We start from the raw sequence: 48,837 nt of genomic DNA, 5'->3' as shown, positions 1-48,837 counted from the left end.
GGGTAGGTTGCCCACGTGTTACTCACCCGTCCGCCGCTAACTGTTGGAAGCAAGCTTCCAACAGTTCGCTCGACTTGCATGTATTAGGCATGCCGCCAGCGTTCGTCCTGAGCCAGGATCAAACTCTCCATAAGACTGACAGACAATCTGCAGCAAATTGCGTCGTCGATTTCAGTCGATCAGTCGGTCACGTACCTGAGTACGCTCCCTCCTTCTCTCTTTCATCTCCTAGCACTTCACTACATCTTGTCAGTCAGTAAAACGAAAATTCGATTAGCTCGAGTTTCATTTGCTAGCATCAATTATGATACTCATTTTGCTTGCGTCATCGTTAGATGCACAAACTGTATTTCGTTAACGTTTTGCTGTTCAGTTTTCAAGGTTCATTTCGTTGATCTCTCGTAAGAGGCAACTTTCTAATAATAACATCTCATCATTTTGTTGTCAACACTTTTTCTTAAAAAGTTTTTCTAGTTAAGTTTGATGTTTTGGCAACCGCTTGATGCGACGCTTATAAATATACCACCGTGTTTATTAGAATGCAAGCTTTTTTATAGATTATTTTAAATAAGTATTACAATCCCCATACCTACAATGAAATACGGATATGATTCCACTACATAATTTACATATAGAGATGCACATCCGCTTAAACTAGCTTGCCTTTCTCATTGTTTATAGAGTTCATTTATTAAAAGATCTTAACGATAGAGATTTTTCTATTAGATGATAGATCAATATGCGCGCCGGTATCTAGAACTTTAACAATTGGTCGCAACGGGAAGTCACGGTGCAAGTAAATCACTTCCGCTATTTCGTCAGTCGTCAGTTTCACCTTTGTTCCAATCGATAACTTATTGATCAGTTCATGAAGTATTTCAATTACCTTCATATCAAACTTCCCGAATTCCTCTTCTCTCATTAACTCAATTACTTTAAAAGAACTTTCCTTCTGTCTGTATGGTCTTTCGGATGCCATAGCATGGTACACGTCCGCCACTGAGAGTATTTGAGAGATTTCCGTAATCTCCTGCCCTTTCAGCCCTCTCGGATAACCGCTACCATCAAAGCGCTCATGGTGTTGCAAAATTGCTACTTTCATTTCCTGACGTACTAATGAAGAGTCGTTGACCATTTGGAAGCTATGAATGACATGTTTTTTCACTTCACTTAACTCTTCACCCGTTAAAAACGCTACTTTGTCGATAATCTTTTCATCAACTTTTGCCATACCGCTGTCTGCCAGTACACCTGCTATTCCAATTTGAAGTACTTGTCCTCTCGCATACCCCATTGCATCGCTTATTAAGGCCGCTAGGATACCGACGCTAATAGAATGGTGTGCGCGATAGTTTTGTAATGAAGAAAACTCATTTAGTCTTCTGACGTATTCCTTATTCTCCAAAAATGCTTGTATTACAGGCAAAACAATTGTACGCACGGCTGCAACATCCAATTTCTTACCTGATCTATAATTGATAAATTCTTTCCTGTATGAATCTACTGCCTCATCGTATAACGTTTCCAAAGACCTTGACTTGGGAGGAGTACCTTGAGACATCTGCTTCTCTACTTCTGGAGTTAATTTTACTTCCGTTATTTTTTCCGTCTGTCCTTGTTCTACTTTACTAAGTGCCTTTGACTCGACCAGCACGCGGGTAATACCAAATAAACGGAGTACCTCAAAATGTTCTAACATTAACTTAGTGTCTTTAACCATAATGGGATTTCTTGTATTAACGTACAAATCTTCTTTGAGATAACTTCCTGGTATTAATTCATTTACCTCTTTGTAAATATCCAATACTCTCACCTAATTTCTTCTTTTCTCTATCTATTATCATACAATATTCTCAATTATATGGATAGACACCTAAGTATTTTCTACCATAAAAACAAAAAAGTTATTGAAGTGACATATTATGCCCCTTCAATAACTTTTCTTTATTCTTCTGAATCTGTTTCAGCCTCTATGTCTATATCTGGCTGTACTTGTTTAGACACTTCCAATTCGCCTTCTACATCTTCATCTAACTCTTCTTCAAGTTCATCATTTTTTTCTACCTTTGCGACCGTTGCTACACGTTCGTCATCGGCTAATCGGATGAGTCGTACACCTTGTGTTGATCGACCAAATATAGAAATATCGCCAATAGACATACGGATTAAAATCCCATGAATCGTAATTAACATCAAGTCCTCTTCTCCGTTAACCGACTTCATCGCGACAATACTGCCGTTTCGATCCGTCATATGCATTGTTTTCAATCCATAGCCGCCACGTGATTGAGATCGGTATTCACTCTCATGTGTGCGTTTACCGTATCCTTTTTCAGTGACTACTAGAATATCATCTCCTGCCTCTACAATATCCATACCAACTACTTCATCCTCTAGACGCAGTCTAATACCACGTACACCCGCAGCAGTCCTGCCAAGTGGACGGATACTCTCCTCGTCAAAGCGGATCATCATACCTTGTTTAGTACAGATCGCAATATCTGATTTTCCATCAGTTGATCTAACGGCGATCAATTCATCGTCTTCACGCAAGCCTAATGCTATTAAGCCGTTCGCACGAATATTGGCATAGTCCATGATCGATGTTCGTTTTATAACGCCTTGTTTTGTTGAGAAGAATAAATAGTGATCTTCAGTAAACTCATCAATTGGGATCATTGCCGTAACCTTTTCACCTTTTTGGAAGTCAAGAAGATTAATGATCGGCAATCCTTTAGCAGTTCGGCTGTATTCTGGAACCTCATAGCCTTTTTTACGGAATACACGGCCTCTACTTGTAAACAGTAAAATCGTGTCATGTGTTGAAGTATTTAGTAAGTGCTCTACAAAGTCGTCTTCATTCGTGCCCATCCCTTGGATTCCACGACCACCACGTTTCTGACTGCGATACGTATTAGCTGGTAAACGTTTAATATACCCTTGGTGAGTTAATGTCACAATGGAATTCTCCACTGGAATCAAATCTTCGTCTTCAAGCATATCAGAACCACCAAGCATAATTTCTGTTCGGCGTTCATCAGAAAAACGTTCTTTAATTTCGCTCAATTCTTCACGAATGATTTCAATTAGTTTTAGTTCATCCGCTAAAATTGCACGTAATTCAGCAATAAGTGTCAACAACTCTTGGTATTCAGACTCAATTTTGTCTCGTTCTAGTCCAGTTAAACGTTGTAGACGCATGTCGAGAATAGCTTGAGACTGACGATCAGATAACTCGAATGTCTCCATCAAGTTCGCTTTTGCTTCAGCTGTTGTCTTGGATGCACGGATTAATGCAATGATTCGATCAATATGATCTAGCGCTACACGCAATCCTTCCAAGATATGTGCACGGTCTTCCGCTTTATTTAAATCAAATTGTGTACGGCGGCGAATGACTACCTTTTGATGTTCTAAGTAATGATATAAAATTTCCTTCAATGACAATACTTTTGGTTGCTTGTCTACCAGTGCTAGCATATTGATCCCAAAACTAGTCTGCAAGGCAGTTTGTTTATACAAATTGTTCAATAATACATTAGCATTGGCATCTCTTCGTACTTCAATGACAATACGCATACCTGTACGATCTGATTCATCTGCTAAATGTGTGATGCCGTCAATTTTCTTATCGCGCACAAGCTCTGCGATTTTCTCAATTAACTTCGCCTTATTCACTTGGAAAGGAATTTCATTGACGATAATTGTTTCACGACCATTTGCAGCTGTCTCAATTTCTGCTTTTCCGCGAATGATCAATGAACCCCGACCCGTTTCATAAGCACGACGAATTCCACTACGTCCGAGAATCATACCACCGGTTGGGAAATCGGGTCCTGGGATGATTTCCATTAGTTCTTCAGTTGTAATTGCGCTATTCTCTGCCAAAGCGAGTACAGCATCGATCGTTTCACCGAGGTGGTGAGGTGGGATGTTTGTCGCCATTCCCACGGCAATTCCCGATGTACCGTTTACCAACAAGTTCGGATAACGACCTGGCAAGACGACAGGCTCTTTTTCCTGCTCATCATAGTTTGCTTGGAAGTCAATCGTGTTTTTATTGATATCACGTAATAATTCCATTGCAATACGCGACATACGAGACTCTGTATAACGCATTGCAGCTGCTCCGTCACCATCAACGGAGCCAAAGTTACCGTGTCCATCTACTAACATGTAGCGATAACTGAAATCTTGAGCCATCCGTACCATCGTGTCGTATACCGCACTATCACCATGCGGGTGGTACTTACCAATAACGTCCCCTACGATACGTGCTGACTTTTTATGCGGTTTTTCCGCAGTGATGCCCAAATCATGCATAGCATATAAAATACGGCGATGTACAGGCTTCAAACCATCTCGAACATCCGGAAGCGCACGAGAAACGATAACGCTCATCGCATAGTTCAGAAATGAAGTCTTCATTTCTGTATTAATATTTATTTCCTGCACTCCGCCTTTTGGCAAGTCTGCCATGTTGTCAAGCTCCTTTCACCACTAACATCTATGAGTTCGTTCATTGCTAAATAACCTGTCAGAGTTTATCAAGTATCAATATTTTGTACGTAAACTGCATTATCTTCAATGAACTTTCTGCGTGGTTCTACTTCATCACCCATTAGTTCTTCAAACGTTTCATTCGCTTCTATTGCGTCATCCATACGGACTTGTAGGAATGTACGTTTATCAGGGTCCATTGTAGTTTCCCATAGTTGCTCAGGATTCATCTCACCCAAACCTTTGTATCGTGTGATATCCGGCTTTGGTGAAGCAGGCATACTGCTCAGAATCTCTTGCAACGTTTCTTCGTCATAACAATACTCTTCTCTTTTTCCTGAACGCACACGATAAAGTGGTGGCTGTGCAATATATACATAGCCCGCTTCAATTAGTGGACGCATAAAACGGAAGAAGAAGGTTAATAGTAATGTACGAATGTGGGCACCATCCACATCGGCATCTGTCATGATAACGAGCTTATGATAACGAGCTTTATCTAAGTTAAATTCAGGTCCGATCCCTGTACCGAGTGCTGTAATAATCATACGAATCTCTGCGTTCCCTAGAATACGGTCCAAACGTGCTTTTTCTACATTGAGAATTTTCCCTCGTAGCGGTAGGATCGCCTGGAAGTGACGGTCGCGACCATTTTTCGCAGATCCTCCAGCAGAGTCACCCTCAACGATATACAATTCACTAATAGCTGGATCTCTTGAAGAACAATCCGATAGTTTTCCTGGTAAACTCGAGATTTCCAACGCTGATTTGCGACGTGTCAACTCCCGAGCATTTTTCGCAGCCATACGTGCTCGTGCAGCCATCGTACTCTTACCTACCACCTGACGTGCTACTACTGGGTTTTCAATTAAGAAGCGCTGTAGTGCCTCGGAAAATAAAGAATTCGTAATCGTACTAACTTCTGAGTTACCCAATTTTGTCTTGGTTTGACCTTCAAATTGAGGATCAGGGTGCTTGATGGAGACAATTGCCGTCAGACCTTCACGCACATCGTCCCCGGTCAAATTATCCTCTGACTCTTTCAATAAACCATTTTTACGTGCATAGTCGTTAATCACGCGAGTTAATGCAGTTTTGAAACCTTGCTCGTGTGTTCCACCTTCATACGTATGAATATTATTAGCAAAGGACAATAAGTTTTCACCGTAGCCGCTATTGTATTGCATAGCGACCTCAACGGTAATACCATCTCGTTCGCCTTCAATGTAGATGGGATCTTCAAAGATCGGCTCTTTATTTTCATTCAAATGTTGAACGTATGATTTAATCCCACCTTCATAGTGGAACAATTCGGATACGGGTTCCTCACCACGCTCATCGGTAATAGTAATACGTAAACCACGGTTTAAGTACGCAAGCTCACGTAAGCGTGTCGACAGTATACTGTACTCGTACCTAGTTGTTTCCGTAAAAATTTCAGAATCTGCTTTGAAACGGATTGTAGTACCTGTTTCATCCGACTCTCCTATGACCTCAAGTTCCTTCGAGACAGGCCCCCGAGAAAATTCAATTGCATATAATTTATTATCACGTTTAACATAGACTTCCGTCTTCTCTGATAAAGCATTAACAACTGAAGACCCTACGCCGTGTAAACCGCCGGATACTTTATATCCACCCCCGCCAAACTTACCGCCTGCGTGAAGTACCGTCATGATCACTTCAACGGCTGGTCTACCTGTTGACTCCTGAATGCCTACTGGAATTCCACGACCATTGTCCGCTACTCGAATCCAGTTATCTTTCTCTATCGTTACTTCAATATGATCACAGTAACCTGCAAGTGCTTCATCAATACTATTGTCTACAATTTCCCACACAAGATGATGAAGCCCTTTTGCACTTGTCGTCCCTATATACATACCAGGACGTTTGCGGACAGCTTCAAGACCTTCTAAAACTTGTATCTGATTTGCATCATAAGCTGTCTGCATATCCTTTTCTTCCATTGCCAAGGTGTTCACCTTTCCTTTCCCAAACTATCTAACCGCAATAATCTAATCTCTAGGTGAAACAGATCCATCATGCACTTCAAAAATAGCTGCTTCCTGGATCGTATTATGGTCAATCCCTGCAATATTGGTTGTCGTCACAAATGTTTGTACTTGTCCTTGCATCGTACTCAGCAAATGTGATTGTCGGTAATCATCCAATTCGGATAACACGTCATCCAGCAATAAAATTGGAGTTTCACCCACTTCTTGCTTTACTAGCTCAATTTCCGCCAGTTTCAAAGAAAGCGCAGTCGTCCGTTGCTGTCCTTGTGAACCGTAGGTCTGAATATCGTACCCATTGACAAAAAACTGCAAATCATCACGATGTGGTCCTACCAGTGTAAGCCCTCGTTCTAATTCGCGTCTTCGCACACTCTTTAACTGATCAGCAAAAATCGTCTCCATCTCTTCCGCAGTCTGCCCAGAATGTAGGTCTTTTAAAGTCCCATATGAAACTTCTAGTGTTTCAAGACCACGTGAAATTCCTTGATGGATTGGATTTGCCCATTTTTGTAGTAATTCCATAAAGTAAAAACGCTTTTGAATAATTTGAACTGCCACCTGAATATACTGTTCTGTATATACATCGAACATCACATCTTGAAGATCCAATTTACCTCGGTTTGCTTTTAGTAAAGCATTGCGTTGCTTTAATATTTTTTGAAAATTGACCAAGTCATGTAAATAGACTCTTGAGATTTGTCCAATTTCCATATCTAAAAAACGCCTGCGCAGCTGTGGGCTGCCTTTTACGATATTCAAATCTTCAGGCGCAAACATGACTACATTCATTTGGCCAACATACATACTCAAACGGTTTTGTTCCAAATGATTGACTCTAGCTTTTTTTCCCTTTTTAGAAATTGTCAGCTCTATTGGCATATATCCAAATTTACGTTGGACATCCCCTTCTATTTTACCACACTCTTGTTCCCAACGTATAAGTTCTCGATCATTTGATGTACGGTGAGATTTTGCCATGGCTAATACGTAAATAGCCTCCATGATATTGGTTTTTCCTTGTGCATTTTCACCGATCAATACGTTCATCGTGGGAGAGAAATTTAATTGCAGAGACTCATAATTTCGATAGTTCGTTAATTTAAGTCGATCAATATGCATCCGGCTGTCCAGATTCATCCGCTGATAGTTTGTATTTTCCTGCACCCGGGATATTTACTACATCTCCGTCATATAATTTCTTACCACGTCGTTGTTCGGGCTCGCCATTCACGTAGACAACGTTTTCACCTAAAAACCATTTAGCCATTCCGCCTGAGCTAATAACGTTCGTCATTTTTAATAATTGACCTAGCGTAATATATTCTGAATTAAACTGTACGGTTTCCATTTGTATTCAATCCCTCACAAAGTATTCTGTCCCTCTAGTTTACCTAACTTTTCTCAATAAGTAAAAAGGTAGCCAACATGTTGACTACCTGATTACAAGATATTTTCATTCGTTTCAAATTAAAATGTTCGTACCGGCAAAATTAGTTGTAGAATGGCTTCGCTGTCAATGGACTTCAAAATGAACGGGCGCATGCTGCCAGTGAAGTGAATCTTTAAATCTTGGCCATCAATTGCTTTCAAGGCATCCATCATATACTTCGCACTAAAAGAAATTTTTAATGGCTCTCCTTCAATATCCACAGCTTCTACCAATTCTTCTACATTTCCGACATCCGGTGAGTTAGAAGAGATTTGCACATGTGGACTACCATCTGTCGAGAAATGCACGATATTGTTCCGATCTTCACGGGCTAATAAAGACGCACGATCAATTGCCTGTAACAAATTACGTCCATTAATTGTGATGGACGTTTTGTATTCAGTCGGGATCAGACGAGATGTATCAGGGTAATTACCTTCGAGTAGTCTTGAATAGAACAAGACGTTGTGAAGCTTGAATAATACTTGCTGATTCGCAATAAAAATTTCTACGGCTGTAGTGTCATCCGGCAATATCTTACTTAGTTCCTGAAGACTTTTACCTGGAATTACCGCATTGAATGGTGAGTTTGCTTGAATCTCGGGTGTCACAATTCGTCTAGCCAATCGGTGACTATCCGTTGCGATACAATACAGCTCATGTTCTTTCATAATCCATTGAACGCCTGTCAAAACTGGGCGTGTCTCTTGTTGGGATACTGCAAATACAGTTTCTCTAATCAGCGATTTCATCAAGTCTGCAGGCATTTCAAAGCGCTCTGCATCTTTTACATCCGGCAAAATGGGATATTCATCAGCACTTTGGGCAATAATATGAAATTCAGACTGTCCAGAACGAATATGCGTTTTCATTCCGTCACGTAACTCAATCATGACTTCATTTGTTGGGAGCTTGCGAATGATTTCGTTGAAGACTTTTGCTTGTAACACCAATGTACCTGGTTGGATCGTTTGAATAATTTGAGTACCATCTTCTTCTACTGGAATGAAAGTGGATATCGTTATATCTGAATCACTTCCAGTCATTGTTAACCCCTTTTCAGTAATCTCTAATTTGATACCAGTCAAAATAGGTGTCGTTACTTTTGAACTGATCGCTTTCACCACATCGCTCAATCCATCCAATAATCTGTCTCTCATAATTTCAAACTGCATATAGATACCTCGCTTATATAATAATAATTAAGTAATTAAATATAGTAGTAATAGTAGTAGGGCCTGTGGATATGTGGAAAAGCCTTTTGAATGTATGAGAATCATAGTTTCCCACATGTGTATAATAAGTGGACGACCCTGCATTACTTGTCCACAGTTATCCACAGACCATCATGCTCTACCTAAAACCTTTTTTATATCTTGGACATCTTGTAGCAATGCTTTGTCTTCATCGAGCTGTTTAGAAATCTTCTCATGTGCGTGTATAACAGTTGAATGATCTCGACCACCGAACTCCGAACCAATTTTCGGCAGTGAGGAGTCTGTTAGCTCTCTCGATAGATACATCGCAACTTGACGTGGAAATGCAATAGCCCGTGTCCGTTTTTTTGCTACAAAGTCTTCTAATCGGATATTGAAGTGCTCACCGACTGCCTTTTGGATGTCTAGAATGGATATAATCCGTGGACGGGAATTTGGAATAATATCCTTTAATGCTTCAGCTGCCAAGTCAGTTGTGACATCAGCATTTACCAATGAAGAGTAGGCAACGACGCGGATTAATGCGCCTTCGAGCTCTCTAATATTGGTATCAATCTGATTTGCAATATACAACATGACATCATTTGAAATGTCGACTAGACCGTCTGCCTTCGCCTTTTTACGTAAAATCGCAATTCTTGTTTCTAAGTCAGGTGGAGCTATGTCCGTGATCAATCCCCATTCAAAGCGAGAACGTAAACGGTCTTCCAGTGTGGGGATTTCTTTTGGAGGACGGTCACTGGAAATAATAATTTGCTTTGATTCTTCATGCAACGTATTAAACGTATGGAAGAATTCTTCTTGTGTTTGTTCTTTTCCAGCTAGGAATTGAATATCATCAATTAACAGAATATCTACGTTTCGGTAGCGATCCCTAAAATCACCGGCTTTATTGTCTCGTATAGAGTTAATGAACTCATTCGTGAATTTTTCAGACGATAAATAGACTACCTTTAACGCAGGGTTTTGCTCCAGCACATAATGACCGATTGCATGCATTAAGTGTGTCTTTCCTAATCCGACACCACCATATATAAAGAGCGGATTATAGGCTTTCGCGGGCGCTTCAGCCACTGCTAGTGAAGCAGCATGGGCAAAGCGATTTCCTGATCCAATGACGAATGTATCAAAGGTATACTTTGGATTTAGCATACCCGCTGAGTTGATCATGGGTGCTTTCTCTACTGGTTTCGGCTGTGATTTTGGTAATTTAATATCGTTCTCTGCTAGATCTTGCGGAACTATAAATTCAACGATTCGATCTTCACCAGTCAATTCGGATAAGATTCCCGTGATTAAATGGACGTAATGTGTCTCAAGCCAGTCTTTAGCGAATGAATTCGGAACGGAAATAGTTGCATGTTCAGCTTCATACGTTAATAGCTTTGTTGACTTTAACCACGTTTCAAAACTGGGTTTGGAAACCCTAGCTTCGATATTCATTAATACTTGCTCCCATAAACTCGATAGATTTTCCAATCGTGTGCCTCCTTTACAATGAAATATTAAAAAGCCCCGAATACACTTATGCACAGTATCCAAGGCTGTGGATAGAAATTATCGAAACATGTTGAAAAAACTATCCACACTGTATTCACATATGTGGATAAGATTTCAGCTATAAATTATATACACAACAAAAGCTTTTTAATTGTAACAGGGAAACTGAATATTGACAAGGAGTCTGATGATTTATGCACAATCCCATTAACTGTGCATAAACTGGTTATCCACAGGATTGAATATGTGAAAAACTTGTCGACAAATGCCGGATAAAAAAATCCACAAATTTAGACGTCAACATTTCATCCAGAGCACAACCTTCTTCCGTTGTGGATAAGTAACCTGTGGAAATGAAAGTCATTGTGAGTAGATCCCAAGAGAAGGAATAGAAAAGCATTGACATTTCTTTACTGAATCGCTATACTGTTCAAGACTGTCATAGTAGGAAAAAGAGACAATCAAAGCAGGAGGTGTCTTACGAAATGAAACGTACATTCCAACCAAATAAACGTAAACGCGCTAAAGTCCACGGCTTCCGCCAAAGAATGAGTTCGAAAAACGGCCGTAGAATTTTAGCAGCTCGTCGTCGTAAAGGAAGAAAAGTTCTTTCAGCATAAGGCCACTGACATCAGTGGTCTTTTTTTTAGCTGTTAGAGCGATTTTAAATAGCTAGTAGATTTCCTCTATATAGTGGATCAGCAGTTTAAGACGGTAGAAAATAAAAGCAGGTGCTATTATGAAGAAAAGCCAGCGAATTAAAAAGAACAAAGAGTTTCAAACGGTGTTTAAAAAAGGAAAGTCTTTTGCCAACCGACAGTTTATTGTCTATACCTATAAGAAGGAAGATCAGCAAGAGTTTAGAATTGGCTTATCCGTCAGCAAAAAGGTCGGTAATGCCGTTACGCGTAACAGGATTAAACGTTATATCCGCCAGTCGTTCTTAGAAATGAAAGATGAAGTTAAATCTGATCTAGATTATGTTATTATCGCAAGGAATCAAGCAGCCACGCTCGATTTCCATACGGCCAAAAAAAATCTGCGACATGTTCTAAAAGTTGCAAAAGTCTTTAAGTGAAATTAAAGTTCTACTTGGATATAGAACGGTCAAAGCCATCATGTTACACTGAAAAAAATTACAAATGAGATCTTGCAACTGTTTGGGGGAAAAAACGTTGAAAAAGAAAATAGTGTTCCTTTCATTACTTGTTGTTGTAGCCGTCTTTATGGCAGGTTGTTCGGAATTCCGAGAACCAATCACGGCTGAAAGTACAGGAATTTGGAACGAGTATATTGTTTGGCCACTTGTTACATTGATTATGAAGTTCAAATCATGGTTAGGTACGTATGGATTAGCAATTATTGTCGTTACAGCAATCATTCGTACTGCATTGCTTCCATTAATTATTCAACAAACGAAAAGTTCAAAGCGTATGCAAGAAATTCAGCCGACACTTAAAGCGTTGAAAGAGAAATATAAATCTAAAGACGCTGTCACACAGAAAAAGTATCAAGAGGAAATGCAACAGATTATGATCAACGAAAAGATTAATCCAGTTGCAGGATGTCTACCGGTAATCATTCAAATGCCCATATTTATTGGTTTCTACCATGCAATTAGCCGGATGAATGCTACACCAACGATTGAGTTAGGCAACTTCCTAGGTGTTGCACTTGGTTCACCAAGTATTATATTTGCAGTCATTGCTGGATTGTTCCAATTAACCGTTCTTCGCACAGGACCCGCAATGGATAACCCACAAATGAAAATGATGATGTATATTATGCCATTTATGATTATGGTATTCGGATCATTCTTACCAGCAGCACTTGCTTTATACTGGATCGTCGGAAATATCATTTCACTGCTCCAAAACATTTTCATCTACAAGCCGTTCGATAAGCCGAAAAACGTCGAAGTAATGAAAACAGGAGGGAAAAAGAAATGAAACAACTTACACAAAGGGCAGCAACCGTTGAGCTAGCAATTGAATCGGCTTTAGTGGACCTAGGTGTAACAAAAGATCAAGTAAAGATACAAGTGCTGGATAGTGGGAGGAAAGGTTTTCTCGGTTTTGGCGTAAAGCAAGCAGAAGTGCTTGTAACTGTCTTAGAGAAAACGGAGCCAGACCCTAAACTTGTCAGCGCTGGAGTAATTGAACCGGCACAGACGATTACAGATGACAGTGAAGTATTATCTCCAGTCACTAAGGCACCGGATGTTGTACAACAGCCTCAAATTAAAGAAGAGCAGTCGGAAAATGTTGTGGATATAAAGGAAAGTGAAAGAGTACCTGAAACTAAAATCTACAATGAAAAAGATGCTATTGAAGAAACGAAACAGTACATTGAAAACATGGCAAAAGAAATGGGTATCGAAGATTTAGATATTACGTATGAAACAAAAGGGAAGTACATCAATTTCCAGCTTGAAAGTGAAAAGGCAGCGTTCTTAATAGGTAAAAGAGGGCAAACGCTCAATGCGATCCAGCAATTAGCACAACTCGTAGCCAATAAGGTGACAAAACAGTTCAAAATTGTTCGAATAGATGTTGCGGATTACCGTGAGCGTCGAGAGCAATCACTCGAACAACTGGCAGATCGCATGGCGGATCGTGCAGTACGGACAAAACGTCAAGTTGCACTAGAGCCGATGCCTTCCTACGAGAGAAAAGTCATCCATAATGCATTATCCCTAAGACTCGATATCGAGACATTCTCGGAAGGAAAAGACCCATACCGACACATTGTCATCAAAGGAATCGAATAAAACTAAACCCCGTAGAGTTTTCTATGGGGTTTTTAATGCGTAAAAATGCAAGGAATGACGATTTTAGTATCCATCTTCAATTAGGATCGCTTTGCATTAGACGTGAATTGAGATGTTACCTTCGCTAATAGGACATCTTTTATGCTGATGCTCAGCGCACCTCAACTCACCACCTCAAAACCACTCTCACTTTCCCACCCCACATATTTGTTTAAGAAACTTTCTACACTAGAAAACTTGAAACGACAGTGTTCTTTGTCGACTGCTAGCACATGATAAATTACCGTGACGCTTGGTCCAAAATTCCTGAAATTACCCACACGTTTTAAATTTGCGCGTTAGGAGATTCCGACGATTTATGATAATATAGGTTGTTAGAAAGTAGTATTCGCTATAAAAGATATGCACATGTGCACAACAAAGCCAGGAAGGTGAAAAACTTGCATTTTGATACAATAGCCGCCATTTCCACTCCCATGGGAGAAGGAGCGATTGCCATTGTTCGTCTGAGCGGCGATGACGCATGGAAGATTGCAGACCGTATATTCCAGTCACCAGCAGCCAAGCCACTCTGCGAACAGCCGTCGCACACAATTCATTATGGACATTTACATGATCCCGTCACTGAAGAGTTAGTGGAGGAAGTTATGGTGTCGATCATGAAAGCGCCAAAGACTTTTACGCGCGAAGACATAGTGGAGATCAACTGTCACGGAGGTATCACTTCGGTCAATCGAGTACTTCAATTGGTATTGACAGAAGGGGCTAGATTAGCAGAACCCGGCGAGTTTACCAAACGAGCATTTCTAAATGGCCGTATTGATTTATCTCAGGCCGAAGCCGTTATGGATTTGATTAGGGCCAAAACAGATAAAGCGATGGACGTTGCACTCAATCAGATGGAGGGGAAACTATCCCACTTGATCGGTGAATTGCGACAGGCACTACTCGAAACACTTGCACAAGTAGAGGTTAATATAGATTATCCAGAGTACGATGACGTAGAAGAAGTGACAATTCCTTTGATGATAGAAAAAGGAACATGGGTAATGGACGAGATTGATGAGTTATTGCGTACATCATCGCAAGGAAAGATCTTGCGTGAAGGACTGTCTACCGTAATTGTAGGACGCCCGAACGTAGGAAAGTCATCGTTGCTGAATAGCCTAGTGCAGGAAAATAAAGCGATTGTCACTGATGTCGCGGGTACGACCCGTGATATTATAGAAGAGTATGTGAACGTTCGCGGTGTTCCTTTGCGTCTTGTCGATACTGCAGGAATCCGGGAGACGGAAGATATTGTCGAGCGGATTGGTGTAGAACGTTCAAGGAAAGTACTAAAGGAAGCGGATCTCATTCTATTGATGGTGAATAGTTCTGAAGAGCTGACGGATGAAGATGAGCGGTTATTCGAAGTTGTTGCCGATATGGATATGTTGGTCATCGTCAACAAAACAGATTTACCAGCAAAGATTGATCTGGAAAGAGTCTATGAGGTGGCGGGAAGAGATCGTGTAATTACTACTTCCATCCTTCAAGAGAAAGGTATAACTGAGTTGGAAGAGGCGATCGCCGCACTGTTTTTCAAAGGTTCATTGGAATCAAATGACCTGACGTATGTATCCAATGCTCGTCATATTGCGTTACTGAAACAAGCACGCAATACGATTGATGACGCGGTACAAGCTGCGCAAGCAGGAGTTCCTGTCGACATGATTCAAATAGATGTTACACGTACATGGGAGATTCTCGGCGAAATTGTCGGAGATACTGTTCAAGATAGTTTAATTAAAGAGTTGTTCTCAAAGTTCTGCCTCGGAAAATAATGATTTTATAAATAGGAAGGATGAACGAACATGCCACAATTTGAAGCAGGCACGTTCGATTGTATCGTCATTGGAGCTGGACATGCAGGCGCAGAAGCAGCCTACGCAACAGCCAAGATGGGCGCATCGACATTAGTTTTAACAATGAATTTAGACATGATTGCATTCATGCCGTGTAATCCTTCATTAGGAGGACCTGCAAAAGGTATCGTAGTGCGGGAAATAGACGCACTTGGCGGTGTGATGGCAAAGGTCATAGACAAAACGCATATTCAAATGCGTTTATTAAACACAGGAAAGGGTCCGGCAGTGCGTGCTTTGCGTGCACAGGCGGATAAAGTACTATATCAGCAAGAAATGAAGCGGATATTAGAAGAAGAGCCGAATTTGACACTTCGCCAGGGGGTTGTCGAGCGGTTGATCGTAGAAGACGACGAAATAAAGGGCGTAGTGACGCAAATCGGTGCAATTTTCCGTGCGAAGACTGTCATTATTACAACAGGTACATTTTTACGCGGAGAAGTGATCATTGGAGATCTGAAATACTCTAGTGGACCGAATAACCAAATGCCGTCCATCAAACTAGCAGAACATTTGCAGGAACTCGGTTTACAGACGGTTCGATTCAAAACTGGAACACCACCACGGATCAACAGCAATACGATCGATTACAGTAAAACAGAGATTCAGCCAGGAGACGACGTACCGCGTTCTTTCAGTTATGAAACAACGGAGTTTATTATGGATCAGTTGCCATGTTGGTTAACGTACACAACTCCGGAAACTCATGAAATCATCAATGAAAATCTTCATTTATCTCCAATGTACTCGGGCGTGATAAAAGGAAAAGGACCAAGTTATTGTCCGTCCATTGAAGATAAAATTGTTCGTTTTGCGGACAAGTCACGTCATCAGATATTCCTCGAGCCTGAAGGCCGCAATACGAGGGAAGTATATGTGCAAGGGTTGTCAACAAGTCTACCCGAACATATACAGCATCGCCTGATTGCGAGCGTACCGGGACTTGAGAAGGCTGAAATGATGCGTGCTGGCTATGCAATTGAATACGATTCTATAATCGCTACACAACTCTGGCCGACGCTAGAAACGAAAAAAATCAAAAACTTGTACACGGCTGGTCAAATCAACGGAACTTCGGGATATGAAGAAGCCGCAGCACAAGGATTGATGGCAGGGATCAATGCGGCATGCAACGTACTTGGCAAAGAAGAGGTCGTTCTAGGGCGCAGTGATGCGTATATCGGTGTACTCATCGATGACCTGGTCACTAAAGGTACGAGCGAGCCATATCGTCTATTGACGTCGCGAGCAGAGTATCGTCTCTTACTTCGTCATGATAATGCCGATATGCGTTTAACTGAAATTGGTTATCAAAACGGAATGATTAGTGAAGAGCGCCACACGAAATTTTTGGCGAAGAAAGCACAAATTGATGCGGAGATTGATCATTTACGCAAGGTTACTGTGAAACCGACTGAAGAGATCCAGGCAATTATCGCTGAAGTCGATGGAACAGCACTTCGTGAGCCTATGAAGGCAGCTGATTTACTAAAGCGGCCGGAAATGAAGTATAGCGAACTGCGTAAAGTAGTTCCACCTCTTGAAGAAATGAATGAAGAAGTGGCGGAACAAGTGGAGATTTTCATTAAGTATGAAGGATACATCGAAAAATCCATGCAGCAAGTAGCAAGAATGAAAAAGATGGAGAATAAGCGGATTCCAGAAAACATTGATTATGATGCGATTTCAGGTATTGCGAAAGAAGCAAAAGCAAATCTTAAAGAAGTCCAACCATTGTCGATTGCACAGGCATCACGTATTTCTGGTGTCAATCCAGCAGATATCTCCATCTTGCTTGTCTATATTGAACAAGGAAAAATTGCGAAAGTATCCGGTTGAGTCTATGACTGGCGCTTAGCAGCGTCAGTCTTTTTGAAAAGGAATGAGAATATGACGGAAGAACAGTTTTACGAAGCTCTACTAGAAAAAGGCTTTGAGTTGTCTGATGCACAGAAGCAACAGTTCAAACGCTATTTTGAAGTACTCGTCGAGTGGAATGAAAAGATGAACTTGACGGCAATTACGGATGCACCTTCCGTATACCTAAAACATTTCTACGATTCCATCACAAGTGCATTTTATGTAGACTTCAACAAGTATGAATCTGTTTGTGATGTTGGGGCTGGAGCTGGTTTTCCAAGCATCCCGTTGAAGATCATCTATCCGCACCTCCATGTGACGATTGTAGATTCACTGAATAAACGTATTACGTTTTTAAATCACTTGGCCGGTGAGTTAAAGCTTGAAAATGTGGCGTTTGTTCATGCCAGGGCTGAAGAATTTGGTCGTAATCCGAAGTACCGTGAACAGTTTGATGTAGTGACTGCACGCGCGGTAGCAAGGTTATCGGTATTGTCGGAACTTTGTATTCCGCTTGCCAAACAGGGAGGGCTTTTTGTTTCTATGAAAGGTGCAGCCGCATCTGAAGAAATGAAAGATGCAGCCCGTGCTGTAAAACTACTAGGGGCAGTTTTACAGAATGAACATGAATTCGTATTACCGGAAGAACACAGTGAACGGCACATATTTGTATTTGAAAAGAAAAAGCAGACACCTAAGAAATACCCAAGAAAACCAGGCGTACCTAATAAAACACCGATCACAGCAAACTAATTGTGGGAAATGTTTCACGTGAAACAAATGTATAGAAGAGAAAAAAGGGAATAGTTTCGAAAAGGTGGTGCAGAGGTTGAAAAGTACTTTTTCGCGTTTTTTTGGTGGGGGAGAAAAGATGACTACGATAGAAGAAGTAAAAGTTCATCATCTGGAGAAGGTAGCACAAATTGCAATTGATTCAATTACACCGAATCAATATCAGCCACGGACGATTTTTCATGAAGAAAAAATTGAAGAACTAGCTAGGACCATTCATACACACGGTGTTATTCAACCCATTGTCATTCGAACAAAAGATGATGGAACATACGAAATTATTGCAGGGGAACGAAGATTTCGAGCCATGCGTAAGCTTGGTTGGACAGAGGTACCGGCAATTGTACGGGACTTGGATGATAAGGAGACCGCCTCAATTGCTTTAATTGAGAACTTGCAGCGTGAAGAGTTGACAGCAATTGAAGAAGCACATGCTTATGAACGTTTACTAGAACTACATGAATTAACACAGGAAGCATTGGCACAACGGCTTGGTAAAGGGCAGTCTACAATTGCGAATAAGATGCGATTGTTGAAATTACCTGAACCTGTTCAAACAGCAATTTTGCAAAAAAAGATATCTGAACGACATGCCCGTGCACTATTGCCATTGAAGGAACCTACTCTTCAGCTGAAAGTGCTGGAAGAAATTAAGATGAATCAATATAACGTCAAAGATCTGGAAGCTAGAATTAAAGAAATCATGTATCCCACAGAGTCAGTTGAGAAAGTGCAGCCTGCAAGAAGACGTGGTTCTCGACAGAAAGCTGTTAGTAAGGATGTTCGTATTGCAGTGAATACGTTGCGAGAATCTCTTGCACTAATTGCAAAGAGTGGCATTGAAGTAGCATCCGAGGAAGTGGATTCTGAAGAATTCTACACATTTACGGTAAAAATATGTAAAAAGTGACGAATGGAAACTCTTGCTGATTTACTAGCAAGAGTTTTCTTATATATCAATAGAGTTCGTACAGTGAAGATGATAAACTGAAATAGACCACATAGAACAGTTTACTTGTCAGGCATTTCAAACATACGAAGCAACCAGCAAAACTTTGGTATACTAGTAAGATAAATGAAAAAGGAAAGAAAGCAGGTGCAAGAGTGGGTAAGATTATTGCTATAGCAAATCAAAAAGGCGGAGTCGGTAAAACGACGACTTCTGTAAACTTAAGTGCATGCCTTGCCCATTTAGGCAAAAAAGTGCTCTTAATTGATTCTGATCCGCAAGGAAATGCAACGAGTGGAGTCGGGGTTAACAAAGGTGATGTACAAGACTGTATTTATAATATGTTAATCGATGATGTGCCAGTACGTGACGTGATTCTAGCAACGGAAATTGAAAACCTTGAAATTGTCCCTGCTACTATTTCACTTGCGGGAGCTGAAATTGAGCTCGTCTCTACGATATCACGTGAGGTTCGTATGAAACATGCAATTCAAGACATTAAAGATGACTATGATTATGTCATTATTGATTGTCCTCCATCTCTTGGCCTTTTAACATTGAATGCATTGACGGCTTCCGATTCGATTATTATTCCTGTACAGTGTGAATACTATGCGCTTGAAGGACTTAGTCAATTGCTCAGTACGATCCGTCTAGTCCAGAAACATTTGAATGAAGCACTTTATATTGATGGCGTATTATTGACAATGTTTGATGCCAGGACCAATCTAGGTATTCAAGTTATTGAAGAAGTAAAGAAATACTTCCAAGATAAAGTGTATAAAACAATTATTCCACGTAACGTTCGTTTAAGTGAAGCACCGAGTCATGGAAAACCGATTATATTATATGATCCACGATCAAAAGGTGCGGAAGTGTATTCAGAGCTGGCAAAGGAAGTGGTGGAGAATGAGTAAAGGTCTAGGTAAAGGTCTGAATGCATTATTTCCTCGTGAGACATTGGAAAAGGTAGAGCTTATACGTCTGAAAAGCATTAAAGTCAATCCATATCAGCCACGTAAAGAATTTGATGAAGTGTCATTGAATGAATTAAGCGAATCAATTAAGGAACACGGCGTTCTGCAACCCATTATTGTACGAAGTGTAGGTACTCAATATGAAATTGTTGTAGGGGAAAGAAGATTTCGTGCTTCCGAATTGGCAGGCAAAAAGGAAATTCCAGCAGTTGTACGTGACTTAACAGATGAACAATCAATGGAAATGGCTATTCTAGAAAACTTGCAGCGTGAAGACTTATCTCCTATTGAAGTTGCAGAGGCATACCAAAACTTAATGGAAAGTCTAAAGCTAACACAAGAGCAACTTGCCTTTAGATTAGGTAAGAGCAGACCGCATATCGCCAACCACATTCGTCTACTCACATTACCGGAAAAAGTGTTGAAAGACATTTCCCACGGAATACTTTCAATGGGACATGGTCGTACACTACTCGGTTTGCGTAAAAAAGAACAGATTTTATCTGTTGCCGAAAAGACCAAAACAGAAGGGTTAAATGTTCGTCAGTTAGAGAAACTAGTTCAAAATTTAAATGAAGATGTTCCACGTGAAACAAAGAAGGAAAAGAAAAAGGATATTTTTATTGAAGCACAGGAAAACACACTGCGTGAACAATTCGGTACAAACGTAACGATCAAGAAAACGAAGAAAAAAGGTAAAATAGAAATCGAGTTTCACTCGGATGAAGACTTTGAACGTATTCTTGAATTATTGAACGCTGAGTGATGATACACAAACCTATTTTGCTTTCATTGCAAAGTAGGTTTTATTCTTGAAAAGAACATGGACGTGACTACATGATATTATTTGGTTCGCTGTTTAACGTACTGACGATTATAATCGGTACGTTAATCGGAAGGTTTTTATATGGGATACCGGAACGAATGAAAGAAACCATCATGTATGGAATTGGAATGGCCGTAGTAGCAATTGGTTTGCAAATGACGTTTGAAACAACACAGATTGTCATTGTTATTCTCAGTATCGTGGTAGGCGCAATCCTCGGTGAATGGATTGATCTCGATCAAAAGGTTAATCAATTAGGGCAATGGATTGAAAGAAAGTTACCAGCTAAAAAAGAAGGGCCGGGAATTGCACAAGGGTTCGTCACGGCCACATTGTTTTTTTGCGTAGGGTCCATGGCAATTATCGGGGCTATTGATAGTGGTCTACGTAATGATCACAGCGTTTTAATAATGAAAGGAATATTAGATGGATTCACTTCCATCATCTTCAGTTCCGCATTAGGTATTGGCGTAGCATTTGCAGCAATTCCCCTATTAATTTATCAAGGGAGTATAACCTTTCTTGCCACCATCCTCAGTCGATTTGTCCCTGATGAATTAATGCAGTTATTCATTTCTGAAATGACAGCTACAGGCGGCTTAATGATTGCGGCAATTGGGTTAAATTTAATCGGCTTGACGAAAATTCGGGTAGCTAATTTCATTCCAGGTATTGCGGTAGTTGGGGTCATTGTGACGATTGTATATGCTTTTTGAAGGCTGACGATGATGTGCTAATTGTAAAGCTCGGCCAATCATACGACTCATTTCAAACGGCAGATGAAGACGCGTGCTTTGTAAAACAGCTTGCTCCATGAAACCACCAACATTGACGATTCCTTTGACAGATACATCACCAACCAAGGGGAGTTCTTTACCTACTGCTTTCCCTGGTGCAATGGGACCGCTATGAAACAATAGGTCACCAACTGCATCCTTCTTACTTAGGCAGGCATCGATCGCCACTACAAATGCATTAGGATATAATGACTTTGTGAGCTCCATACGTTGCTGAAGATTTAAGGCGTGTAGCGGGTCTTGTAACGTGCCGACTACTGTATAAGGAAATAGACTTAGTTCTGATAAGTAGGAGCCTGTCAAAGGCCCGAGTGAGTCACCAGTAGAACGATCGGTTCCGATACAATAAAAAATAATGGGTTGTTGTTTAAACGGAATATGTTGCATGAAATAAGAACTTAATTTCCACACGACACCGGTTTCTTTACTGGAAATACGGTAATGATAAGAAGAGGGTTCAGCTCTATACATAGGGAGACACCAGTCCTTTGTGATATATTTACGCTAAAGTATATTCTGTGCACGTATTGTTGTGCAGTATGTCCTGAGGGGTAATGGTTTATACGAAAGGAGGATTTCTTTCCATGGCATCAACTTCTGCTACAAAAGAAGAAGTGAAAGAAAACCTAAAAGGTCTAGAAAAAGCAATTCAACAAGTAAAAGACACTCTATTTGACGTGGATTTTTGGCTTAGCACTGGGTTCTTTGCTATTCGCATCATATTAATTATTGCCGTAGCAGGTATCGTCGTCAAAATCGGGCAAATGTTGATTCGCCGATTTTTTGCTATTAAGTTGAAAAGTCCGATGCGTAAAACAGAACGACGTGAGAGAACTATGATTAAGCTATTAGAAAATGCATTGAAATACATTGTCTATTTCTCCGCAATATTGGCTGTTTTGACGGAGTTTTCAATAGACGTAAAAGGCCTTCTTGCAGGTGCAGGTGTGCTAGGTCTTGCTGTCGGTTTCGGTGCCCAGAGTTTAGTGAAAGACGTTATATCTGGATTTTTCATCATTTTTGAAGATCAGTTTGGTGTTGGTGATTATGTGCGTATTAATTCAGGTGAAGGAACCGTCATGGAAATCGGGCTTCGTACGACGAAAATTGCATTATATGGTGGCGAGTTATATACAGTGCCTAACGGTCAAATAGGAGAGGTTGTCAATTACTCTGTTACGAATTCTATGGTTTTACTTGATCTTGCGTTATCGTATGAAACGGATATTGATCACGCAGAGGAATTAATCAAGGAGTTCCTTAGAAAGTTACCAAAAGAACGTTATTCAGAAGTTATTGGAATACCTGAAGTGTTGGGCGTACAAAGTATAGAACCGTCAAGAATCTTGCTACGTATTGCCGCTGAAACGGAACCGGTTGCTAACTTTAATGTAGGTCGTAAACTTCGACAGGATTTAAAGAAGTTCATGGATTTGAACGGGATCGAAATGCCTTACCCACGAATGGTAATACGTGAAGAACATAAGGAAGGAGATTCACAAGATGGTGGACAAAGAGTTTAACTTGCATGACGTAGTGGAGATGAAAAAACAGCACCCTTGCGGCACAAATGCTTGGAAAATCATTCGAATGGGCGCAGATATTCGAATTAAATGTGAAGGCTGTGGGCATAGTGTCATGATTCCGCGCAATGAGTTTGCTAAGAAGATGAAAAAGGTTCTACTGAAGAACGACTCTTGAGAACAAATGGACAATCTACTGTGTAGTCCTTATAATGAAGTGGTTGACTAACGAATAATGTAAGCTTTGGATAGATAAGAAAGGTGTGGGAATAATGGCGTTAACAGCTGGGATTGTAGGTCTTCCTAACGTGGGGAAATCCACTTTATTTAATGCAATAACAAAAGCAGGAGCAGAGGCGGCGAACTATCCGTTCTGTACAATTGATCCGAACGTAGGAATTGTTGAGGTGCCAGATGAGCGCTTAGATAAATTGACTGAGCTTGTCACACCGAAGAAGACGGTACCGACTGCATTTGAATTTACGGATATTGCAGGAATCGTTGAAGGGGCAAGTAAAGGCGAAGGACTCGGGAACAAATTCCTTTCACATATTCGCGAAGTAGATGCAATTTGTCAGGTAGTTCGTTGTTTCGAGGATGAAAACATCACGCATGTAGCAGGAAAAGTAAGTCCAATAGATGATATTGAAGTCATTAACCTAGAATTGATTCTTGCGGATATGGAAAGCGTAGATAAGCGCTTAGCGCGCGTTTCCAAAATGGCGAAACAAAAAGACAAAGAAGCTATGGTGGAAGAGCCTGTTCTACTAAAATTACGTGATGCATTTGAAAATGCAATGGCAGCACGTTCCGTTGAATTGACAGATGATGAGCTTCAAGTCGTCAAAGGTATGCACTTACTGACAATCAAGCCAATGTTATATGTAGCAAATGTTTCAGAAGATGAAATTGCAGATGCGGATAATAACCCCTACGTACAACAAGTTCGTGATTTCGCAGAGAAGGACAATGCAGAAGTAATCGTAGTTTGTGCGAAGATTGAAGAAGAGATGGCTGAGCTTGAAGATGAGGAGAAAGAAATGTTCCTTGAGGAGCTGGGCATTAAAGAGTCCGGTTTGGATCAGCTGATTAAAGCAACGTACAATTTACTTGGATTTGCTACATACTTCACAGCAGGTGTCCAAGAGGTTCGTGCATGGACGTTCCGCAAAGGTATGAAGGCGCCACAATGTGCTGGAGTAATCCATACCGACTTCGAACGCGGATTCATCCGTGCAGAGACGGTAGCATACGACGACTTGGTCGAACAGGGTTCCATGACAGCGGCAAAAGAAGCCGGCAAAGTGCGTTTGGAAGGTAAAGAATACATCGTTAAAGACGGCGACGTCATGCTATTCCGTTTCAACGTATAATTCGAAAAGACTGATTCTCCTCGAGAGAATCAGTCTTTTTTAGTTTGAAGTTAGTTGAGACAAGATCCACGTAGATATGTAGTAGATCATTATAATTGATGAGTACGAAGGGATTGCGTATAAACGATCATCAAATTTGCGTTCTATATTTAGTCGCAAATTCTCACCCAACACAATCGCTAGCTTCTATACTTCATTCAACAGGATAAACATACAACTTCGGCAACTCGGGATCATCCTTCACCATGGCGTGATCCGGAAACTTCTTTAACTCCTTATACATAGCAAAATCCCCAGCCGCTCCACCAATCAGCATAGCGCCTAACAGCAACAGCACACCGTCATTAAAATACAACGCAAGGACAGCGGGCAACACACCCGTCATCCAAAAGGGTAGCAACAATGCTTTGCGAATACCTTTATTGTCCATCAACTGATCTGCGGTAGCATACGCAACACCCATCTTTAAATTGACGCCATACGCCATGTTCTTCCACGGAACATGACAAAAAATATGGAAACCAAGCAAGTGAAAAAACTCATGTATAACAATCAGTAAAATATATCCAACCAAAGCATAGACAACATACCACACCGAAAATGACAGATGTAGGCCGCCTTGTAACAGACTACGAATTATTAAAAGTACTATGAGCGGTAAGAAGGTAAGCCATAGACTTTGCTTCGCTATTTTCTGTAAATCCAGTTCTACGATTACAGGCTGTTGTTCTTCCATGTGGGATCACTCCTTAATTCATTCAGTATAGTATATTGAAGGTTGATATTCCAATTGCGTTGTGATAGTATGTACTGATGTGAGTAATATTAAATTTACTTACTCCTTGCCCACTTGTAAAAGTAGGGCCCAAGTCCATAAGGAGGTGACTATTGATGAGAAAGTACGAAATTATGTACATTATGCGCCCAACTCTTGAAGATGACGCGAAAAAAGCGTTGATTGAACGCTTTGATACTGTCTTAACTTCAAACGGAGCGGAAATCATCGAGTCGAAAGAGTGGGGCAAGCGTCGTCTTGCTTACGAAATCGACGACTTACGTGAAGGTTACTACCAATTAGTAACTGCTAACGCTGGTGCTGAAGCAATCGATGAATTTACACGTCTAGCGAACATCAACGAAGGTATCATTCGTCATATGACAATTCGTTTAGATGCGTAATCTGATATAAAACTTATTAAATTTATGATGAGGGAGGTTTGATTCTGAATGATAAACCGTGTCGTTTTAGTTGGCCGATTAACAAAAGATCCTGAGCTGAAATATACACAGACTGGAATTGCTGTTACACGTTTTACACTGGCAGTGAACCGCGCGTTCGCGAATGCCCAGGGAGAACGGGAAGCGGATTTCATCACGTGTGTAGCTTGGCGTAAACAGGCTGAGAATATCGCGAATTACTTACGAAAAGGAAGTCTAGCCGGAGTGGATGGTCGTATACAGACGGGCAGCTTCGAAGGCCAAGACGGTAAGCGTGTTTACACGACAGAAGTTGTTGCGGATAGTACTCAATTCCTGGAACCAAGAAGTGCTAATACAGAACGTCAGCAATCACCATCGTATGGTGGTGGAGCGCCTTCTTATAATGCACCTTCTCAAAACCAAGGACAAGGATACAATAACCAGCAATCCTACCAACCGAATCAGCAAAATATGACACGTGTCGATAATGATCCATTCCAGCCAGGCGGCGGTCCGATTGAAGTAACAGATGACGACTTGCCATTCTGATAGAACGGTTCACTCGATACATAAATAGGAAGGAGGACAACAATTATGGCACCACGTCGTGGAGGTCGCAAACGCCGTAAGGTTTGCTATTTTACTTCTAACCACATTACACACATCGACTATAAAGATGTAGATTTGTTGAAGAAGTTTATCTCTGAGCGCGGAAAGATGTTGCCTCGTCGAGTTACGGGTACAAGCGCTAAATACCAACGTAAATTGACGGTTGCAATCAAACGTGCACGCATCATGGCACTTCTTCCGTTCGTATCTGAAGAGCGGTAATATATAAACCGCCACTGACTGAATTACTCAGTCAGTGGCGGTTTTTTATTTGCATCGAAAACTTGATGTATGTGGGCATGTTGCCTACCCAATTTACTGTAATTGTAACTGCCTGTATTTTTGATTTCACGTCGAATCGTGATACAATTAGAAGGATGATTGTAGCTTTATATGAATTAAGGAATATACCACTTTGTCTCCTACTTAACGATAGGCGGCAAAAGAAGCAGTGAATGAATTGAGGCGTAGATATGCAAGATCAAGCAAGTAGAATTACGTACGGTGCGATGATGGTAGCACTCTTCGCCATCTTACTGGCAATGACTTTGTATGTACCATTACTCGGCTTATTGACATTGTTACTCGTTCCACTACCCATTACAATTTATCGTTTGCGTTATGACCGGATCTCTACATTGATGGTTGCGATGTGTACATGGCTTATCACATTATTGATTGGCGGTTTGCTATCCATTCCTGCAGCGGTTGTATTGAGTGCAGTTGGATTCGTTATTGGTGATACTGTGCGAACTGGCAAGACGAAACTTTATGTATACATGGCGACCGGCGTCACATTGCTCATTTCATTAAGTCTATTGTATCTTGGTACTGTGTGGTTCATGAAAATGAACCCGATTGAACAGTTGATGCAACAATTTTCTGCTATACAGCAAGAAGCACTTGTGATTTTATCAGGTATGGGAAATTCAACGAAGGAAATAGAACGAACCGTAGCAGAGGCATTTACGTATTACCAAACCATTGTGCCTTCCCTGTTCATCTTATCTGTATTTGTAACAGCCTACCTGTTTGTTATGCCCATTTTGGCGGTTGCAACACGTTTGCGTTTTGAAGTTCCTAAATTTGCTTCCTTCCTTACTATGCGTCTTCCGTTTGCGACGGTAGTAGCCTATCTGGCATTGTTGTTGATTTCTATTTTATCGCAGCCGGAACAGGGAACGACGTTTTATCTGATGGAGGCAAATGCCATTCTCATCTTTAGATTCTTATTCTTCTTACAAGGTTTGGCGTTAATTTACTATGCATTGCGCAAGATGAAGCTTCCCCTGATCGTCAACGTGCTGGCTACATTATTCGCCATGTTCCTCAGTCCCTTCACCGTCATGCTGGGTGTTTTGGATATCGCCATTAACATTCGTACATGGATAGATAAAGACAAGAGAGCGTAGGAGATGAGACATTGAATTTATTTTATAAAAAACGAAAGATCCGGATTCCATTGGCATTCTTGTCCCTACTTGGAGCAGTAGGTTCCGTACTACTAATGCTATTGAACTTTTGGGTTGGGCTACTTTTTGCTGTCGCTTATGCACTTGCACTAGGCATTGCTTGGAAAGTAGAGAATAATAACTACTTAGAAACAGAGAAATATATTGAAACCTTATCCTACCGAATGAAAAGGGTAGGAGAAGAAGCGTTACTGGAATTACCCATCGGGATTATCTTGCTGAATGATAAGCAATTAATTGAATGGGTCAATCCATTTGTAAACTCCATTTATCCCGACAAGACGTGGATCGGGTCACAGCTTTACGAAATGAATGAAACATTCCGTCAAGTGATCAGAGAAGACAGTGAGCAAGATGTCATCGTATTGAATGATCGCTCGTACCGGGTGTACTATAAACCGGAAGAGAAATTGATCTATCTATTTGACGTAACAGAACGTATGAAGATGCAATCTCTTTATTATGCCGATCGAACGACAATCGGTATTTTATTGGTCGATAACTACGATGAATTGTCCCAGACAATGGATGACCAGACGCGAAGTCAGATGAACTCCGTTGTGACTTCATTGGTCAATCAATGGGCAGATGAGTATGGGATCTTCGTGAAACGAATATCTTCTGAGCGCTTCTTGGCCGTTTTCAATGAAGGTACACTAGCACTATTAGAAAAGACTAAATTTGCATTGCTCGATACGATTCGCGAGAACACATCTAAACATAGCGTATCACTTACATTGAGTATTGGGGTAGGGACCGGTACTACGTCGCTTACAGAGCTTGGTGAGCTGGCACAGTCGAGCTTGGACTTAGTTCTCGGACGTGGCGGTGATCAGGTAGCGATCAAACACCATGATGGGAAGCTGAAATTCTACGGTGGTAAGACAAATCCTGTTGAAAAACGTACACGAGTGCGTGCACGAGTCATTTCACACGCGCTTCGTGATTTAATTCAAGATAGTGATCGCGTGTTTGTCATGGGTCATAAAATGCCCGACATGGATGCGATTGGCGCGTCGATTGGCGTACGTAAAATGGCAAGGATGAATGGCGTTGAAGGCTATGTTGTCGTTAACTTTGATCAGCTCGACGCTAGTGTCAGCCGTCTGATGGATGAAGTGCAGCAAGATGAAGTATTATATGATCACATGCTGATGCCTGAAGAAGCACTGGAGTTAATGACGGAACGTTCATTGGTCGTGATTGTTGATACGCATAAGCCGAGTATGGTTATAGATGAGCGCGTACTGGACAAGGCACCCAAGGTTGTGTTAATTGACCATCACAGACGAGGAGAAGAGTTTATTAATAATACTGTGCTCGTATATATGGAACCATATGCATCTTCTACAGCGGAACTGGTGACAGAATTGCTGGAGTATCAGCCAAAGAATGAGAAGTTGACCATGCTGGAATCAACGGCGATGCTAGCAGGTATTGTAGTAGACACGAAAAGCTTTACACTCAGGACAGGTTCTCGTACATTCGAAGCCGCTTCCTATTTGCGAACGAATGGCGCAGATACCGTGCTAGTACAGCGTTTGTTGAAAGAAGATATTTCGACATATATTGAACGTTCAAAACTAATTGAGACCGTAGAATTTGTGGGCAATGGTGATATTGCAATTGCGAGAGGACAGGATGAAGTCGTACACAGCTCTGTACTGATCGCGCAGACAGCCGATATTCTACTGACGATGCAAGGTATTTCTGCTTCATTCGTGGTCGCAAAACGTGATGATGGAAAAATTGGCATTAGCGCCCGCTCATTAGGTGAATTGAATGTCCAGGTCGTTATGGAAGAGTTGGGCGGTGGCGGTCATTTAACGAATTCTGCTTGCCAGTTAAATGTGGAAACGATGGATGAAGCCATCACTATGTTAAAGGATGTATTAGAACAATACGTAGAGAGGGGAAATGAAGAATGAAAGTTATTTTTTTAAAGGACGTCAAAGGAAAAGGCAAAAAAGGTGAAGTGAAAGAGGTTTCAACTGGATATGCACAAAACTATTTACTGAAAAATAATGTAGCAGTTGAAGCAACTCCAGGTAATTTAAGTAAGTTGCAAGGCCAGAAGGAACGCCAGAAGAAAGATGCAGCTGCGGAATTGGCAGAGGCTAAAGAATTAAAAGAGCAAGTTGAAAAGTTGACTGTAGAGCTACAGGCGAAAACTGGCGAGGACGGTCGTCTCTTTGGTTCTATCACGTCGAAGCAAATTGGACAAGCGCTAGAAAAGCAAAATAAAATTAAAGTAGACCGTCGCAAAATGGAATTACCTGAGCCAATCCGTGCTCTTGGTTTTACAAATGTTCCGATCAAATTACACCCTGATGTAACAGCTACACTTAAAGTGCATGTTACAGAAGAATGATAAGGAGATAATAGCTTGAACCAGATGATCGAGCGCACACCTCCGCATAACAACGAAGCAGAGCAGTCAGTCCTTGGTGCAATATTTTTAGAACCGCAGGCACTGATTACCGCTTCTGAAATATTGTTGCCGGAAGACTTTTATCGGATCGCACATAAAAAGATTTTCGAAACCATGCTCGTACTGAATGACAGAGGTCAGCCAGTCGATTTGGTAACTATCGCCGAAGAGCTCAAAGTGAAAAATGAGCTTGAAGACGTCGGGGGTATTTCGTATATTACAGAGCTTGCCAACGCGGTTCCGACTGCTGCAAACATTGTTTATTACGCAAATATCGTAGAAGAAAAGGCTTTATTGCGCAGACTGATTCGCGTTGCAACTGACATTGTAGAAGACGGCTACACACGAGAAGACGAAGTAGAAGCCTTGCTTGGGGAAGCCGAAAAAAAAATGATGGAAGTATCCAATAGGAAAAACGCTGGTGACTTCCGTCATATTAAAGATGTACTAGTGGAGACGTATGACAATATTGAATTATTGCATACACGTAAAGGTGATGTAACAGGCATACCTACCGGGTTCCGTGACTTGGACCAGATCACAGCAGGCTTCCAACGTAATGACTTGATTATTGTGGCAGCTCGTCCTTCCGTCGGTAAAACTGCGTTTGCGTTGAACGTAGCGCAGAACGTGGCAACGAAGACAGATGAAAATGTTGCGATTTTTAGTCTCGAGATGGGCGCGGAACAGCTTGTTATGCGTATGCTCTGTGCGGAAGGAAATATTGATGCGCAAGTGTTACGTACAGGGAATCTTGAAGCAGATGATTGGCGAAAGCTGACGATGGCGATGGGCTCGTTATCAAATGCAGGAATTTTCATTGATGACAGTCCAGGTATCCGTATCAATGAAATCCGTTCAAAATGCAGACGACTACAACAGGAACATGGTCTTGGTATGATCATGATCGACTATTTGCAACTGATCATGGGAAGCGGTCGGGGTAGTGATAACCGTCAGCAAGAGGTATCTGAGATTTCTCGTTCACTGAAAGCTTTGGCGCGTGAATTGAAAATACCAGTCATCGCACTATCCCAGCTTTCACGGGGCGTAGAGCAACGACAAGATAAGCGCCCTATGATGTCCGACCTCCGGGAATCAGGAAGTATTGAGCAAGACGCCGATATCGTCTCTTTCCTCTACCGGGAAGACTACTATGACAAAGAAACGGAAATGCAAAACATGATTGAAATCATTATTGCCAAGCAACGTAACGGCCCAACCGGTACCGTGACCTTGGCATTTGCAAAGGAATACAACAAGTTCCTCAATATTGACTGGAGCCAGCACGAATCACCTCCGTCTTACGAATAAAACAGCGCGCCTTTCTTCTATAATTGTAGAAGAGGACGCGCTGTTTTTTCATAGTTCCAAGCAAGCGATCTTTACCTGAAAAAGTGCGATTTTGCACAAATCATGATAGAGTTAGAAGATATGGAATACTATATTTGAGCCTTAGAATTAGGCTGAAACCATAGAAAAGATAGAATAGCGTTTAATGTACCACGCAAATTTACATGGCCAAATCTTGTCGTGGAACCAGAATATAGCTTAAAAATATGATCGCCAATTATGGTGGGAAAGGAACAAAACATGCAAAATAAAACTGTATTTATTGTAGACGATGAGAAACCCATCGCAGACATCATAGAATTTAATTTGAAAAAGGAGGGTTTCAACGTCTTTTGCGCATACGACGGTGAAGACGCGATCAATCGCGTAGAAGAAATTCAGCCGGACATCATGCTTCTTGATATCATGCTTCCTAAACGCGATGGCATGGAAGTCTGTCGAGAAGTACGAAAAAAATATGATTTCCCTATTATCATGCTGACAGCGAAGGATTCAGAAATTGATAAGGTGTTAGGGCTTGAACTAGGCGCAGATGATTACGTTACGAAGCCATTTGGCACAAGAGAACTAATTGCTCGAGTCAAAGCTAATCTGCGTCGTCACGCGAGAACTATAGCGGAAGATCAGGAAGAAGAAACGAATGATATTACAGTCGGACAACTTGTCATCCAACCCGATGCCTACTATGTTCAAAAACGTGGAGTTACGATTGAACTGACGCATCGTGAGTTTGAGCTACTGTACTACTTAGCAAAACATATCGGTCAGGTGATGACACGTGAACATTTACTGCAAACTGTATGGGGCTATGATTATTTTGGTGATGTACGAACAGTCGATGTCACGATTCGACGCCTTCGTGAAAAGATTGAAGACACACCGAGTCATCCGAGCTGGATCGTTACAAGACGTGGCGTAGGTTATTATCTGCGCGATCCGGAACAGGAGTAGGCCACTATGCATAAGGTTGGTTTTTTCCGGTCAATTCAAGTCAAATTCGTCTTGATCTATGTCTTGCTTATACTTGTGTCCATGCAGATTATTGGGCTGTATTTTGCTCGTGAACTGGAACAAACACTAAAAGATAACTTTACGAATTCGATTGTAGACCGAATGAATTTAGTCGAGTTCAGTGTGCGGGAAGAAATTATAAAAAAACGTAAAGATAGTGATCCCACGCTAGAACAAAGCTTAAAAAATGTCTTGTTCGAATTCACTTCAGACGACATTATTGAAATACGAGTTATAAATTCTAAATATCGTATTCTGGCGACATCCTCATTTGACAATCAGATGAGGGTAGGTCAGCATTCGACCAATGATAATGTGCGGAAGTCTATTACGTCAGAGGCGATGAAAGACGTTGTGATGATTGATCCGCAATCTCATAATCGTGTACTATCCTTAGCCAAACCAATTTTTAATGGTAATGAAATTATAGGATCGCTTTATGTAGAAGCGAATATTGAATCTGTATTCCAACAAATTGAAGAAATCAATCGAATATTGGCGGGAGCCGCGGCTGTCTCCCTGACCATTACAATAATAGTTGGGATTTTCATTGCCAGGGCATTTACCCGGCCCATTTCAGATATGCGGCGACAAGCACAAGCGATGGCAAAAGGAAACTTCACCCGAAAGGTTAAAGTGTACGGATCGGATGAGATGGGTCAGTTGGCCATTGCATTCAACCACTTAACCAACCAGCTGCAAGAATCCCAGTCCACTACGGAAAGTGAAAGGCGAAAGTTAGCCTCGGTTCTAGAAAATATGACGGACGGTGTCATTTCGACCGACCGAAAAGGACGAGTTAGCCTAATTAACGACTCTGCCCTTCAAATGCTCGGTGTAACGAATGACCTCGTCATTAATCGACCTATCGCCAGTATTCTGGGTATAGATGATGAGTATACGTTTGAAGAACTAATCCAAATGAAAGAATCGATACCTCTAGACTTCAGTACAGAAGATCAAGCATATATTTTACGTGCTACAATATCCGTCACGCAACGTGAAACAGGCTTCGTAAACGGCCTGATTGTGGTACTACATGATAATACGGAACAAGAAAAGATTGATATGGAACGTCGTGAATTCGTGTCGAATGTTTCGCATGAATTGCGTACACCGCTCACTACGATGCGCAGTTATCTCGATGCGTTGGCAGAAGGGGCTTGGCGCAATGAAGAAATTGCTCCAAATTTCTTGCATGTGACGCAAAATGAAACGGAGCGAATGATTCGTCTCGTGAACGACTTACTGAAACTTTCACGTATGGACAGTAAGGAATATGAATTGAATAAAGAATGGGTAGAATTTAACCGATTCTTCAATGCGGTTATTGAGCGATTTGAATTTTCGAAGTCGCAAAATGTACGTTTTACTCGAAATTTATATTCAAGCAGTCTATTCGTGGAGATTGATACCGACAAACTAACGCAAGTACTAGATAATATCATTTCTAACGCCTTAAAGTATTCACCAGATGGTGGAGAAATCCGTTTCGGTGTAACAGTCTCAGGCGATTATATTAAGGTAATGATATCCGATGATGGAATGGGTATTCCTAAATCTAATGTCAATCGAATATTCGACCGTTTCTATCGTGCAGACAGAGCCCGTTCTCGTGCCCTCGGTGGGACCGGCCTAGGACTTGCAATTGCTAAAGAAATGATCGTAGCGCATAAAGGGGAGATATGGGCACAGAGTGAGGAAGGAACAGGAACGACAATCTTCTTCAAGCTACCATTTGAACAACAAGAGGACGGTGAATGGGATTGAAATATATTGAAACGATTAAATCCATCGTACTGTTGTTACTCGTCTCGTTGAGTGTGCTCTTCACATTAGCGGTATGGAACTATTCGCCGAATTATGAACCAATGGAACAACTACAGACTGTTGATATTTCCATTTCTGAAAAGAAAGCAATCGATGAAATTATTAAGCCATATAAAATGATTACTATTTTAAAAGACCAGGTACTGGGTTCTACGGATACTGAAAAGATCGACAAGATTCTGACAGAAATGAATACGTGGGATTTATCTGATCTACATTTAGTAAGTCAAGACATGAGTAAGTTTGATATTGCCAAACTCTTACGGCAACCAAGTCAAATGACATTCTACTTTACGGGCGAAGTGCCCATGCTCGTCTATGACAATGTATTACTAGTCGATGACGTGAATATTCCTGAAGCCACTTTTAATCGCCTAGTCATTGACTGGGGGCAATCTACGCAAGCACCAGTCATTCACCTACTGAGTGAAATGAGTGGCTTACATTATCAGATGCAAGTGACACTACCGAATAAAACAAGTTTTCTGCGCAACGTAGTGGATGTCGGTCAATCATTCGATGAATATGCGGAAATAGATCGTGGCAATGCATCCTTTCTTGCCGTACCAAAATATCCTATAACTGTTATGCGTAATACGTATTATCAGGAAGAAGTTAATCCATTGCGTTTTCGTGATGCATTGTTCAGTGATCCGAATGCTGTACGACGTAATCTAATCGATTCAACGCATGAGGAATATGGAGACGACCATGCGTTCATGAATGTCGATACCGAGATTAAGCGGTTGAATTATGTCATGCCAGCAATGGAAAGTCAGGAGATAGCGATACCTTCAGAACTGTTGTTAAATACTATTGATTTCATCAATGAGCATGGCGGATGGACAGATGAGTACCGCTACGCTTATATGAATCCAATTTCCCGTTATGTTCGGTTCCAACTATATGTCGATGGCTTGCCCGTTTTTAGTGATCAATCAGGTACTAGCGAAATCACGGAGACGTGGGGAAATCAGCGCGTATTCAAATATATACGCCCATATTACACGTTGGATGTGAACATTAAATCTGTACAAGAAACTTTGCCTTCGGGAGTGGAAGTGGCGGAGGCTTTACGTGAATCAGAAGAGTTAGACTTCGGTTTAATAGAGGAAATCACTCCGGGGTATTATATGAATCGTGATATAGAACGCAAATTAATTATTTTGCAACCTTGCTGGTATTACCTTATCAAAGGTAACTGGTTACGCTTCGCTCCAGAAGAATTGCAAGGAGGTGGCGAGATTGGATTGGAATAGAACCAAAACGATCTTTATTGTCGTCTTTTCCATTCTAAATGTCTTCTTGTATTGGCTTTATTTAGATAGGCAAATGGGTGTCGGAAACATGCAGATTCTTGGGAAAACATCCGTGGAGGAAACATTGGCATTAGAGAATATTACGTATGAGCCTATTTCTTTCACCAAAAAAGACGTATCGTATTTGTCAGCCCATATTGCCACCTTTTCTTATGACAAATTAGAAGAATTAAGTAATCAAACATTTGAAATGGTTGAAAAGTCATTATTACTATCCCGAATGAAAAAGCCTGTAAAGATAAGGGATGATCAGGACGAGTATGAATTTGATGAGTTCTTGAAAAAATATGTGCTCAATGGTGAAGATTACGTGCTTTGGGATGTGGATGAAGAAGAGCAGAGTGCCGTATTCTTTCAACGGGTAAAGAACGAAACTATTTTCCACAGTCCCAACGCCATGCTCACCTTGCACTGGAACGAGGATGGAGAAGTTACGCATTACGAACAAAGTATGCTCGATGAGTTCTTAAGCTTTAATCATAAGAAAGACTTACTGTCGCAGAACGACGCAGTCTCTTCACTTGTTACACGTGGTTACCTGCAACCTGGTTCCACTGTTATGCAAGTAAAATCAGGTTATTCGACACTTGTTCAGTTGACGGAAACTCAAGTATTTGCACCAACGTGGAATGTTCAGGTAAAATTGAAGGATGGAACAATAGAGCATTACTTCATCAATGCGATTGAAGGAAAAGTCATCGAGTTCCAATCGGAGATAGTAGAAGATTCAACAGAATAGGAGTTTTCCACATGCGATTTAGCATTTTGGCGAGTGGCAGTACAGGCAACTCGCTATATATAGAGACAGATGAGCATGCTTTTCTTGTAGATGCCGGCATGAGCGGTAAGAAAATTGAAGGTTTACTCGGATCAATCGATCGCTCAATGAAACAAATTGACGGCATATTCGTCACACATGAACACAGTGATCATATTAAAGGAATCGGCGTACTGGCCCGCAAGTATAAAACACCCATCTATGCCAATGCTAAAACATGGCAGGCAATGGACGGACTTGTAGGAGAGATTCCTGTTGATCAGCGTTTCCACTTTGACATGGAAACGGTGAAAACATTTGGCTCACTGGATATCCAGTCATTTGCTGTATCCCATGACGCAGCGGACCCAATGTTCTATACGTTCAATGAAGGTGACCGTAAACTGGCAATCATTACGGACACAGGATACGTCAGTGACCGTATGAAAGGTCATATCCGAGGTGCTGATAGCTTTGTATTCGAAAGCAATCACGACGTCAGCATGCTACAGATGGGACGTTATCCATGGTCTATCAAACGCCGTATACTAAGTGACGTGGGCCACGTATCAAATGAAGATGCAGCGGTCGCAATGAGTGAAGTCGTAGCTCAAAAAGAAGCGCATATTTATTTAGCCCATCTTAGCTTAGATAATAATATGAAAGACTTGGCGCGCATGAGCGTAGCACAAACCCTCGAAGATTGCGGCATTCGTGCAGGAGAATTTGTTCATTTGCATGATACGGATGCATCCGAATCTACAGAACTTGTGCTAGTCTGAAGTACTTGCGAAAAGCCTTGCTAAATTAGTGAGGCTTTTTGCATTTTCAAAGAGTTATTGGGGTACAGTACATGTAGGATTACTTTCTGATAAGGAGGAAATGCGAATGGATGATGAAAGAAGAGAAGAAAGAAAAGAAGAAACGGAGTGGCAACAGCCAATTCCGCCGGTAGAAACGACACGCAAACCAAAACGTAGAGGTGGTTTCTGGCCTGCTTTGCTAGGTGCATTAGTAGGTGGGGTTATCGTATTTTTGGTCATGATGTATGCAACTGACTCATCAAGTACTACCGATGTTGCAACGTCTAAAACAAATGAAGTCAAAACCAACTCGGAACACGCCCAAGTATCAATGGACATCTCAAGCGAAATTACAGATGTGGTAGGTAATGTTGCAAATGCCGTCGTTGGTATCACAAATATCCAGACAGTCCAAGACTTCTGGTCCTCCACAACGTCTACTCAAGAAGCAGGCTCGGGTTCTGGTGTTCTGTATAAAAAAGAAGGTGACAAAGCATATATCGTCACCAATCACCATGTCGTGGAAAATTCCGAACAACTCGAAGTCAGTTTTGATGATGGAACGAAGGTTGAAGGAAAGTTAATCGGCAGTGATCTATGGACAGACCTGGCTGTAGTCGAAATTGATTCAGAACATGTGGATACAGTGGTAGAATTCGGTGATTCGGATGCGCTAAAACGTGGGGAATCAGTTATTGCAATCGGTAACCCATTAGGTCTTGGCTTTGCAGGTTCTGTTACAGTTGGTGTAATTTCAGGTAAAGACCGCTCTATTCCAATGGATCTAAACAAAGATGGAAACATCGATTGGCAGGCAGACGTCTTGCAGACAGATGCAGCGATCAATCCTGGGAACTCAGGTGGTGCATTAATCAACATGGCGGGTCAATTGATCGGGATTAACTCCATGAAGATTTCTGAAGCAACAGTAGAGGGCATCGGATTGGCTATTCCAATCAATATTGCATTACCAATTATTGAACACTTAGAAGAAACAGGACAAGTAAATCGTCCGACGATGGGCGTATCGTTACTTGATCTTCGACAAATTCCTATTCAGCAACAGCAACAGACGTTAAACTTGCCTGAAGAAGTAACGGAAGGTGTCGTTGTAACGGATGTCATACCGAATTCATCCGCGGTAGCAGCAGGCGTGAAGAAGTATGATACAATCGTTCAGCTGGATGAAGAGAAAGTGACAGATATGGTCAGTCTACGTAAGTATTTGTATAATAAAAAAGAAATTGGCGATCCGTTGAAAATTACAGTCTATCGAGATGGAAAGAAACTGGACTTGGAAATGGTATTGAAGGACGGCAATACATTCTAAGAGAATAAAAATTGTCCACATACTGGGCAACTTTCAGTCCACATCAGGCATCGAGCGAAAATGCGCTACGGTGCCTGATTTTTTTATGAAGTTATCCAATTGTGGATAAAATCAAAATAATGTGTATAGTATTGTGCAAAATAACATGTTTAAAAAATAATAAATAACACAAAGATGACAAGTGTTAATCCCTTACAGGACAATAGGTTGAGGCATTTTCATTTTTTATGGAAAAAGGATTATATTATTTAAATTGTGAAACAAGTAAATAGTTATCCACATTCGTATGGTATAATAATCAGTGAAATTCACATGTAGTAGAGAACGGATAATCGGACACAATATGTAGATAAGATTGTGGATATGTGCATAAGTATTGTGTATAACAATTAGAGGGCGAGTGGATAAACTGTGAATATATCAATTGTCACCGTGGGTAAGTTAAAAGAGAAGTATTTGAAACAAGGAATAGAAGAGTATACAAAACGTCTAAGTAGCTATGCAAAAATGCAGTTAATCGAAGTCGCGGACGAAAAAGCACCTGAAACACTAAGCGAAGCGGACATGGAAATCGTTAAAAAGAAAGAAGCCGATCGAATTCTGGCGAAAATTGCACCAGACGCGCATGTCATTGCACTAGCAATCGACGGGAAAATGAAAACTTCTGAGGAATTTGCAGCTAGTATCGATTCGTTGATGACGTATGGTAAAAGCAAGATTGTCTTTGTAATTGGTGGATCACTGGGTTTACATAGTAGTGTGCTACAGCGTTCGAATGAGAAGTTATCGTTTTCTAAGATGACATTTCCGCATCAGTTGATGAAGTTGGTGTTGGTGGAACAGATTTATCGTGGGTTTCGGATTATTAAGGGAGAACCGTATCATAAATAAAATCAAAGAGTATAGGATAGGTTATTGTAATTAAAAAGCCACTCCTTCTCATTCTATTTCTCTCTTTATAGCCTTAGCTACCTATTATATGAAAGAGACTGAATAAAACACACGAAAACTTTTGTGAAATGAAGCTGCAACAGGCAAGTCGTAAGAATTTTACTTGTCTGTTGCAGCTATATTATTGGCTGAAATACGTACAGAAGCCTGAAGTTTAGAAAGAAGTAGACCTTGTCCATATGTGAAGCGTAGTTTATAGCTGGCTTGTACATTTTCTAGACCTTTTGAATATACTACTTAAAGCTTGTACACGTTAAAAAAACTAGAAGAGAAGGGTTGATGGAGCAAACCGTTCTTTTCTAGTTTTATTTATGAGTTAGAATCTCTTATTTTAAATTGGAGATATATTCTTTTAAAACAAGATGAACATAGTCTTGATTGGCTGAAGCAGTATCTGGATTATACTGACCGTTATTCGTTTTATTATTGGAAAGAATGCGTATTCCTAAGAAAGGAACATTGTAACTATCGGAAATTTGTGCTGCAGCAGCACCTTCCATTTCTTCAACGGAAGTACCGTACTTTTCATGGAACCAGTTTATGCGGTCTACTTCGTTATTCCACAGATCAGCGGATCCGATAGTACCTTCAACAACTTTCCCCAGTTCGTATTGGTCTTTAACCGCATTGGCTGCTTCCAATAATTCATCGTCGCCATCAAAGTAGCGAATCTTCTCTGCATCGGGGTCCTCTCCGGCACTGCCTTCAGAAGCCATGAGGTCCATAGGCTTCCATAATGATGGATCCATTCCTTCGTTTTCTTCTGCAGACTCAGTCTTCATCGAACCGATATTGACCGTCCGTTTACCTAAGACTATATCAAATACATGCAAGTTCGGGTCATGTCCGCCTGAAGTTCCTTGATTGATAATCGCGATAGGATTGTACTTTTCAATTGCTAATGCAGTGGCGGCTGCCGTGTTTTCCATCCCTTTACTAGTCTTGGTAACAATTACAGGATAGTCATCGATAGTTCCTTTATAAAAAACAAAGTTTCCTGATTCTTCAACTTCTGCGTCACTTAATTTTTCAGCAAACTTCTCGGCTTCAATAGGCATTGGTCCTTGCACAATGATCGGACGTTGTTCAGTATCTGCTGTACTATTAGTAGTGGAGTTACAGCCTGAAACGATCGTTGCTAGAAAAAGCATACATACAATAACCCCAACTAACTTCATGTTCCTCAAAGATGATCCCTCATTCCTTAAATAATTTCATCGAATAGTATTCCTAAGCACACTGCTTTCCCAGATGCGTGATGGATTTCATTAATCCAAACAGTAACGAATAGCTGTTACAGTATGATGATGCTAGAAACCGATTATGTATTAATTGATTCTTATTACTTATTAATATTTTATATGGAAAGTAGTGAAAAGTGCTATTACGATGAATACGTTATGATTATAGCAAAGGTTTTTTGTGCTTTCAATCAATATACGAACATTTATTTAATGAATTTTTATATTGTACGTTATACAGTGTTATTATACTTCCGTAAATTGTGTAAATATAAAAATATGTTCTAAATGACGAACGATCCATGCGATGTTAATGCTATTAGGATGTAACGAATAACAAAATGCCTATGTAATATGGAAATATTATTGCTACTGCGTTTTAATCTTGTACACATTGCCATCCTATAGGTCAGTGAGTGGGTACTTCCAAACAAAAATATGTACGAAAAGCATAAGTAAGTATAGAATAGGCCAGTTGGCATTTTGTTGTAGGAAGGGTGATAAATTTGTTAAAAGCATATGCTTGGCTGACACTTTGTGTAATGGTGTGGGGCAGTAATTTTGTTTTTGGAAAGATGCTGGTCCAGGACTTTTCCCCAGCTCTCCTCACTTCGCTCAGACTATTGTTTATAGTGCTTTTTTTGATTGGATTATCTTCATATAGACTGCAAGTGAAACGATTAAATAAATATGATGTACTGGCAGTAATCTTTCTGGGTGTTTTTGGCGTTTTTATTAACCAATGGTCTTTTTTTGCTGGATTAGAAACAGCTGATCCAACAACTTCTGCATTAATCTTAGCAACTGCGCCCATTTTAACTGGTGTTTTAGCAGGTGTTTTTTTGAAAGAGAAGTTAACAATTCGTATGTTACTCGGATCTATTGTAGCGATTATAGGTATTTACTTTGTAGTAGCAAAAGGAAATGTATCCTCTTTACATATCGATAAAGGTTTATGGTGGATCGTAGTCACAATGATTACTTTTGCTATGCTAATTATCGTAACGAGACTCCTTTCCAATAGAGTGGATCCACTTGCAATTACATTATATTCAAATGTTGTCGGACTAGTTGTGTCGGTTCCTTTTATTTTTTTACTTGATACGCCGATACGAATGAGTGTAAAGATCTCGGATTGGTCATTTCTGATTATAACTGCCGTTGTGGTACACGGCATCGCCATGTTGATTTGGAATAACAATATTCGATATGTTGATGCTTCAAAGGCGTCTATATTATCTAATTTAGAACCTTTTGTAGCGATGATCATGGGATTAGTCCTGCTGTATAAACCAATAACGGGGGCGGAAATTGTCGGCTCGCTGTTTATAGTGGGAGGAGTAGTGCTGTCTACATATCAGCGAAAAAGGCTATCAAGAAGTGTAAGTTAGCCACGTAGGTAAATTCTTGAGCATGTATATGAAGTAGCTGGTTTTCTGAATTATGGAGTCTAGAGTTACCCTTAAACTACAGAAAACCTCATCCACGTCTATAACGGCAAGCCTGATCATAAGTGAGTGAGGTTTAGGGAGAACGAACTTGAATCATTAATCAAAGTAACTATTCAAGCTTTCATTCATGCTAAGGATTTCATCAACGGGTATACTAAAAGAAAATGCATACAACGCTTAAAAGGGGTCTTGTAAAATGGCACAATCATTAACTGGAAAAGTAGCATTTGTTACTGGCGCGGCACGAGGTATAGGGAAAGCAACGGCACTTCACTTGGCAAAAGAGGGAGTCCATATTGGATTGCTTGCAAGAACAGAGTCTGCTTTAAAAGAAGTAGCGACAGAAATTGAAGGTCATGGCGTAAAAGTCGCTTATGCAACTGCTGATGTTTCATCTAAAGAGCAAGTTGAAGAAGCCATTGCATCATTAACTAATAAATTAGGAACTGCTGATATCTTAATTAACAATGCAGGGATTGCTTCATTTGGTACGGTCTTGGAGATGGACCCAGAAGAGTGGAAGAACATAGTAGATGTCAACTTAATGGGTACATATTATGTGACACGTGCCGTGTTACCGCAATTAATTGAAAAAAATACAGGTGATATCATTAATATTTCATCAACAAATGGTCTAAATGGTGCGGCTACTTCAAGTGCATACAGTGCATCAAAGTTTGCGGTAATTGGCTTTACAGAATCATTAGCACAAGAAGTACGTCGAAATAATATACGCGTTTCGGCTCTAACGCCAAGTACTGTAGCGACAGATTTAGCATTAGATCTACATTTGATTAAAGAAAATGACGACTCTAAATTGATTCAATCGGAAGACATTGCTGAAGTTATTGTAGATCAATTAAAATTAAATCGACGTGTTTATGTGAAAACAGCAAGTTTAATTGCTACTAACCCGTTTTAATTTATTTACTTGATAAAATCCGAACAGGCCTATCCAGATAAACTGGATAGGCCTGTTTTTTAAATCCACTTACATAGTTATTAATGTGTAGTCACTATGCGAACATTTGGAGTTATTGTATATAAATCTGATCCGTCTCTTGGTAATTCAGAAATAACACGTAACCAACCATTTGTTTCTGAAGGTGTAGCAGACAGAGTAATCGGCATTTGACCTAGAAGTTTAATCGTCCAATCCAGTTTATACTGGTATGCACGGTTATGGTCTATGAAGGGTCCGGTGCGAATGCTGACGTCTGAACTTGCCGTAAAGCCAAGCTCATGCTTTTGATAGTCTTTGCTACCAAGCTCTTGGTCTATGCTATACATATGACCCGCTGCTTTTGCTCCCCAGTGAGGGTCTGAAGCATAGCGTACGTTCATCCCGATCAATTTATTGCCGAGTGCTACGCCATTGTACCGATATTCCCGCATATTCAAGGGATCTAAGTAATTTGTATTTAATTGATTTACTAGTGCCGAGATATTCTCCATGACAGATGCATAGTATTTCTTCGAAGAGGTATCGACATCTTCTGAACAGTGCGCATCATTGTCAGGAACAGTTAGTCCAAATAGATTGTTGTAGTTTTGTGCGTGACAACTCATGCCGTAATCACTTTCATGAATAGCGAGTGATAAAATAAGTAATGCGTTAATACGATACTCTTTTTCAATAAACTTTAATGTAGCCCCCAGATCCTTTAATGGACTTTTCACTGTAGCGTTTGTATATCTGCCACCTGTCAGTTCTTTTGCAGCGAGTTGAGTGTTGATATACGTATCTAACTCTGCCGCGCTATAGTTTGTTGGAACACGTGGGGATAGATATTGGAAGTAGGCATGACTTTCGCCTGTAATTTCGCCGTCTGCAGTAGTGAAGTTTGCTCCGTCGACACTATAATACTTTACACCTTCGTTTAGAAACGTAGGTCTTTTACCGACTACATACGCCCCGTCGTATTTTCCACTATGATGGTGATAAACGGAATGCCATAATCCTTGTTGATTCGCTTGATAATAGGATTGTCCTTTCGCTGTAGCAGTAGGAATGAGTGTGACATCATCGTGTTGGACGTACATGTCTTGTTCACCTAAATTCACCTTAACGTAGTCTGCTGTAGCGTCTGAATAAGTAAGTTCTGTATCAGTAGCGACACCTGTATATTCATACATTTTTGTAAAGATTGGCTCTTTGTAAATAGTCGTGACGGTTTGAGTATTGGTTGCTACAAAGCCAGATGGAATTTTGACATATTGTTCATTTAGCATGATACCTTGACCTTCTTGTAAGCTGGCATTTGCTTTATCAAAAGTAGAGTGGCTTGAGGCAACTGAATATGTTCCATCTTCACGAATATCGACAACAGTATAGACTTCCGTCGTAATTGTGAAAGGTTTTGTAATGGGCTTTTTTAATGTCTTAATTTCATTACCGACTTGTCCCAAGGCATCTGTCGTAATATGTAAAGTATATGTTTGACCAGCTTCGTACCCTGCTTCAGGTGCTTGAACAATTACGACATCATCCTCTACAGATATTTTAACAGGTTGTTCCTCTTGTTTACTGTTCATCACATAAATAGAGTTAGACGTAATACTGGACTCAATAACGGGGAAACTGAACGTGATGATCCATTCTTTGTCAGTCGGCATGTCTGTTGCTTCGTCGGTTAATGCCGCTGCACTTACCGTGGAAAGTGGGGCCAGTATTAGTAGAGTTACGAGTAAACAAAACAAGTGCCATTTTTTAAATAAGAATCTCATTTTCCTCTCTCCTTATAGGTGGTAGTCTCATAGTATTAATCATACACTGAATATAAAGAGAATAGGTAGAAATCCTAGTAACTAGTGCTAAATGAATTGAATTCTATGAAAAATTGATAAATCATATATCGAAAATAAGAACAGGCCTATTCAGTTTATCTGAATAGGCCTGTTCTTTATGGATTTTATATACACATGTGATCTTATGATAACTCAGGGAACAGATAATGTAGTATATCTGTCGTCAATCGACGTGTTTCACCTTTATAAGGGTAAATATGCATATACATCGATGGGTTAAAGTTTGCCTCAATGATGCCATAGGCGTCTGGATTTGCTGCTGGCATATCAAGGTCGTCAATAATCAAATCGATCCCGCTAATTTTTGCTCCAAGAGCCGCTACTGCATCTACTGCAATCTTCTTATAATCATCGGAAATCTGATCGGTTACATCAATCGAATCTCCGCCAGTACTGACATTGGAATTCTCCCGCAAGTAGACGATCTCCCCATCTTTAGGAATCGAATCCAGTTGATACCCTTGACCTTTCAGCATAAGAACCTCTAACTCGCCCAGTTGAATAAGTTCTAATGGCGTGCGGTGGTCTGTACCTCTAAGTGGATCCCGATTCTTTTCTTCAACGAGTTCCTTAATCGTGTGTATGCCATCTCCCGTGACGTTTGCAGGCACGCGTAGCATGATGGCAAGTACTTTATCGTGTAATACGAAGAAACGGTACTCTGTGCCATCGAGGAACTCTTCTACTAGTACAGACGAGTCTTCGTCGAATGCGAGTGTGATTGCTTTCTCGTAGTCCTCATAACTGGCCCCATCTTTAAAGATAGAAATACCGATTCCGTAGTTCGTTGTTTTAGGCTTCACAACGAAAGGTGTCTTGGCAAACATATCATAGGCACGCAATGCATCTTCAATAGTATTAAACTCGTCACCGCCTGGCACACGATAGCCTTCTTGGTGAAGAATTTTCTTCGTTACTGTTTTATTTTCCATAATCAAAGTAGAGACATACGTATCTTTACTCGTCATGTTACCGTTCTTGACAAACTCCACATGGTCACGTAGTTTTAGCTTCAAGAACTGATCTTGACGATCTAAAATCTCTACTTCGATGCCTTGTTGAAATGCATCAAACATGAGAATCTGCGTAGATAACTCCATATCCGTAAAGCCTGTTAACTCATACGGTTTTTCCCAAAGATTAGCGTAGGTTTCTTTTGCAATTTCTATAGCTACCTGACTTTGACTACTCTTTTGACTTTCCGTATATAGCCTACCAGCTAAAGTCTTCGAAGGATCTTCTAGCATAGCTCTCAAATTGCTAAATAACGTGTCAGAAACAGGGAAGCCTAAATCCTTAGACAACTTTTCCATACCGTCAACTAGCTCGTAAGCCTCTGCTTCAAACGCTGTGCGTGACAATGGATGCTCAAGCGCAACTACATCATTCCGCGCATCCCCGACTTTTCCATACTCATCACTCTCTGGATGTTCATCTTTCTGCAGAAGATACAGAGAGAAAATATGCAAGAATTCCGCTTGTTCATAGCTGATTCCATTCGTTTCAAAAGGGTTCAAATCAATGTTTCGTAATTCTACATAACGAACGCCCTCGGTCAAAAATTCTTCTACACGTTCGCTTCCGCGTAAGCGCATCGCAGTATAGAATTCCTTTTCTTCCACAAGCAACCCTTTATTTACGACACAGGATAGATCTTCAATATATTTCTCTATTGAGCTGAATGAAACTTTTACCTCATCGTGATTTACATAGCCAAATCTGCTACTCCGTATACTTCTAACCGGTTCATTAGGCTGATCATCACAGCCGTAGAAGTTCTCGTCACTAGTAGGGGAGGCACCATAAAAGTACGTCACAAGCCAGCGATAGTATAAGTAATTCCTTGTGAGCTTTAAGTATATATTGGTTTTGAAATGCTTATAGTTATCGATCTCCGACTGTAAATCAAACAGTTTCTTGAGCAATTCATCACCAAATTCAAAGTTAAAATGGATCCCGCATATCATTTGTTTCCGACGACCGTATGAAGTAGATAAAGAGCGTCGATAGAGAACGTTCTCAAAGTTCTCCAATTTTGCAATTACGATATCTTCCTCTTTTTCTGGAAGTGCAGGCGGCATACTTAACGGCCATAACATTTCCCCTTTGCCCATGGAGCGGTATGCCACATCATGGATAGCCGACAGATAATCAAATAATTCGTCCCGTGTGTTCAGGACAGGTGTTATCAATTCCATTTGTGTTTCCGAGAAGTCGCGCTGAATATACGGGTGTTCATCTGCCATTCCAATGCTTGCAGGATGATCTGTCGTCGCTAAATTTCCCGCAAGATCCACGCGTTGGCCTTCTTTTTCAATACCATACCGAGCTTTCAGAACATATGGCTTTACACGTTCATCGGCTAACATTTTCTTTAGATCCATCGTAACTGTCCCTCCTATGTAAAAAATCAATTCGTTCCTTCTATTTTAGTTCATATACCCTAAAAAACAAAAACATCCACATTATAAGCAATGTGGACATTTGGAATGTAGGTAAAAAAGTAGAGATATGCATTGTTGAAAGGTGCTGCAGGGAGACGCATTCCTATAGGTATGGCCCAAGCCATGCCTATAGGAACGGAAATTCCATGCAGTATCCTATTTCAACTATCTATATTCACTTAAGTGATTCTAAGTTCTGCATATGAAAATCAAAGTGTTCCTCTAAGAAAGAAGAGATGAAGAAATAGCTATGGTCATAGCCGTCTACTTTGTTATATTCCACCGCTTGATTATGCTGCTTCGCATTCTCAAGGAACGGCTTCTCATTCAACTGCTCTGGGTAAAAACCATCTGCAGTGCCTTGCGTAATGAGGATGGGTGGAATACCTGCTTCCTTTACTAGCTCAGCAGTGTCCCACTCTTTCCATGCTGCTTTGTCTTCGCCCAAGTACGTCGTAAATGCTTTGATTCCCCAAGGAACATCACTCGGACTTGAAATCGGTGAAAACGCGGAAATCGCTTTGAAACGATTGGCATTCTTCATTCCGATCATCAATGCACCATAACCACCCATCGAGTGCCCCATAATACTTTCGTTACCTGAGAAATTAGGTACTAGAGAAGCCGCAATTTCACTAAGCTCCTGCGTAATATACGAATACATTTGATAATGCGTTGCCCATGGTTCTTCAGTTGCGTTTAGATAAAAGCTCGCACCTTGTCCAAGGTCAAATGCCTCATCGTTCGCTACATCTTCTCCACGTGGTGATGTATCGGGAATAATCACTGCTGCTTGATGTTTTTCAGCCAAGCTTTGGAAACCACTTTTTTGACTGAAGTTATCATCCGTACAGGTTAATCCCGATAGAAACCAAATAAGCGGTACTTCTTTTTGTTCTTTATTTGACGGTAAGAAGATACTAAATGTCATATCACATTTGAGGACTTCTGAGTAATGGTTATACTTGTTCTGTTCCCCACCAAAAGATCGTCTTTGCTCAATGCGTTCTACATTCATGATCTCACTCTCCATATGTTAGTATTGTACGAATAGATTCACCTTTATGCAGTAAATCAAATGCTTCGTTGATATCTGTGAAGTTTAGTTGGTGTGTAATGAATGAATCTAAATCAATTTCACCATCCATGTAATCATCAATCATCCCAGGTAATTCGGTTCTACCTTTTACTCCGCCAAATGCAGAACCGCGCCATACGCGACCTGTAACTAGTTGGAATGGACGTGTATGAATTTCTTTACCGGCAGCTGCGACGCCAATGATGACACTCTCGCCCCAACCTTTATGGCAGCATTCAAGAGCAGCTTTCATGACTTCAACATTACCGATACATTCGAAGCTGTAGTCTACTCCGCCATCTGTCATGTCT

44 protein-coding genes and 1 rRNA gene (1 of these 45 cut by a window edge) are annotated in these 48,837 nt (G+C 40.7%); 30 read left to right on the top strand and 15 right to left on the bottom strand.

From position 1 onward, the window contains the following. The 8 genes from CSV61_RS06230 to dnaA form a co-directional block, all read right to left on the bottom strand. Window positions 1-134: ribosomal RNA gene (locus CSV61_RS06230) — 16S ribosomal RNA — on the bottom strand; the annotation flags it as partial. Window positions 135-691: 557 nt separating this feature from the next. Further along, complete coding sequence (locus CSV61_RS06225) at window positions 692-1,804, bottom strand: HD-GYP domain-containing protein (protein ID WP_143561059.1); 1,113 nt, start codon at window positions 1,802-1,804, stop codon at window positions 692-694. Between the two features lie 140 nt (window positions 1,805-1,944). Next, window positions 1,945-4,479: a DNA gyrase subunit A gene (gyrA, locus tag CSV61_RS06220; protein ID WP_099638478.1), complete on the bottom strand. Its 2,535-nt coding sequence runs from the start codon at window positions 4,477-4,479 to the stop codon at window positions 1,945-1,947. 68 nt (window positions 4,480-4,547) lie between these two features. Next, window positions 4,548-6,470 carry a DNA topoisomerase (ATP-hydrolyzing) subunit B gene (gyrB, locus tag CSV61_RS06215; protein WP_233193528.1) on the bottom strand — a complete coding sequence of 641 codons (1,923 nt, stop codon included), beginning with the start codon at window positions 6,468-6,470 and terminating at the stop codon, window positions 4,548-4,550. 48 nt (window positions 6,471-6,518) lie between these two features. After that, complete coding sequence (gene recF, locus CSV61_RS06210; protein WP_099638476.1) at window positions 6,519-7,637, bottom strand: DNA replication/repair protein RecF; 1,119 nt, start codon at window positions 7,635-7,637, stop codon at window positions 6,519-6,521. Then, window positions 7,627-7,866: a S4 domain-containing protein YaaA gene (gene yaaA, locus CSV61_RS06205; protein WP_099638475.1), complete on the bottom strand. Its 240-nt coding sequence runs from the start codon at window positions 7,864-7,866 to the stop codon at window positions 7,627-7,629. The genes recF and yaaA overlap by 11 nt, the downstream gene beginning before the upstream one ends. A 119-nt stretch (window positions 7,867-7,985) precedes the next feature. Beyond that, a complete protein-coding gene (gene dnaN, locus CSV61_RS06200; RefSeq protein ID WP_083034466.1) occupies window positions 7,986-9,122 on the bottom strand; it encodes a DNA polymerase III subunit beta in 1,137 nt (378 codons plus the stop codon). Between the two features lie 171 nt (window positions 9,123-9,293). Beyond that, window positions 9,294-10,643, bottom strand: a complete 1,350-nt coding sequence (gene dnaA, locus CSV61_RS06195; RefSeq protein ID WP_083034465.1) for a chromosomal replication initiator protein DnaA — start codon at window positions 10,641-10,643, stop codon at window positions 9,294-9,296. 506 nt (window positions 10,644-11,149) lie between these two features. Between dnaA and rpmH the strand changes: the two genes are divergently transcribed. The 11 genes from rpmH to CSV61_RS06140 all read left to right on the top strand — a co-directional run bounded on the left by rpmH (window position 11,150) and on the right by CSV61_RS06140 (window position 21,461). Then, the gene (gene rpmH / locus CSV61_RS06190) at window positions 11,150-11,284 is read left to right on the top strand and encodes a 50S ribosomal protein L34 (RefSeq protein ID WP_029054388.1); all 135 of its coding nucleotides are present in this window, start codon (window positions 11,150-11,152) and stop codon (window positions 11,282-11,284) included. Between the two features lie 119 nt (window positions 11,285-11,403). Beyond that, window positions 11,404-11,742 carry a ribonuclease P protein component gene (gene rnpA, locus CSV61_RS06185; protein WP_099638474.1) on the top strand — a complete coding sequence of 113 codons (339 nt, stop codon included), beginning with the start codon at window positions 11,404-11,406 and terminating at the stop codon, window positions 11,740-11,742. 97 nt (window positions 11,743-11,839) lie between these two features. After that, entirely contained in the window at window positions 11,840-12,613 is a 774-nt protein-coding gene (yidC, locus tag CSV61_RS06180) for a membrane protein insertase YidC (protein WP_099638473.1), read from the top strand. Further along, window positions 12,610-13,434, top strand: coding sequence for an RNA-binding cell elongation regulator Jag/EloR (jag, locus tag CSV61_RS06175; RefSeq protein WP_099638472.1), 825 nt, complete (start codon window positions 12,610-12,612; stop codon window positions 13,432-13,434). The genes yidC and jag overlap by 4 nt, the downstream gene beginning before the upstream one ends. Before the next feature lie 440 nt (window positions 13,435-13,874). Next, window positions 13,875-15,260 carry a tRNA uridine-5-carboxymethylaminomethyl(34) synthesis GTPase MnmE gene (gene mnmE, locus CSV61_RS06170; protein ID WP_083034462.1) on the top strand — a complete coding sequence of 462 codons (1,386 nt, stop codon included), beginning with the start codon at window positions 13,875-13,877 and terminating at the stop codon, window positions 15,258-15,260. A gap of 30 nt (window positions 15,261-15,290) precedes the next feature. Then, window positions 15,291-17,180 carry a tRNA uridine-5-carboxymethylaminomethyl(34) synthesis enzyme MnmG gene (gene mnmG, locus CSV61_RS06165; RefSeq protein WP_099638471.1) on the top strand — a complete coding sequence of 630 codons (1,890 nt, stop codon included), beginning with the start codon at window positions 15,291-15,293 and terminating at the stop codon, window positions 17,178-17,180. Window positions 17,181-17,231: 51 nt separating this feature from the next. Beyond that, window positions 17,232-17,954 (top strand): 16S rRNA (guanine(527)-N(7))-methyltransferase RsmG, encoded by a 723-nt coding sequence (gene rsmG / locus CSV61_RS06160; RefSeq protein ID WP_083034460.1) that lies wholly within the window; start codon window positions 17,232-17,234, stop codon window positions 17,952-17,954. Window positions 17,955-18,030: 76 nt separating this feature from the next. Continuing rightward, window positions 18,031-18,903, top strand: coding sequence for a nucleoid occlusion protein (gene noc / locus CSV61_RS06155; protein ID WP_083034459.1), 873 nt, complete (start codon window positions 18,031-18,033; stop codon window positions 18,901-18,903). A 194-nt stretch (window positions 18,904-19,097) separates the two neighbouring features. Continuing rightward, entirely contained in the window at window positions 19,098-19,859 is a 762-nt protein-coding gene (locus CSV61_RS06150) for a ParA family protein (protein WP_099638470.1), read from the top strand. Further along, window positions 19,852-20,685, top strand: coding sequence for a ParB/RepB/Spo0J family partition protein (locus CSV61_RS06145; RefSeq protein WP_083034458.1), 834 nt, complete (start codon window positions 19,852-19,854; stop codon window positions 20,683-20,685). The genes CSV61_RS06150 and CSV61_RS06145 overlap by 8 nt, the downstream gene beginning before the upstream one ends. A gap of 71 nt (window positions 20,686-20,756) precedes the next feature. After that, on the top strand, window positions 20,757-21,461 hold the full coding sequence (locus tag CSV61_RS06140) for a DUF554 domain-containing protein (RefSeq protein WP_099638469.1): 705 nt from the start codon (window positions 20,757-20,759) through the stop codon (window positions 21,459-21,461). Here CSV61_RS06140 and yyaC read toward each other — a convergent pair. Then, on the bottom strand, window positions 21,372-22,013 hold the full coding sequence (gene yyaC, locus CSV61_RS06135) for a spore protease YyaC (RefSeq protein ID WP_099638468.1): 642 nt from the start codon (window positions 22,011-22,013) through the stop codon (window positions 21,372-21,374). The two genes, CSV61_RS06140 and yyaC, sit on opposite strands and share 90 nt — an antisense overlap. A gap of 113 nt (window positions 22,014-22,126) precedes the next feature. On the opposite strand from yyaC, the gene CSV61_RS06130 reads away from it, so the two are divergent. From CSV61_RS06130 to ychF, 3 genes are all read left to right on the top strand, one after another. Next, window positions 22,127-23,065 (top strand): mechanosensitive ion channel family protein, encoded by a 939-nt coding sequence (locus CSV61_RS06130; RefSeq protein ID WP_099638467.1) that lies wholly within the window; start codon window positions 22,127-22,129, stop codon window positions 23,063-23,065. Continuing rightward, complete coding sequence (locus CSV61_RS06125; protein ID WP_099638466.1) at window positions 23,046-23,243, top strand: DUF951 domain-containing protein; 198 nt, start codon at window positions 23,046-23,048, stop codon at window positions 23,241-23,243. The genes CSV61_RS06130 and CSV61_RS06125 overlap by 20 nt, the downstream gene beginning before the upstream one ends. Window positions 23,244-23,337: 94 nt before the next feature. After that, entirely contained in the window at window positions 23,338-24,438 is a 1,101-nt protein-coding gene (gene ychF, locus CSV61_RS06120; RefSeq protein WP_083034453.1) for a redox-regulated ATPase YchF, read from the top strand. Between the two features lie 193 nt (window positions 24,439-24,631). Here ychF and CSV61_RS06115 read toward each other — a convergent pair whose 3' ends face one another. After that, on the bottom strand, window positions 24,632-25,174 hold the full coding sequence (locus CSV61_RS06115) for a DUF3267 domain-containing protein (protein WP_099638465.1): 543 nt from the start codon (window positions 25,172-25,174) through the stop codon (window positions 24,632-24,634). 155 nt (window positions 25,175-25,329) lie between these two features. Between CSV61_RS06115 and rpsF the strand changes: the two genes are divergently transcribed. From rpsF to rlmH, 14 genes are all read left to right on the top strand, one after another. Continuing rightward, window positions 25,330-25,617, top strand: coding sequence for a 30S ribosomal protein S6 (rpsF, locus tag CSV61_RS06110; protein ID WP_099638464.1), 288 nt, complete (start codon window positions 25,330-25,332; stop codon window positions 25,615-25,617). A gap of 48 nt (window positions 25,618-25,665) precedes the next feature. Further along, window positions 25,666-26,187: a single-stranded DNA-binding protein gene (gene ssb, locus CSV61_RS06105; RefSeq protein WP_083034451.1), complete on the top strand. Its 522-nt coding sequence runs from the start codon at window positions 25,666-25,668 to the stop codon at window positions 26,185-26,187. Between the two features lie 45 nt (window positions 26,188-26,232). Further along, window positions 26,233-26,469 (top strand): 30S ribosomal protein S18, encoded by a 237-nt coding sequence (rpsR, locus tag CSV61_RS06100; protein ID WP_029054370.1) that lies wholly within the window; start codon window positions 26,233-26,235, stop codon window positions 26,467-26,469. Window positions 26,470-26,720: 251 nt separating this feature from the next. Beyond that, complete coding sequence (locus tag CSV61_RS06095) at window positions 26,721-27,659, top strand: DUF2232 domain-containing protein (protein WP_099638463.1); 939 nt, start codon at window positions 26,721-26,723, stop codon at window positions 27,657-27,659. A gap of 11 nt (window positions 27,660-27,670) precedes the next feature. Next, entirely contained in the window at window positions 27,671-29,647 is a 1,977-nt protein-coding gene (locus CSV61_RS06090) for a DHH family phosphoesterase (protein ID WP_099638462.1), read from the top strand. Next, entirely contained in the window at window positions 29,644-30,090 is a 447-nt protein-coding gene (rplI, locus tag CSV61_RS06085; RefSeq protein WP_029054367.1) for a 50S ribosomal protein L9, read from the top strand. Before CSV61_RS06090 ends, rplI begins: the two co-directional genes overlap by 4 nt. Window positions 30,091-30,114: 24 nt before the next feature. After that, a complete protein-coding gene (gene dnaB / locus CSV61_RS06080) occupies window positions 30,115-31,464 on the top strand; it encodes a replicative DNA helicase (RefSeq protein WP_369802822.1) in 1,350 nt (449 codons plus the stop codon). Window positions 31,465-31,743: 279 nt separating this feature from the next. After that, a complete protein-coding gene (gene yycF, locus CSV61_RS06075) occupies window positions 31,744-32,454 on the top strand; it encodes a response regulator YycF (RefSeq protein ID WP_029054365.1) in 711 nt (236 codons plus the stop codon). Window positions 32,455-32,460: 6 nt separating this feature from the next. Next, on the top strand, window positions 32,461-34,284 hold the full coding sequence (walK, locus tag CSV61_RS06070) for a cell wall metabolism sensor histidine kinase WalK (protein ID WP_083034448.1): 1,824 nt from the start codon (window positions 32,461-32,463) through the stop codon (window positions 34,282-34,284). Continuing rightward, entirely contained in the window at window positions 34,275-35,603 is a 1,329-nt protein-coding gene (locus CSV61_RS06065) for a YycH family regulatory protein (RefSeq protein WP_099638461.1), read from the top strand. The genes walK and CSV61_RS06065 overlap by 10 nt, the downstream gene beginning before the upstream one ends. Then, window positions 35,590-36,402: a two-component system regulatory protein YycI gene (locus tag CSV61_RS06060; RefSeq protein ID WP_099638460.1), complete on the top strand. Its 813-nt coding sequence runs from the start codon at window positions 35,590-35,592 to the stop codon at window positions 36,400-36,402. Before CSV61_RS06065 ends, CSV61_RS06060 begins: the two co-directional genes overlap by 14 nt. 11 nt (window positions 36,403-36,413) lie before the next feature. Beyond that, complete coding sequence (locus tag CSV61_RS06055) at window positions 36,414-37,202, top strand: MBL fold metallo-hydrolase (RefSeq protein ID WP_099638459.1); 789 nt, start codon at window positions 36,414-36,416, stop codon at window positions 37,200-37,202. A 106-nt stretch (window positions 37,203-37,308) separates the two neighbouring features. Then, window positions 37,309-38,553: a S1C family serine protease gene (locus CSV61_RS06050; RefSeq protein ID WP_099638458.1), complete on the top strand. Its 1,245-nt coding sequence runs from the start codon at window positions 37,309-37,311 to the stop codon at window positions 38,551-38,553. A 411-nt stretch (window positions 38,554-38,964) separates the two neighbouring features. Then, on the top strand, window positions 38,965-39,444 hold the full coding sequence (gene rlmH, locus CSV61_RS06045; protein ID WP_083034443.1) for a 23S rRNA (pseudouridine(1915)-N(3))-methyltransferase RlmH: 480 nt from the start codon (window positions 38,965-38,967) through the stop codon (window positions 39,442-39,444). A gap of 386 nt (window positions 39,445-39,830) precedes the next feature. On the opposite strand, the gene CSV61_RS06040 is transcribed toward rlmH, so the two are convergent. Next, window positions 39,831-40,682, bottom strand: coding sequence for a 5'-methylthioadenosine/S-adenosylhomocysteine nucleosidase (locus CSV61_RS06040; protein WP_099638497.1), 852 nt, complete (start codon window positions 40,680-40,682; stop codon window positions 39,831-39,833). Window positions 40,683-41,251: 569 nt separating this feature from the next. Between CSV61_RS06040 and CSV61_RS06035 the strand changes: the two genes are divergently transcribed. After that, window positions 41,252-42,136, top strand: coding sequence for a DMT family transporter (locus CSV61_RS06035; RefSeq protein WP_099638457.1), 885 nt, complete (start codon window positions 41,252-41,254; stop codon window positions 42,134-42,136). Window positions 42,137-42,392: 256 nt separating this feature from the next. Then, complete coding sequence (locus CSV61_RS06030; protein ID WP_099638456.1) at window positions 42,393-43,118, top strand: 3-ketoacyl-ACP reductase; 726 nt, start codon at window positions 42,393-42,395, stop codon at window positions 43,116-43,118. A gap of 80 nt (window positions 43,119-43,198) precedes the next feature. Here CSV61_RS06030 and CSV61_RS06025 read toward each other — a convergent pair whose 3' ends face one another. The 4 genes from CSV61_RS06025 to CSV61_RS06010 form a co-directional block, all read right to left on the bottom strand. Beyond that, window positions 43,199-44,923 (bottom strand): glucosaminidase domain-containing protein, encoded by a 1,725-nt coding sequence (locus tag CSV61_RS06025; RefSeq protein WP_099638455.1) that lies wholly within the window; start codon window positions 44,921-44,923, stop codon window positions 43,199-43,201. Between the two features lie 203 nt (window positions 44,924-45,126). Continuing rightward, window positions 45,127-47,388, bottom strand: a complete 2,262-nt coding sequence (gene gshAB, locus CSV61_RS06020; protein WP_099638454.1) for a bifunctional glutamate--cysteine ligase GshA/glutathione synthetase GshB — start codon at window positions 47,386-47,388, stop codon at window positions 45,127-45,129. A 235-nt stretch (window positions 47,389-47,623) separates the two neighbouring features. Further along, window positions 47,624-48,466, bottom strand: a complete 843-nt coding sequence (gene fghA / locus CSV61_RS06015; protein ID WP_099638453.1) for an S-formylglutathione hydrolase — start codon at window positions 48,464-48,466, stop codon at window positions 47,624-47,626. A gap of 4 nt (window positions 48,467-48,470) precedes the next feature. Next, window positions 48,471-48,837, bottom strand: partial view of an S-(hydroxymethyl)glutathione dehydrogenase/class III alcohol dehydrogenase gene (locus CSV61_RS06010; RefSeq protein ID WP_099638452.1) — the final stretch only. It continues 752 nt past the right edge of the window; only the last 367 of its 1,119 coding nucleotides appear in the window; its start codon lies off the right edge, out of view; its stop codon occupies window positions 48,471-48,473.

Source organism: Sporosarcina sp. P3, assembly GCF_002743415.1.
GTDB lineage: Bacteria > Bacillota > Bacilli > Bacillales_A > Planococcaceae > Sporosarcina > Sporosarcina ureae_A.
Note: the sequence above shows the minus strand (reverse complement) of the source record. Positions and strands in the feature narration are given on the sequence as shown.

Coding starts and splice junctions, on each gene's coding strand:
- gyrB (WP_233193528.1), bottom strand. CDS start 6,470: ATGGAAGAAAAGGATATGCAGACAGCTTATGATGCAAATCAGATACAA.
- CSV61_RS06025 (WP_099638455.1), bottom strand. CDS start 44,923: ATGAGATTCTTATTTAAAAAATGGCACTTGTTTTGTTTACTCGTAACT.
- rpsR (WP_029054370.1), top strand. CDS start 26,233: ATGGCACCACGTCGTGGAGGTCGCAAACGCCGTAAGGTTTGCTATTTT.
- ssb (WP_083034451.1), top strand. CDS start 25,666: ATGATAAACCGTGTCGTTTTAGTTGGCCGATTAACAAAAGATCCTGAG.
- rnpA (WP_099638474.1), top strand. CDS start 11,404: ATGAAGAAAAGCCAGCGAATTAAAAAGAACAAAGAGTTTCAAACGGTG.
- CSV61_RS06030 (WP_099638456.1), top strand. CDS start 42,393: ATGGCACAATCATTAACTGGAAAAGTAGCATTTGTTACTGGCGCGGCA.
- CSV61_RS06050 (WP_099638458.1), top strand. CDS start 37,309: ATGGATGATGAAAGAAGAGAAGAAAGAAAAGAAGAAACGGAGTGGCAA.
- rplI (WP_029054367.1), top strand. CDS start 29,644: ATGAAAGTTATTTTTTTAAAGGACGTCAAAGGAAAAGGCAAAAAAGGT.
- dnaN (WP_083034466.1), bottom strand. CDS start 9,122: ATGCAGTTTGAAATTATGAGAGACAGATTATTGGATGGATTGAGCGAT.
- recF (WP_099638476.1), bottom strand. CDS start 7,637: ATGCATATTGATCGACTTAAATTAACGAACTATCGAAATTATGAGTCT.
- rpsF (WP_099638464.1), top strand. CDS start 25,330: ATGAGAAAGTACGAAATTATGTACATTATGCGCCCAACTCTTGAAGAT.
- CSV61_RS06130 (WP_099638467.1), top strand. CDS start 22,127: ATGGCATCAACTTCTGCTACAAAAGAAGAAGTGAAAGAAAACCTAAAA.
- yycF (WP_029054365.1), top strand. CDS start 31,744: ATGCAAAATAAAACTGTATTTATTGTAGACGATGAGAAACCCATCGCA.
- CSV61_RS06040 (WP_099638497.1), bottom strand. CDS start 40,682: ATGAAGTTAGTTGGGGTTATTGTATGTATGCTTTTTCTAGCAACGATC.
- gyrA (WP_099638478.1), bottom strand. CDS start 4,479: ATGGCAGACTTGCCAAAAGGCGGAGTGCAGGAAATAAATATTAATACA.
- jag (WP_099638472.1), top strand. CDS start 12,610: ATGAAACAACTTACACAAAGGGCAGCAACCGTTGAGCTAGCAATTGAA.
- CSV61_RS06065 (WP_099638461.1), top strand. CDS start 34,275: ATGGGATTGAAATATATTGAAACGATTAAATCCATCGTACTGTTGTTA.
- gshAB (WP_099638454.1), bottom strand. CDS start 47,388: ATGGATCTAAAGAAAATGTTAGCCGATGAACGTGTAAAGCCATATGTT.
- CSV61_RS06095 (WP_099638463.1), top strand. CDS start 26,721: ATGCAAGATCAAGCAAGTAGAATTACGTACGGTGCGATGATGGTAGCA.
- CSV61_RS06125 (WP_099638466.1), top strand. CDS start 23,046: ATGGTGGACAAAGAGTTTAACTTGCATGACGTAGTGGAGATGAAAAAA.
- CSV61_RS06140 (WP_099638469.1), top strand. CDS start 20,757: ATGATATTATTTGGTTCGCTGTTTAACGTACTGACGATTATAATCGGT.
- ychF (WP_083034453.1), top strand. CDS start 23,338: ATGGCGTTAACAGCTGGGATTGTAGGTCTTCCTAACGTGGGGAAATCC.
- walK (WP_083034448.1), top strand. CDS start 32,461: ATGCATAAGGTTGGTTTTTTCCGGTCAATTCAAGTCAAATTCGTCTTG.
- yyaC (WP_099638468.1), bottom strand. CDS start 22,013: ATGTATAGAGCTGAACCCTCTTCTTATCATTACCGTATTTCCAGTAAA.
- rsmG (WP_083034460.1), top strand. CDS start 17,232: ATGACGGAAGAACAGTTTTACGAAGCTCTACTAGAAAAAGGCTTTGAG.
- rpmH (WP_029054388.1), top strand. CDS start 11,150: ATGAAACGTACATTCCAACCAAATAAACGTAAACGCGCTAAAGTCCAC.
- mnmG (WP_099638471.1), top strand. CDS start 15,291: ATGCCACAATTTGAAGCAGGCACGTTCGATTGTATCGTCATTGGAGCT.
- CSV61_RS06115 (WP_099638465.1), bottom strand. CDS start 25,174: ATGGAAGAACAACAGCCTGTAATCGTAGAACTGGATTTACAGAAAATA.
- dnaB (WP_369802822.1), top strand. CDS start 30,115: ATGATCGAGCGCACACCTCCGCATAACAACGAAGCAGAGCAGTCAGTC.
- fghA (WP_099638453.1), bottom strand. CDS start 48,466: ATGAATGTAGAACGCATTGAGCAAAGACGATCTTTTGGTGGGGAACAG.
- CSV61_RS06145 (WP_083034458.1), top strand. CDS start 19,852: ATGAGTAAAGGTCTAGGTAAAGGTCTGAATGCATTATTTCCTCGTGAG.
- yaaA (WP_099638475.1), bottom strand. CDS start 7,866: ATGGAAACCGTACAGTTTAATTCAGAATATATTACGCTAGGTCAATTA.
- CSV61_RS06055 (WP_099638459.1), top strand. CDS start 36,414: ATGCGATTTAGCATTTTGGCGAGTGGCAGTACAGGCAACTCGCTATAT.